The organism is Caulobacter sp. BK020 (assembly GCF_004342605.1).
Taxonomy (GTDB): domain Bacteria; phylum Pseudomonadota; class Alphaproteobacteria; order Caulobacterales; family Caulobacteraceae; genus Caulobacter.
Map to the genome: position 1 here is coordinate 57353 of NZ_SLZL01000013.1, position 57671 is coordinate 115023.

Here is a 57671-nt window from a genome sequence, read left to right on the forward strand (position 1 = left end):
CAGTCGTCGGGAATCAGCTTGGCCAGCACGGCGATGGCCTTGTTGGGCGAGCCCGGCACGCAGATCGCACGGTTGGCCTCGGCGGCCTCGTAGCCCGCCGCGGCCACCTCGTCGGCGCCCAGCCACAGCCAGGCCGGCAAGCTCTGGCTGACCTGGGCCCGGGTGCCGTTGACGTCGTGGAATTCCGAATAGGTGAAGCCCGGGCACAGGGCCGAGACGTGGACCCCGGCGTCTTGCGTCTCCAGGTGCAGGCTCTGGGAGAACTTCACCAGGAAGCTCTTGGTCGCCGCATAGAGGGTATGGCCGGCCGCGCCCGGCGCCAGGCCGGCCAGCGAGGCGACGTTGACGATCCGGCCGAAGCCGCGCTCGATCATGCCCGGCAGCACCTTGTGCGTCAGGCCGCAGACCGAAACCAGCAGCACCTGCAGGAAGGCGGCCTGGTCGGTCCACTGGGTCTGGGCGTAGGCGCCCGGCAGGCCATAGCCGGCGTTGTTGACCAAGGCGTCGACCACCCGGCCCTCGGCCTCGATGGCGGCCAGCACCTGGTCGACGGCCCCGACCTCCCCCAGGTCGGCGGCGATCGGATAGGCCTCGACCCCGAACCGCAGGCGGATCTCGGCGGCCAGGGACTCCAGCCGGTCCAGCCGGCGCGCGGTCAGGGCCACGTCATAGCCGTGGCTGGCGTAGATGCGGGCGAAGGCGGCCCCGATGCCGGCGGAGGCGCCGGTGATCAGGGCGAGGCGGCGGGCCATGCGGCGTGTGTCCAGAGCAACGCGGTTCAACGTCACCAGACCAAGCACGACCGTCGATTTGGTTCAAGCGCGCCCGGGACCAGCCCCCGTCCTGAGCCTGGAAAGGAGGGAGGGGGCGCTCGGGCTCAAGCGCCCCCTCGGCGGCGCCGGAGCGCCGCGGGGCCCGTCCTTCGGGCTGGGGGACCGGAAGGACGGGCGGACCTCTCGTTAGGCGGCTTCGCTGAGCGCCGGTTGGGCGCCGCGCGTCCAACGGACGGCGGCCTCGGCGATGCGCACGCCGAACAGGCGGGCGGTCTCGCGATCGCCGGCCGGCGGGGTGATCTCCGGCGAGGCATTGTCCGACTGGGCGGCCAGGCCGATGAACGAGCCGACGCGGTTTAGCGTGTCGGGGCCGCGCTCGGCGGCCGTGACTCCGGGAGGGGCCAGGCCCAGGTTCACCCAGTTCATGCCGTGCTGGGCGGCCAGGATGGTCAGGCTTTCCAGCGCATGGCCCTTGTCGCCCGCGAAGCTGTGGGAGTTGGTGAAGCCGGCGGCCAGCTTGTCTTTCCAGGCGCCGGTGAAGAACACCCCGGCGGTAGCGTCGGCGAACACTTTGAACACGCCAGAGACGTCGCCCATGTAGGTCGGCGCGCCGAACACCACGGCGTCGGCCGCGGTGATTTCCTCGATGATCGGCGCGAAGTCCTGCGCCGCGTTGTCGATCTTCAGCACCACCGGGGTCTGGCCGGCGTCGCGGACGCCTTCGGCGATCTTGTCGGCCAGGACGGCGGTGTGGCCGTAGCCCGAGTGGTAAACGATGGCGACCTTGGTCATTGTCGTGAGCCCTGGAATGGTTGCGGCTTCGCAACTGAAACCGTGTCGATTACGTATGTGCGGCCATGGCGTTTTCCAGGGCATCAGCAACCGACGTTGGTGCAGTTATTCTGCAAGCCGATTTAGCGGCGATGACTCCGCCCTACGCCGCCGCCTCGACGGTCGCGCTGTTCAGGAGGTCGGCGACCGAGATCTGCGACAGACGGTCGGCGACGGCCGTGTCGGCGGCGATCATCGCCCCGCGCACGGCGTCGGGGATCTTCTCGCCGACCGGGCAGCCCTTGACGCCCTTGGGGGCGACGCCGAGGTGGGCGCAGCCGTTCACGGCCCGCAGCACGACATCCAGGGTGATGGCCTCAGGCGCCTTCAACAGCCAGGCCCCGCCATTGGCCCCGGCCCGCGCGCCGATCAGCCCCGCCTTGCCCAGCATGGCCGTCACGCGACGCACCACAACCGGGTTGGTCGGGACCGAGGCGGCCAGCTCGGCGCTGGCCACGGCGCGGTCCGCCGAGAACGCCTTCTTGTGCGCCAGATAGGCCAAGGCGTGCGCGGCGACGGGGAATTTCTGACTGTCGGACATTTTTCTATGACAGGACCCTAAGGGCGTCGCTCGCGCGTTCAACCAAAAACTATCGTCGTCGTCGGGCGTCAGGTCGCGATTGAACCCGAGCGGGATTGGGTGTATCGCGCCCCGCTTGATCGATATGGGGCTCCGCGCCGCGTTTTGCGAGGGCGACCCCGGAGGGATTGAATGGCTTCCGAAGCCTCTGGCGCGCCCGCTTCCGACAGCGCCGCCCCCAACGCCGCCCTGTGCGATGTCCCTCCGCAAGCCGGCCATGACCTGAAAGGGCACAGCTTCCTGGCGCTGGCGCTCGGCGCCGTGGGCGTGGTGTTCGGCGACATCGGGACCAGCCCGCTCTACGCCATGCGCGAGGCGCTCGCCCATTCGCGCAGCACCACCGCCACCGAGCACGCCGTGCTGGGCGTCGTGTCGCTGGTGTTGTGGACCCTGACCCTGTTCGTCACGATCAAGTACGTGATCTTCTTCATGCGGGCCGACAACAAGGGCGAGGGCGGCACCCTGGCCCTGATGGCCCTGGCCCAGAAGGCGCTGGGCAAGGTCGGCAACAAGCGCTCGACCGCTGTGTTCTTCCTGGGCGTGATCGGCGCGGCCCTGTTCTACGGCGACGGCATCATCACCCCGGCCATTTCGGTGCTGTCGGCGGTGGAGGGCATGAAGGACGCGCCGCACGTCGGCCACGCCCTGTCGTCCTACGTGCTGCCGATCTCGGCGGGGATTCTGGTGGCCCTGTTCCTGGTCCAGGCCAAGGGCACCCACCGGATGGCCGCCCTGTTCGGACCGGTGATGGCCGCCTGGTTCCTGATCCTGGGCGCCCTGGGCCTGTTCCACCTGGTCGACGACCTGTCGATCCTGCGCGCCTTCAATCCCTGGTACGGCCTGCGCTTCCTGCTTGAGAACGGCTTTCTGGGCTTCGTGATCCTGGGCAGCGTGTTCCTGGCGGTGACCGGGGCCGAGGCCCTGTACGCCGACATGGGCCACTTCGGCAAAAGCCCGATCCGCGCGGCCTGGCTGTACCTGGCCTTCCCCTGCCTGGCCCTGAACTATCTGGGCCAGGGCTCGCTGGTGCTGGACCACCCCGCCTCGCGGCACAATCCGTTCTGGGACATGGTCCCGACCTTCGCCTACTGGCCGGTGCTGCTGATGGCCACGGTGGCCACGGTGATCGCCAGCCAGGCGGTGATCACCGGCGCCTTCTCGATGACCCAGCAGGCGGTGCAGTTGGGCCTGTTGCCGCGCCTGGACATCAAGCGCACCTCCGAGACCCAGGCCGGCCAGATCTACGTACCGTCGGTCAACACCTTCCTGCTGGTCGGCGTGCTGATCCTGCTGGTGATGTTCCAGAGCTCGCACAAGCTGGCCTCGGCCTATGGCATCGCCGTGACCGGCGCGATGTTCGTCGACACCCTGCTGGCCTATGTGGTGCTGCGCCTGGTGTGGAAGTGGAGCCTCTGGCAGACCGCCGCCCTGCTGATCCCGCTGGCGATGATCGACATGGTGTTCATCGCCTCGAACATGCTGAAGATCCCGGACGGCGCCTGGCTGCCGCTGGCCTTCGGGGCGGTGCTGGTGCTGATCATGTGGACCTGGACGCGCGGCGCCCAGATCCTGACCGACAAGACCCGCCGCGACAGCGTGCCCCTGGTTGACCTGATGGAGATCCTGCGGGCCCGCGCGCCCCACCGCGCGCCCGGCACGGCGATCTTCCTGACTTCCGATCCGGACATGACCCCGGTCGCCCTGATGCACAACCTCAAGCACAACAAGGTGCTGCACGAGCGCAACGTGATCCTGACCGTCCGCACGGCCGAGACGCCCCGCGTCGCCGACGAGGACCGCGTCCGCACCCAGGCGATCAACGCCGACTTCAAGAAGGTCGAGATCTATTACGGCTTCATGGAAAGCCCGAACGTGCCCAAGGCCCTGGCCATCCTGCGCAAGCAGCAGGGGCTGAAGTTCGACATCATGGCCACCAGCTTCTTCCTGGGCCGCCGGTCGATTGTGCCGTCGGCCAACAGCGGCATGCCGCTGTGGCAGGACCGGATCTTCATCTTCCTGATGAAGAACGCCACCAACCCGACCGACTTCTTCAAGATCCCGCCCGGCCGGGTCGTCGAGCTGGGCGCGCAGGTGACGGTCTAGGATGAACATCCTCGGCGTCATCGGCGACGTGCTGTGGCTGCTGGCCCTGTCGATCATGGGCGGGGCCTCGCGCATGGCCTGGGGCAAGGTCAAGGACGTGCTGGTGCCGATGCTGTGGTCGCCGTCGGGCAAGACCCTGTGGCGGGCGCCCCGCGCCGTGGCCCTGGCCTCGGTTCCCACCCTCGCCTTCCTGCTCAGCCTTTGGCTGCTGGTCGAAAGCCGCCGTCCGGCCGAGCTGAACGTCGCGATCATCCTGCTGTGCGTGCGCGCCATCGTGGCGGCGATCTTCGCGGTGGTCCACCTGACCCAGGTGCGCCGGGCCCTCAACCAGCTGGCCGCCGAAGGCCAGATCAGGCTCTGACATCAGAACTTCGCAGGGCGCCGTTTCAATAGCGACGAAACCGCGCTAAACGCGCCCCCGACTTTGTGTTTCCTTCGGAAGGACCCCGCTCATGGCCGCCAAGCCCGTGAAGAAGGTCGTGCTCGCCTATTCGGGCGGCCTCGACACCTCGATCATCCTCAAGTGGCTGCAGACCGAATACGGGGCGGAGGTCGTCACCTTCACCGCCGACCTGGGCCAGGGCGAGGAGATCGAGCCGGCGCGCGCCAAGGCCCTGGCCGCCGGCGTCAAGCCGGAGAACATCTTCATCGAGGACGTGCGCGAGGAGTTCGTGCGCGACTTCGTGTTCCCGATGTTCCGGGCCAACACGGTCTATGAGGGCCAGTACCTGCTGGGCACCTCGATCGCCCGCCCGCTGATCGCCAAGAAGCAGATCGAGATCGCCCGCAAGACCGGCGCCGACGCCGTCAGCCACGGCGCGACCGGCAAGGGCAACGACCAGGTCCGCTTCGAGCTGGGCTATTACGGCCTGGAGCCCGACATCCACGTGATCGCCCCGTGGCGCGAGTGGGACTTCAAGTCCCGCGAGGCCCTGCTGGACTTCGCCGAGAAGCACCAGATCCAGATCGCCAAGGACAAGCGCGGCGAGGCCCCGTTCAGCGTCGACGCCAACCTGCTGCACTCGAGCTCGGAAGGTAAGGTCCTGGAGGACCCGGCCGTCGAGGCCCCCGAGTTCGTCCACATGCGCACGATCGCGCCGGAAGACGCGCCGGACAAGCCGACCGCCATCACCATCGACTTCGAAAAGGGCGATCCCGTCGCCATCGACGGCGTGGCCATGAGCCCGGCCACCCTGCTGACCAAGCTCAACGAGCTGGGCCGCGACAACGGGATCGGTCGCCTGGACCTGGTCGAGAACCGCTTCGTCGGCATGAAGTCGCGCGGCGTCTACGAGACCCCCGGCGGCACGATCCTGCTGGCCGCCCACCGCGGCGTCGAGTCGATCACGCTCGACCGCGGCGCGATGCACCTGAAGGACGAGCTGATGCCGAAATATGCGTCGCTGGTCTACAACGGCTTCTGGTTCTCGCCCGAGCGCGAGATGCTGCAGGCCGCCATCGACTACAGCCAGCAGAAGGTCAGCGGCCAGGTGCGCGTCAAGCTCTACAAGGGCAACGTCACCGTCATCGGCCGCACCAGCCCCTACAGCCTCTACGACCAGGACCTGGTCACCTTCGAGGAGGGTAAGGTCGCCTACGACCACCGCGACGCCGGCGGCTTCATCAAGCTCAACGCCCTGCGCCTGCGCGTCCTGGCCAAGCGCGACAAGCGCGAAGGCTAGGGCTGACGGCCCATCGAGACGACAAAGCCCCGCCGGCGACGGCGGGGCTTTTTATTGGCCCGTGACGCTGGCGGAGGCAGCCGCCGCCGAGAGCAGGGGTGGCTTGAACGCGCTCGCCGGGCTAACACCCCGGCATGGCGCGAACCAAGCAAAGTCCTGAACTCGAGATCGAAGTCGATGGCGAGCCCTTCCTCTGGCGGCTCCATCGCCAGCCCGGCTGGTCCAGCGACGCCCCGGTGCTGCACGGGATGGCCATCGCCGTGCGTCACGCGGAGGGGCAGCGCGAGGCGGTGATCGAGTTCCCGCCCGGCCCGCACCCCCGGTACGGCGCGCCGCTCCTGAAGGCCTCGCAGATCGCCCCCGCGTTGGTGGCCAGGGCCATCGCATCGGCCATCGCGGCCGGATGGGACCCTCTGTCCCGCGGCAAGACCGTCGCCATCGTCGTGGATGCGACCGGAGCCTGACCTGGCCCCAAAAGAGGGCCTTAGCCCTCGTCCGTCACTTGACGTCGCCAGGCCGGTAGCTTCGCTCGACATGGCCGGCCAGTTGGTCCGGGTAGAAATAGACCATCCGCAGGTCGCCCTTGGCGTAGCGCTGGGCCTGGTCGGCGAAGTGCGGGGACTCGGGATCGCCGCTTTCGCCGCCGGCCGATACGGCTAGCGCCTTCACCCGCGATCCGAACTCGACCCCCGCCACGAAGCTGTTGCCGCTGGTGCCGTAGTACTTCTTCGTGCCCGGATAACGCTTGGCCCCGAACGAGGCCAGCGAGCCCCACTGGCCCGAGGTGAAGGGCACGGCGATCGAGGGCTTGGCGTCATCGAAGGTCTGGACGATGGCCCCGTCGTTGCGCTGGAAGCGGTTGATCCGGCCCCAGGGCGTGCGCCAGTCGCCGAAGTCGGCCGCCAGCCGGTCCGAGGCCTGGGCCAGGGCCGCCAGCTTCTGGGCCGGCGTCGTCCGCTCGGCCATGTACGTGTAGACCGACACGCCCTGCGCCTTGGCCGGCGCCGCCGACTTGGCCCACAGGGCCTCGCCCCAGAACACCGCCAGCGAGGTCTCGGTGGAGCCCTCCGACCATTTCAGGTCCCAGGCCTTCAACGCCGCCATCTGGTCGCCCAGCCGCGCCTTGACCGGATCGCCGTCCGGCGTCTGGTCATAGGCCTTGGACAGGGCCGGGATGAGATCGGCGAAGGCGGTCAGGTAGGGATCGTAGGCCGCCTCGATCAGGGTCGGCAGGGTGAAGTCCTTGCGGGCGCTCAGCACGCGGGCGGCATGGATCCCGCGCGGCGTCTCGCCGACGCTGTCCATGTAGCGCGGGAAGTCGGCCTGCCTGGGGCTGTAGGGCCCGGCCGCCGAATAGGGCCAGTTGTTGGTGTTCATCAGCCAGCCGTTCGGCGGGTTCTTCAGGTGCGGCGCCTCGGACAGGGCGTGCAGACCCTTCCAATCGGTCGCGGGATCGGAGCCGTCGACCGGCTTGGTGTAGTCGAAGCGGTCGTCGCGGCGGGGGATGAACTGCGGGTGCAGATAGGCCACCTCGCCCTTGTCGTCGGCGAACAGGGTGTTGTTCGAGGAATTGGCCTTCAGCTCGGCCACCTTCAGGAAGCCGGCGTAGTCGGTCGCCTTGGTGCGCAGGAACGACTGCTCCAGGGCCTCGACCGGCCGGTACATCATGGCGAAGGCCACCCACTTGCCGTCGGCCGCGCGGACGATCGGGCCGTGATGGGTGCGGTAGACGGTGAAGGTCCGACGGGCCAGGGCGCCGTCGGCGGCCTTGTAGGCGACCTCGACGGTCGAGGTGGTCACTGGCCGGTCCTCGGCGCCGTACCGGTAGAACAGCTTGCCGTCCTTGCGGACCAGGGTCTCGGCGAATTCGTCGACCACGTCGACCGTGCTGGAGGTGTGCATCCAGCCGGCATGGGCGTTGAAGCCCTGGTAGATGAAGAACTGGCCCCAGGTCGCCGCGCCATAGGCGTTCAGCCCCGCGTCGCTGGTCATCTGCAGCTCGGAGCGGAAGAAGAACGAGGTGTGCGGGTTGATCAGCAGCAGGGCGTGGCCGTCCCGGGTGTTGGAGGGCGCGATGGCGAAGCCGTTGGAGCCGGTGGGCTCGCGGAATTCCACCGCCTGGGCCAGTTCGCGAGCCCGGACCTCGGCCGAGGCCTGGAGCTGGGGCTTGCCGTAGAAGGCCTCCAGTTCGCCCAGCGAGATCCGCTCGACGTCGCCGCCGATGCTGCCCTCGGTGAAGCTCAGCGCCATCCAGGGCTCAAACCGGGTGATGACCTTCGGCTTCACCTGCGGATGCGTCGCCAGGTAGAAGTTCAGCCCGTCGGCCCAGGCGTCCATCAGGGCCTTCAGCCAGGCGGGGCTCGCGGCGTAGCGGGCCTTCAGGTCGGCGGGATCGACGAACAGCCGCATCCGCAGGTCCTGCCAGATCGCCGCCTCGCCCTCGGCTTCGGCCGTACGGCCCAGATTGGTCAGGTAGTTGGCCTCGATGCGCGGGAAATCGTCCTCGGCCTGGGCGTAGACCATGCCGAACACCGCGTCGGCGTCGCTCTTGCCGTGCACATGGGCGATCCCCCAGTCGTCCCGCGTGATCTGGACCCGGGCGGCGACGGTGCGCTGGCGGGCCAGGTCGCCGGCGGGCTGGGCGGCCAGGGCCGGCCCGGCGAGCGCGGCGCAGGCGGCCGACAGCAGCAATAGGTTTCCGATCCGCAAGATGCACCCTCCCGATCACGACCGGACCGTCGGGCGCCGCCGCGACCTTGTCCAGGCCCGCCGGGAGGCCGGGCACGATCCGGCCCGTTTCGCGCGAAAGATCGTCAGCAGATGTCGGGAAGGTCCTTGGTGGAGCCGAGGGGAATCGAACCCCTGACCTCCTCATTGCGAACGAGGCGCTCTACCATCTGAGCTACGGCCCCAAGGAAGCGCGGAGATACGTTGGCGGGGGCGAAGCGTCAAGCGGGGTTTGCGGTCCTTGGAACAATGGCGCGGGCGCGCTACATCCGTCTTGCCATTGTCACGCAAGGAACGCCCATGGGCTCGGCTATCGTCTGGTTGGTCAATACCGTCATCGGCCTGGCCATCCTCTTCATCTTCGTCCGGGCGATCATCGGCTGGCTGGTGCAATTCGACATCATCAACACCCGCAACCAGGTCGTCTATCAGGTGCTGACGATGCTGGAGCGCGTCACCGATCCCGTGCTGCGTCCGATCCAGCGCGTGGTCCCGCCGCTGGGCGGCATCGACTTCAGCCCGATCATCGCCTGGCTGGCGCTGACCGTGATCCGCATCCTGTTCAACGTCTACCTGGCGCCGCCGCTCTACATGCTGGGCTAGCCCCATGCGGCTGGCGGTCCGACTCACCCCGCGCGGCGGGCGCGAGGCGGTCGACGGCTGGGCGGTCGACGCCGACGGCCGGCCCTATCTGAAGGTCCGGGTCGCGGCCCCGCCGGTGGAGGGCGCGGCCAACGCCGCGTTGCTGGCCTTCCTGGCCAAGGTTCTGGGAACGCCCAAGTCGTCCCTGACCCTGGTCTCGGGGGCCGGCGCCCGGGTCAAGCTGATCGACATCGCCGGCTGCGACCCGTCGTCGCTGGAGCGGGCGCTGGGCGCGCCGCCGAAGACCGGCCGCTGACACGGCGGGGCAATTGGCGGCCGCAAATCCTGGGAAAGGCGCTTCTCGTGGCGCTACGCGCCCTTAAGGGCTCGCTTTCGGGGTACAATTTGTCGTTCGACGCTAGTTTGGCCGGCGACGAACCGCGTTCTTTCACCTCCTCTTAGCCGAAGCGTTTCATGCTATGGGCTGTGCGGGATGCGCGGCGGACGCATTCGTTGCGGGGGCGACGTGGACAGCAAGGACCATCACTCAGGGCCGGCGAGGGTGGCGGTCGCCCGTCGCGGCAACCTGTATCTGCGGGTGCTCGCCACGGTGATGATCGCCACGATGCTGCATGTCTTCGTCGGCATGCGCTGGGTGTGGATCTGGGCCGCCGTCTACGCGGCGGCCCAACTTCTGGAACTGGCGCTGGTTCGGGCCCTGCTCGCGCCGTCGTGCTCCGGCCCGGCGGACCGGGACAAGGCCTGGGCCATGGGCTGGGTCGTGGTGTTGATGCCGGCGCTCACCTCGACGATCTTCGGCTTTCTGTCCTTGCCGCTGTTCGCCTCGCACGAGCGGTTCGCGCCCACCCTGGGCGGGCTGCTGCTGGCCGGGGCCCTGCTCAACGTCATCGTCGTCAACAGCAGCCTGAGGTCGGCGACCCTTTCGGCCGCGGCGCCGCACGTGGTCTATCTGATGACTGTGCCGTTCGTGGCCCGCGCCGCCAATCCCAACGCGCCCCTGGCCTACGCCCTGTGGTTCGGGGTGCTGCTGCTGATCGTCTCGGTGTTCGTCGCCGCGCGCACGCTGGAAAGGGCCTTGCAGGCCGAGGCCGCCGCCAAGGACGAGGCCGAGCGCCGTCGCCACGAGGCCGAAGAGGCCGTGGCCGCCAAGTCCGCCTTCGTGGCGATGATCAGCCATGAGCTGCGCACGCCGATCAGCGCCATTCTGGCCGGCGCGGCCCGCCTGCACAGCGACCTGCCCGACGCCGGATCGAAAATCCACGCCCAGCTGATCGGCGACGCCGGCGCGATGATGCGCACCCTGCTCAACGACCTGCTCGACCTGTCGCGCCTGGACGCCGGGCGGATGGCGGTCGAGCAGGCGCCGTTCGACCTGCGCCAGGCCATGGCCGACACCCTGCGGCTGTGGCGGCCCGACGCCCAGAAGAAGGGCCTGCGCCTGCGGGTCGAGGGCGCGGCCAACCTGCCGCGCTGGGTGGCGGGGGATTCCCTGCGGCTGCGCCAGGTGCTCAACAACCTGCTGTCCAACGCCATCAAGTTCACCGAGCGCGGCGCGGTCACCGTGCGGCTGGCGGCGCGCGAGGCCGACGGCGGCCTGGTGTTCGAGGCCGTGGTCGCCGACACGGGCCGGGGCCTGACCGAGGAACAGATGGCGCGGCTGTTCACGCCGTTTGACCAGCTGGCCGCCAACGTGGCCCGCGAACACGGCGGCTCCGGCCTGGGCCTGGTGATCAGCCGCGAGCTGGCCCGGCTGATGGGCGGCGACCTGACCGTGACCAGCAAGCCGGGCAAGGGTTCGCGCTTCCGGCTTGAGGTCCGGCTCAAGGCCGCCCAGGCGCCGGGCGCCCGGATCGGCGGCGCCGTCGTCGAGGGGGCGCGGGTGCTGGTGGTCGACGACCACGTGGTCAACCGCCGGGCTCTTGAGCTGGTGCTGCAGTCCTTCGGCATCCAGCCCACCCTGGCCGAATCCGGCGAACGGGCCCTGGAGCTGCTGCAGTCCGAGGTGTTCGAGGTCATGCTGATGGACGTCTACATGCCGGGCATGGATGGTCGCGACGCCACCCGCCAGCTGCGGGCGATGGAGGGCCCCAATCGCGACATCCCGGTGATCGCCGTCACCGCCTCGGCCACCGCCAAGGACTGGGAGGCCTGCCGCGCGGCCGGCATGAACGCCCACGTCGCCAAGCCGATCGATCCCAGCCAGCTGCATGCGGCCTTGAGCGAGGTGCTGCGGACGGGGGCGTCGAGGGCGGCGGCTTAAGGCGCGGACTTGCCCCTACGGATCGCTGCACGATCGTCTTCCCCCACGGGGGGAAGAGCCTGGAGCGCGAGGCGCCGCCCCCTATGGGGGCGGACAGACCGCGAAGCGGTCAGGTGGGGGCAAGGGGGACGTTTCGCCGAGCAGCTTGGCCAGCCGTTCCCGTAACGCCGCCTGGTCCTTCATCTGGCACTCCCACACCGTCTCCACCCGCCAGCCGGCGGCGGTCAGGTCGGCGAGGTTCCGGCTGTCGCGAGCCACATTGCGCGCCACCTTGGCCAGCCAGTAGTCGCGGTTGGCCTTGGGCACCCGCGACCCCCGGGCGCAGTCGTGGCCGTGCCAGAAGCAGCCATGGACGAAGATCGCCAGCCGCCGGCCCGGCATCGCCACGTCGGGCGAGCCGGGCAGGTCCTTGCGGTGCAGGCGGTAACGCGCGCCCAGTCCGGTCAGCAGCCGGCGCAGCAGCAGCTCGGGCCTGGTGTCCCGGCTTCTGACCCGGGCCATCACGGCCGAGCGCTTGGCGGGGTCGAAGACGTCGGTCATGACGCCCTAACGCCCTCGCCCGCGTGGTGGATCAAAGACCCTCGAACAGCGCCGTCGATAGGTAGCGCTCGGCGAAGCTGGGAATGATCGCCACCACCAGCTTGCCGGCATAGTCGTCGCGCATGGCCAGGTCGAAGGCGGCGGTCAGGGCCGCGCCCGAGCTGATGCCCACCGGCAGGCCCTCGGTCGAGGCCGCCTTGCGGGCCATGGCGAAGCTGTCGTCGTTGCTCACCTGGATGATCTCGTCGATCACCCCGCGGTCGAGGATGCCCGGCACGAAGCCAGCGCCGATGCCCTGGATCTTGTGCGGGCCGGGCGCGCCGCCCGACAGCACGGCCGAGGCCTCTGGCTCGACGGCGATCATCTTCACCGACGGCTTGCGGGCCTTCAGCACCTGGCCGACGCCCGAGATGGTGCCGCCGGTGCCGACGCCCGAGACCACCGCGTCCACGGCGCCGGCCGTGTCGTTCCAGATCTCCTCGGCCGTCGAAACCCGGTGGATCAGCGGGTTGGCGGTGTTCTCGAACTGCTGGGGCATCACCGCGCCGGGCGTGGCCTCGATGATCTCCTGGGCCCGGGCGACGGCGCCGCGCATGCCCTTTTCGGCCGGGGTCAGCTCCAGCTTGGCGCCCAGCAGCAGCAGCATCTTGCGGCGCTCGATCGACATGCTCTCGGGCATGACCAGGGTCAGCTTGTAGCCCTTGGCGGCGGCCACGAAGGCCAGGGCGATGCCGGTGTTGCCGCTAGTCGGCTCGACGATCGTGCCGCCCGGCTTCAGCAGGCCCTTGGCCTCCAGATACTCGATCATGGCCACGCCGATGCGGTCCTTGACCGAGGCCAGCGGGTTGAAGAACTCCAGCTTGGCCACGACCGTGCCCTTGGGCTTCAGCTCGGCGGTCAGGTTGGGCAGGCGGACCAGCGGGGTGTCGCCGACCGTGTCGAGGATCGAGTCGAAGATCTTGCCGCGTCCGGCGCGCTTGAACCGCGCGGCGTCGTAGATCGAGGAGGCGTCGTCCATGGGAAGTCTCGCTTGGTGTGGCTTTGGCGGCCTGGGTTCAAGCCACCTTAGGCCGGGGGTTTTGACGTGTCAGCGGCTCATTCGGCGGCGAGCGGCGCAGTTTTCCTGAAGGCCAGCGGAGTCAGCAGGCCTTCGGCCAGCCAGCGCACCACCGGGGCGGCCACGCCGTCGCCGATCACGTGCAGGCCGGCCGTGGCGCTGCGGGGCAGTCGATAGGCCTCGGGCAGGCCCATCAGCCGGGCGCCCTCGCGCGGGCTGAGCAGGCGCGAGCGCGCTTGGCCCCGGTCGATCACCAGCAAGGTCTGGCGCGACGAGCCGCCGCGCGGGGTGCGCAGGCAGCCGGCCAGGCCGTCGAACCGCACCTCGGCCCGCTGCTCGCCGCCGCGCATCCGCCGAAAGACCGCCCCGACCGACCGCTCGCCGCTCTGGACCCGGGCCTCGACGGCGGCGCGGTGGGCTGGGGCCATCAGGTCCAGCAGGGCGGCGGTCGCGGCGTCGGGCCGCCAGGTGACCTGGTCGTCGGGTTCGAGCAGGGCCGAAAGATCGGTGTTGCGGGCCGGCGGCGCGGCAAGGCCCCACCAGGTCCAGGCGGCCGCCAGGTCGGCCGGCAGGCGGGCGTGGGCCTCGCGCACGGCGCGGGTCTGGAACGGGCTGGGTCCGGTCAGGCCCTCGACCGGCAGGCGGGTGGCGATCACGAACACCCGCGGCCGCGATTGCGGGACGAAGCGGGCGGCGTCGATCTCCAGGGCGCCGAACCGGTAGCCCTGGTCGGCCAGGGCCCGGCACAGGGCGGTGAAGTCGGCGCCGCCGTGCGAGGTGAGCAGGCCCACCACGTTCTCGACCACCACGGTGTCCGGGCCGCGCCCTTCGGCGGAGAGCGCCTCCATCAGCTTCCAGAAGCCGAAGAAGGCCGAGGATCGCCCGCCCTGCAGACCGGCCCGGGCCCCGGCCAGGCTGAAGTCCTGGCAGGGGCTGGAGGCCCAGGCCAGGTCGGCCTGTCCCGGCAGGTCGGCCGGCGCGATCTTCCAGACGTCGCCCTGGCGGAAATGACCCTCGCCGTCCGTCGAGCCCGCGTCGGCGAAGTTGGCGCGATAGGTCGCGGCCTTGACCGGGTCGAAGTCGTTGGCGAAGGCGCAGGTCCAGGCCTCGCCCAGGCCCAGGCGCGCCATCCCGCCGCCGGCGAAGAATTCGTAGAAGACAGGGCCAGGAGCGGCGTTCCGATTCATCGCCCGGGAGTCTAGCGTGAGCCGCCCCTGCGAGGATAGCGCCGCCATGCTTCGTTTCACGTTCCCGAGGAGCGTCGCCCTTCCCCTGGTCCTGGGTGTCGCCGCGGGCCTGGCGGCGTGCGGGGAGTCGCCGATGGGCGCGTCGGACGGCGCCGCGACCGCGCCGGCCGACGCCCCGGCCTCGGCGCCGCCGGGACCGGACTTCTCCGGCGATTTCGACCTGGTGGGGACCGAGCCGTTCTGGGGCGGCGCGATCCGCCCGGACGGCCTGAGCCTGACGCGAGCGGGCGAGGCTGAGGTCCGCGCCGACAATCCGGGCGTCAGGGTCAAGGGCGGCGCCGGCGTGTGGGACGCCGGCGCCCTGGTGCTGAAACTTCGGGCCGAACCGTGCTCGGACGGCATGTCGGATCGACGATACGGCTATCGCGCGGAGGTCACGCTCGAAGGGCGGACGCTAAGGGGCTGCGCCGCCGCGCCGGGGACGGCGCCGCCTCAGTAGGCCGTGCGCTGCAGCGGCACCACGACGGCGGTCGAGACCAGGATCCAGACGTCCTGCAGGATCGACCAGTTCTCGATGTAGTGATTGTCGAACCGGATGCGCTGTTCCATGTCGGCGACCGTCTCGGTCTCGCCGCGGAAGCCCTTGACCTGCGACAGGCCGGTGATGCCCGGGCGGGTGCGGAAACGCTTGTGATAGTCGGCGATGTTGGAGCCGTAATATTCGTCGTGGGCCAGGGCGTGCGGGCGCGGCCCGACCAGCGACATGTCCCCTTTCAGCACGTTCAGAAGTTGCGGCAGCTCGTCCAGGCTGGAACGGCGCAGGAAACGTCCCACCCGGGTGACCCGGCTGTCGTTGCGGGTGGCCTGCTTCACGACGGCGCCGTCGTCGGCGACCGTCATCGAGCGGAACTTGTAGACGCGGAACGGCACGCCGTTCAGGCCGGTCCGCCTTTGCACAAACAGGACCGGCCCGCGGCTGTCGAGCTTGACGGCCAGGGCGATCAACAGAAGCGTCGGAGCCAGAAAGATCAGCAGTCCCAGAGAACCCGCGATGTCGAGGAGACGCTTCTGAAAGCTGTAGGCCGGCCCCGTGCGAGACGCGCGCGGCTGTTCCAGACCCGTAATCGCGTACCCCTGTTCCATATCAGACCTCATCCGTCCTTCGTGCCGGGCCGATGGAATAACGCCCTCGGAGTCGTCCCTAGCAAGGGTCACGCCACTCAACTTTCCAAGCTCAGCCGTATCGAACGGCGGCTTGTTCGAGAGCTTTGCTGAGATTGTTTCTTGGTCCACACTGAGATCCCCATTAACAATCCAGAAGCCATAAGGGAACACGCGAAAGCTCTTTTTTGCGATCTGGTTGTTCAGATGACAGGGACGGCGTATTTTTTCGCCACAACGCTAGATCGTTTTGACACTCTTTCGTCGTTTCCCCACATGGACCAGATTCTTGAGACACCAAACTAGTGTCTCGAATTGGGCCATGCAGCCCCGTATTGAAAATTTCATGACGCTCGCCATGGACGGGTACTGTGATGCTTAGCGCCACCATGAGGTCCGCGGAATGGGGCGCCAGCCTCGCCGGCGCGTCGAAGGTGTTCAGGCCCTCGGGACCCGGCCCCTTCCCGGTGGCGCTGATCCTGCACGGCTGCGGCGGCAAGACGCCGTTCCTGGAGGCCTATGCCCAGGTCGCGGTCGAGGCCGGGTGGGCGGCTGTGGTGGTCGACAGCTTCGCGCCGCGCGGGATCTCGCCGCTGCGCGCCAAGCTGACGGTCTGCACCGGGACCGCGTTGCGAGGCCTCCAGCGCTCAGGCGACATCTTCGCCATGCTGGCCTGGCTGGAAGGCCAGGCTTGGGCCGACGCCGAGCGCGTGTTCCTGGCCGGCTGGAGCCATGGCGGCTGGGCGATCATGGACGGCTATGCGATCGGCCAGGACGCCGCCCGCGCCACGGGCGTCGTCGACGCCGATCCGCTGAAGCTGCGCGCCCGCGTCAAGGGCGCCTTGCTGGTCTATCCGTACGCGGCCTATCCCTCCCTGACCTCCAGCCAGGGATGGAGCAACGTCCAGGGAGCCATTGGCCCCAAGGTGTTCTCCGTCGTCGCCGGCAAGGATCAGGTGGTCGGCTGGAAATATCCGCAGAAGGCGCTCGAACGCCTCAAGCGCGACGGCCTGGTAGTCGACACCGCCTTCTATCCGGACGCCACCCACGCCTTCGACGACGATCGCGCCAACGATCCGCGGGCCCGGTACCGACCTGACCTGTTCGCCCGCACTCAGGACTATTTCGCCAGCGCCCTGGCGGTGGCGGCGGCCGGCTAAACTCGCCTTCAACGCGCATTCTTCCCTCCAAGATTGTGCGTCCCAGATTTGTATGCCAGGGTCGCACCTCCTAGCGGGAGGCCTTCCATGAAGCTGGCGCCGTTCGCGCGAGCCGCGCTCGCCCTGACCCTCGCCCTGGCGCCCGTCGCCTGCGCGCCGGTGGCGCCGCCGCCCAATCCCGTCGCCCAGGTCACCGCCGCCAGCCTGAAGGCCCAGACCCTGTCGCTGCTGGACCTGGCCGGAGATCCCTACGCCAACCACGCCGCCGAGGTGGACGCCCTGACGGCGCGGATCGACGCCGCGGCCAGCGCGGCGGGGGCAGATCCGCTCAACACCTTTTCGGCCCGGCAATGGGCGGTGCTGCGCGATCCAAGCCGAGCGCTCTACGGCGGCACGATCGCCCTGTGGCGCAGCCAGGGCGCGTTGAGCCCAGCCTTCCGCGACCAGAAGAAGATCCAGATCGGCCGGGCGTTCGACTACATCCTCTGCCTGGAGGCCAACAAGCGGCAGGCCACGGCCTGCGGCCAGATCGAGGAAGGCGGCGCGTCATGAGCCAGTTCGACGACTTCCTGGCGGCCGCCAAGGCCAACCTCTCGGCGCTGGGCAAGGACAGCTTCGAGGGCTATTCCGACCAGGTGAAGGTCCTGGCCCAGGACGCCCTCGACAAGGCCAAGGCCAATCTGGCGCTCTGGACCGGCCAGCTGGCGGCCGGCCAACTCAGCCAGGCCGAGTTCAGGAACCTGGTCCAGGGCGAGACCGACCTGACCGAGATCGCCGGCTACACCGCCGCCGGGATCAGCCAGGCCGAGGCCCAGCGACTGCGCGACGCGGTGACCCTGACCGTGATCAACACGGCGCTGGACACCTTCCTCACGTCCAGGCCGGCCTCCTGATCAGGCCGCGACGGGCGCCATGCGACGCTCGCGGCGCAGCGGCATGGGACCGCGATAGGCCAGCCGCCACAGCCACTCCAGCGGCCCCATGGTGAAGCGAGCCATCCACCAGCGCGACCACAGGATCTGCAGCAGCCAGATCACGGCCACGGCGCCGGCCAGGAACGGTCGGTCGACCTTGCCGTACAGCCCCGGACCGCGACCGCCGTACAGCAGCACCGTCATCAGGACCGACTGAGTCAGGTAGTTGGTGAAGGCCATCTGGCCCACCGGCGCCAGCACGGCCGGGATCGCCTTCCAGAGACGAGCGCGCGTCGCCATCACCATCAGTCCCACATAGCCCAGGCTGACCACGGGGGCCGTGGCGCTCTGCAGCCAGCGGGCCAGGGCGCGGGAGGGCCAGGGGTGGCTGGGCAGCAGCATGTAGGTCGTCTCGGCCATGCCGACGATCGCCAGGGCGCCCAGGCCGGCGGCGATCAGGCCTTGATAGACGCCGGTCGAGGCCCTGCCGCTCAGGACGCCCAGCTTGTAGAGGCCCATGCCGATCAGCATCAGCGACAGCACCAGCAGCGGCCAGGTCGGAGGCCACTGGGTGAACGAGCCGGACACGTAGTCCCAGTAGTCCTTGGCGTTCTGGACGAAGGACTGGGCGAAGCTTCCGGCGTACTGGGCGCTGTCGGCGTGGACTTGGGCCAGGAACTTGGCCATGGCGGCGGGCGGCGGGTCGCCGCCGCCCTCGGCCGCGTGCTTGAGCAGGTTCCAGGCGCCCCAGGCCGAGAGCCCCAGGTGCAGGCCGATCCCCGCCTGCAACAGGCGCCTGGCCGGCCACGCGCGGACCCAAAGCGCCAGCAGTCCGACGATCGCATAGGTGTTGAGCACGTCGCCCTGCCAGATCACCAGGCCGTGGAAGAGGCCGATGGCCAGCAGGCTGACCAGGCGCAGGATCAGGATCTTCCGGCGCTGGCCGGCGTCGGCCCCCACCCCACCCTCGCCGCCGACCAGCAGGATCGAGGCGCCGAACAGCATGGCGAACATCGAATAGAACTTCTGCTGGAAGAACACCTGGGTGACCCACCAGACCGCCACCGAGTCCGGCGCCATGCCCAGCGGCCACAGGGTCAGGCTGGTGGCCACCGCGTGAGGCTCGGCCGAGATCGGGATGTTGCACAGGAGGATGCCCAGCACCGCCAGGCCCCGCAAGGAGTCCAGCAGAACGATACGATCCTTGACCATCCACGCCCCCGAAACGCCAAACCTACGCCGATCGGTCACGATCCTGGACTGTCCGCGCCCGAACGACAACCCTGGGTTAGGCAAACCTCATCGGGGACATGCCGTGCGTATGCCCCCGTCGTGAAACATCAGCCCGCCGTCGCCAACCCTCGCAGGGCGGCGTTGGCGATCGTCAGCTTGGCGAAGGTCCAGCCGCCGCCGGCCTGCTCGATATCCTCGACCGTGCGCTTGGCGGCCCGGACGCCTTCGGCGCGCAGGGCCCCCCAGGAGGCCACCGCCGCCTTGGCCGAGGCCTCGTCGTCGCCGGCCTGGGCGTTGGCGGCGAACTTCAGCACCGCCTGGGTGATCGCCGTCTGTTCGGCCAGCATGTCCTCGATCAGCCGGCGAACCGCCAGGCGCTCGAAGGCGTCGCCGCCGACGAACGAACCGGCCGCCGAGCGCAGGCGGTCGAAGCCATAGGCCGCGCCGACCTGGTGATAGAGGCGGGCCACGTTCTCCACCGACCAGCTGGACGCGTTGCCCAGGTCGACCAGGTCGGCCGCCGTTGTCACCGGCTGCAGGGCCGCCACGGCCTGGGCCAAGGCCTCCGGCGCGCCGTCGGCCACATAGGCCTTGGCCCGCTTGGCGACGGCCTTCTGCTCGAACGGCGAGAGGATCGTGGTCCCCAGGGCCGACAGCGCCTTGACCGACGGACCATAGGCCTCGACCAGCGCCTTGACCGTCGACTTGTCCTTGAACGCCCGGCGCGCCAGCCAGAAGGTCAGGCTGCGCACGGCGTAGGCCAGCGCCTTGTATAGCGCCAGCTGACCGTTGGCCGAGGCCTTGCCGTCCAGGGCCGAGACCTGGTCCCACAGGGCGTCGATCCCCAGGATCTCCCGCGCCGCGGCGAAGGCGATGACCAGGGCCGTGGTGTCGCAGGCGGCGGCGGCGCGCAGGCGGCTGGGGAAGGTCGGGCCGCACATGTTGATCATCTGGTTGTCCAGCACCGTGGCGATGATCTCGCGCCTCAGGCGGTGCTGCTGCATGGCGTCGCCGTACTGGCCGAGGGCCGACGGGAAGTAGCCCTTCAGCGTCGCCTCGAACCAGGGATCGTCCGGCGCCCGGGAGGCGACGATGTCGTCGAACAGGTCGATCTTGCCATAGGCCAGCAGCACGGCCATTTCCGGCCGGGTCAGGCCCTTGCCGGCCTGCGCGCGGTCTGTCAGAGCCGCCGCTTCGGGCAGGCCCTCGACCTTGCGGTCCAGCCGCCCCTTCGCCTCCAGCTCGGTCATGAACCGGGCGTGGGACTCGACCTCGGAGACCGCGTCGCTTTCCATCAGCGACAAGGCCAGGGTCTGGTCGTAGTTGTCGGCCAGGACGTGGCTGGCCACGTCGTCGGTCATGGTCGGCAGCAGCTGGTTGCGAGCGTCGCGGGTCAGGGCGCCGCCGCGCTCCAGGATCCCGGTCAGGATCTTGATATTGACCTCGTGGTCGGAACTGTCGACGCCGGCCGAATTGTCGATGGCGTCGGTGTTCAGCCGGCCGCCCAGTTGCGCGAACTCGATGCGGCCCGCCTGGGTCAGGCCCAGATTGGCGCCCTCGCCCACCACCTTGACCCGCAGGTCGGCGCCGTTGACGCGGATGGCGTCGTTGGCCTTGTCGCCGGCCTCGGCCTGGCTCTCGCCCCTGGCCTTCACATAGGTGCCGATGCCGCCGAGATAGAGCAGCTCGGCCTTCGACTTGAGGATCGCGGTCAGCAGTTCGGCCGGGGTCACCGTCTCGGCCTTGATCTCGAACAGCGCCCGCACTTCGGGCGACAGCGGGATCTGCTTCAGCGAGCGCGCGAAGACGCCGCCGCCCTTGGAGATCAAGTTCTTGTCGTAGTCGTCCCAGGACGAGCGCGGCAGCTTGAACATCCGGTCGCGCTCGGCCCACGACTTGGCCGGATCCGGGTCGGGGTCCAGGAAGATGTGGCGATGGTCGAAGGCGGCCAGCAGGCGGGTCTGCTTGGACAGCAGCATGCCGTTGCCGAACACGTCGCCGCTCATGTCGCCGACGCCGACGGCGGTGAACGGCTCGGCCTGGATGTCCTTGCCCAGTTCGCGGAAGTGGCGCTTGACCGCTTCCCAGGCGCCGCGGGCGGTGATGCCCATCACCTTGTGGTCGTAGCCGACCGAGCCGCCCGAGGCGAAGGCGTCGCCCAGCCAGAAGCCGTAGTCCTCGGCCACGCCGTTGGCGATGTCGGAGAAGGTGGCCGTGCCCTTGTCGGCGGCGACGACCAGATAGGGATCCTCGCCGTCATGGACGACCACCCCGACCGGCGGCACGATCCTGTTGTCGGCGTCGATATTGTCGGTGATGTCCAGCAGGCCCGACAGGAAGGTCTTGTAGGCGCGGATCGCCTCGGCCTGGATGGCGTCGCGGTCGCCGCCGCGCGGCAGGTTCTTCGGATAGAAGCCGCCCTTGGAGCCGACCGGCACGATGACCGCGTTCTTGACCTGCTGAGCCTTGACCAAGCCCAGCACCTCGGTGCGGAAGTCGTCGCGGCGGTCGCTCCAGCGCAGACCCCCGCGGGCGACCGGCCCAAAGCGCAGGTGCACGCCTTCGACATGCGGGGCCGAGACGTAGATCTCGCGATACGGCTTGGGGGCCGGCAGGTCCTCCAGCGCACGCGAGGCGATCTTGTAGCTGATGTAGGGCTTGGGCTCGCCGTCGGGGCCGAGCTGGAAGAAGTTGGTCCGCTGGATGGCGCCGATCAGGGCGGCGATGCGACGCAGGACCCGGTCGGCGTCCAGGCTCGCGACCGCCTGCAGGGCTTCGTTGATGTCGGCCTCGACGGCCTTGGCCTGCTCCTGGCGAGCGGCCAGGTCGGCGCGGACGGCCGGATCGAACTTGATGCGGAACAGGTCGAGGATCAGGCGGGTGACGCCGGGATTGTCCGACAGGGCTTGCTCCTGCACGCCCTGGCTGGGATCCAGGCCCGTCTGCTGGCGGTAGCGGGCCAGGGCGCGGACCAGGGCGGCCTCGCGCCAGCCGACGCCCAGCTCCAGCACCAGCCGGTTGAAGCCGTCGCTCTCGGCGCGGCCCGTCCAGATGGCGACGAAGGCGGCCTCGAAGGCGGCCTTGATGTCGTCGAACGACAGGTGCTCGCCGCGCTCGTCGCGCAGGGTGAACTCGTGGACCCAGACCTTGGCGTGGGTGTCGCTGGCCGGGGTCAACTTGAAGCCGTCCTCGATCAGAGCCTTCAGGCCCATGTGCTCGAGGATCGGCAACACGTCGGCCAGGGGCGCGGCGGCGCCGGGGCGGTAGAGCTTGAAGCGGAAGGTCAGCTTGTCGTCGCCGGCCAGGCGGAAGGCCCGGACCCGCACCGCCTCGTCGGCGCCCAGGCTGTCGACCACGGCGAGGTCGGCCAGGGCCTCGGCCGCGTCGTACTGGTCGCGATAGCCAGGCGGAAAGGCGTTCTGCCAGCGGGCCAGGGTCTCCACGACGCGGCCCGGCGCCCCACCGTCGCGCACGGCGGCCTCGAAGCGGTCGTCCCAGGTGCGGGCGGTCTCGGCCACGGCGGCTTCCAGCGTCGCCAGGTCCGGATCGCCGTGCTTGCCGGGCGTCACGCCCAGCACATAGTGCACGCGGGCCAGGGGCGCGTCGGAGAAACTGGGATAGTACGCGCTGACCCGGCCGTCGAAGGCCGCGGCCAGGATCTTGCCGGCCCGCTCGCGCACGCCGCTGTCGTAGCGCTCGCGCGGCACAAACATCAGCACCGAGATGAAGCGGTCGAACGGGTCCTTGCGGGCGAACAGCCGCACCCGCGGACGGTCGTAGAGGTGCAGCACCCCCATGGCCATTGACAGCAGCTCATCCTCGGAGATCTGGAACAGCTCGTCGCGCGGCCAGGTCTCCAGGATGTTGCGCAGGCGCTTGCCGCTGTGGCCTTCGGGATCCTTGCCGGCCTCCTTGAGCACGTGCTCGACCTTGCGGCGGATCACCGGCACCTCGTGGGCGGGCGTCTCGTAGGCCTCGGCGGTGAACAGGCCCACGAACCGGACCTCGCCCGACGGTTTGCCATCGGCGCCGTACCGGCGCACGCCCACATAGTCCATGTAGCCGCGGCGATGGACCTTGGAGCGCAGGTTCGACTTGGCCACCACCAGGGGCGCGCCCAGCAGCAGGTGGTCGCGGACCTGGGGCGACAGGATGGCCGGCTCGCTGCCGCGCCGCAGCACGGTCAGGGTCTGGTCGCGCAGCACGCCCAGGCTGCCCTCGGGCTGGTACAGCGGCTCCTCGGCCGCGTAGCCGCCGTCGGCGGTGCGGGGATAGTCGTAGACCCGGGCCCCCAGGAACACGAAGCGGTCGCCCTCCAGCCAGTCGAGGAAGGCCAGGCCCTCGTCGCGCTCGCCTTCGGGGATCGGGGCCGTGGAGGCGCGCAGTTCAGCGATCGTGCGGCGGATCAGGGCCTTCATCGCCTCGAAGTCGTCGACCGCCAGCTGGACGTCGGCCAGGGCGTCGCGGACAGCCGCGACCAGGGCGGCCTCCCGGTCCTCGCCCACCGGGGCCAGATAGACCTGAATCATCGAGCGCCGGCCGGCGGGGGTGTCGATCACGGGGTGGAACATGGCCCGCACCGAGAAGCCGTGCTCGGCGACCGCGCCCATGATGCTGTCGACCAGGAACGGGCGGTCGGGCTGGACGATCTCCAGCAGGTCGCTCCTAAGGTCGGTCCCGTCGGCCCGGCGGGCGGGCCGGACGCGAATGGATAGCGGGTCGGTCGCGGTCTCGCCGAAGGCCCAGAATTCCGCCAGAGCGTGGGCGACGTCGGCCGGGTCGAAACCCGGCAGTTCCTCCGCCGACCAGTCCTCCTGGACCTGGGCGGCGAACCGGGCCTGCGCCTCGGTGAGCGCCCCTTGCCCCAGCGCCGCGCCGAAGGCCCGAATCAAGCCTTCCGGCTCAGCGGTGGCCACCGGGGGGTCAAGTTTTTCACCGACCATGGGATTTCCTCGCGAATTTTTGGCGACAACCTAGCCTTTCCAGGCCCAGTTTCAACCGTAGCCAGGGAAAAGCGCAGAATATCTTACCGAGAAGATCCGCCCGGACGGGATCGGCTGGGCCGCGGACGCGGAAGCGCCGCCGGTTGGGGGGAAACCGGCGGCGCGGGCCCGCCGGGGGGAGGCGGGCGAGTCCGCATTGGACGCTCCAGAAATTCGGTTTGCGTCGCGCGGGGCCGGCAAGGGGGGCTGCCGACAGGAACTAGATAGGAAGGCCATTCGGGATTTTAAGCCCCCTTGATCGACTTCTGTCGGGAAGCGGATGCGGAGCCCGCTTTTTTGTCCGGCGAGGCCTTGGCCGACGCACCCGGCGGCTTGCGGTCGAGGCCCGATCCGCTGGGATCGCCGTCTTCCGACAGCAGGATGGCGATCCAGCGCGTGCCGTCGAACTGGGCCATGATCAGCATCAGGGCCACGGTCAGCGGGGTGGACAGGAACATGCCCGTCACGCCCCACAGCGCGCCCCATACCGCCAATGACAGCAGCACCACCGTCGGGTCGATGTTCAGGCTGTCGCCCTGCATGCGCGGATAGATGACGTTGCCGACGATGAAGAAGATCAGCTCCAAGGCTCCGAACAGGATCAGGGCGGGCCAGAAGCTGTCGGGAAACTGCACCAGGGCGAACAGCGGCGGCAGGATGCAGCCCACCGCGCCGCCGATGATCGGGATATAGGCGGCCACGAAGATCAGGAAGGCCCAGAACAGCGCGTTGTCCAGGCGCAGCAGCATCATCACCACCCAGGCGGCGGCGGCGATCATCAGGCCGGTGACCGTCTGGATCCACAGGTACTGCTCGACCCCGTTGCGGATGCGCTGGAACAGCTGAACCGCGCTGTCGCGCTCGGCATGATGCGGATAGAGCGCGACGATCTTGCGATTGAAGCCTCGCCGCGAGGCGATGATGAAGCCCAGATAGATCAGCACCAGTATGGCGTTGGAGGCGAAGTTCTGCAGGCTCTGGGCGGCCGCGCCGGCGTATTTGCTGGGATTGAGCTGGTTGATCAGGTCGCCGATCGTCGGCGCCACCTTGATCCCGACCAGCGAGGCGACCTTGGCGATCACCTCGTTCAGACGGGGCGCGTAGTCGCGGATCTGGCCGACGAAGCTGGCCCCGTTGGCGGTGACCACCCAGACCGAAGCCGCGAACATGGCGATCGACAGGAAGATCGCGGCCGGCAGGGCCAGGTTCCTGGGGAACTTCGGAAGGCGCTCGACCAGCACCCGGGCGAAGCTGTCGATCATCACCGCCAGGAACACCGCCATGGCCAGGGGCGTGAGGATGCCGCGCATCCAGTACAGCGTCGCGCCGCCGGCGATGACCGCCAGGAACACCAGGGCGTTGCGACCGGTGATCGACGCAGGGATGGACATCGGCGACATCTCTTTCTCGAAGGTCTGTAAAAGACTGGCGCCACATTGCGCGAGGCGATTGGCGCGACGCAAGGCCGGGGCTAGGCTCAAGCTCTCAATCTGAAGGACGTTGTTGTATGACCCTGGTGATCGGCGAAGGCGAGATCCTCATCGGACTGGGCGAGGGACCCGTGACCCAGCGGCTCGACCGATCCAATCGCCACGGCGTGGTGGCCGGCGCGACCGGCACGGGCAAGACCGTCACCCTGCAGGTCATGGCCCAGGCCTTCTCGGACGCCGGCGTGCCGGTGTTCGCCGCCGACGTGAAGGGCGACCTCTCTGGCGTCGGCGCGATCGGGACGCCCAACGACAGGATGCTGGAGCGCGCCGCCTCCATGGGCCTGACCCTGACGCCGTCCGCCCCGCCGGTGGTGTTCTGGGACCTGTTTGGCCAGAAAGGCCACCCGATCCGCACCACCATCTCCGAGATGGGTCCGCTGCTGCTGTCGCGCCTGCTCGAACTGAACGACGTGCAGGAAGGCGTGCTGACGGTGGTCTTCCACGTCGCCGACCAGGACGGCCTGCTGCTGCTGGATCTGAAGGACCTGCAGGCGGCCCTGAAATATGTCGCCGACCACGCCGCCGAGATCGGCACCCAGTACGGCAACGTCTCGCCGGCCACGGTGGGGGCGATCCAGCGCAAGCTGCTGACCCTGCAGAGCCAGGGTGCCGAGAACTTCTTCGGCGAGCCGGCCCTGAAGCTGGCCGACCTGATGCGCACCGACGTGGCCGGCCGCGGCTATGTGAACCTGCTGGCGGCCGACAAGCTGATCCAGTCGCCCAAGCTCTATTCGACCTTCCTGCTGTGGCTGCTGTCGGAGCTGTTCGAGGAACTGCCCGAGGTGGGCGATCCGGAGAAGCCCAAGCTGGTGTTCTTCTTCGACGAAGCCCACCTGCTGTTCAACGATGCGGAAAAGCCGCTGCTGGAGAAGATCGAGCAGGTCGTGCGGCTGATCCGCTCCAAGGGCGTGGGCATCTACTTCGTCACCCAGAACCCGGCCGACATTCCCGACGCCGTGCTGGGCCAGCTGGGCGCGCGGGTGCAGCACGCGCTGCGAGCCTACACCCCCGCCGACCAGAAGGGGCTGAAGGCCGCCGCCCAGTCGTTCCGGGTCAACCCAGCCTTCGACACCGCCGAGACCATCCAGGCCCTGGGTGTCGGCGAGGCGCTGATCTCGACCCTGGACGCCAAGGGCGCGCCCTGCGTCGTGCAGAAGACGCTGATCCGTCCGCCGGCCTCGCGCCTGGGCCCGCTGACGCCGGAGGAGCGCGCCGCCCTGATCGCCAAGAGCCCGGTCGCCGGCCTCTACGACACAAGCCTGGACCGCGCCTCGGCCTACGAAACCCTTCAAGGCCGCGCCGCCCAGGCCCAGCAGCAGGCTGACACGGCCGCCGCCCAGGCCGAGGCCGAGCGCCAGCGGGCGGCGGCCGAGAAGGTGCGGGAACGGGAGGAGGCGCGCGAGGCTCGCGCCGCGTCGCGTCCGCGCGCCTCCAGCCGCCAGTCGATGGGCGAGGCCTTCGCCACCTCGTTGCTGCGGACGATCGCCAACCAGGCCGGGCGCGAAATCATGCGTGGCCTGATGGGGGGAATGAGTCGGAGACGCTAGGTCAAAGGCCAAGCTTGAAGCGAGTCGGCCGAAATTCGGGTGAGGCCCGGCAGATCGGAGTCCGCTTGACCAGTTCAGGATCCGATTTCGAGGGAAATCGCGCGATTTGACGCATTTTTCCGCGCCCTATGCGTGTGTATGCCTTGCAACTGAGCTATTCTGGGACTCATATCCATAGGCGTACACGGCACGACGGGGCGGAGACCCTCGATCAAAGGCCGGGCGTGGGAGGAAACGCAATGAAGTTCGGCCCCTCGAACGTTCAAACGCACAATGCTCCGTTCCTGGGCGCGACCCGGCGCGCCCCGCCCCGGTACAAGATCCGATGGCCCCTGATCCTCTGCGCCGGCTTCAGCCTGGCGATATGGGCCGCGCTGATCTTCGGCGTCGTCGCCCTGAGTCGGTGACCGGGACGGCGCCCGCGGTCGCCAGCCGTCTCACTCCCGCCGCGGCGGCGTGAGACCGAACTCCGCAATCAGGCGCGTTTCCGCTTCCGCGCCTTCTCATCCGCCGTCGTCGCCAGCGGAGCCGCGGCGGCCTTGCTCGCCAGGGTCCAGGCGGACAGCGTGTCGACCGAAGCGGGCCGGCCGATGGCGTAGCCCTGCAGCTCGGCGCAGTCCTCGCCCCGCAGGAAGTCGATCTGCTCCTGGGTCTCGACGCCCTCGGCCACGCACGGGATGTCCAGGCTGCGGCCCAGGCCCAGCACCGCGCGGACGATCACCGTCGCACGGTCGTGACGGTGGATGTTCTCCACGAAGCTCTTGTCGATCTTGATCTTGTCGAATGGGAACGACTGCAGGGTCGACAGCGACGAGAAGCCCGTGCCGAAGTCATCCATGGCGATCCGCACCCCCAGCGCCTTCAGCCGGCGCAGGTTGTCGAGCGCCCGCTGATAGTCCTTGAACAGGGCGCTCTCGGTGACCTCGAGCTCCAGCCGCTTGGGAGACAGGCCGGTCTGCACCAGGATTTCATGCACCAGGATGGGCAGGTTCGGCTGGTTCAGTTGCAGCGGCGACAGGTTCACCGCGATGCGCAGCGGCCGCTCCCAACTGGCGGCGTCCGCGCAGGCTCGGCGCAAGACCCATTCGCCCAGCTGAGTGATCAGGCCGTTTTCCTCGGCGACGGGGATGAATTCCAGCGGCGGGACCATGCCCCGCCCCGGATGGTTCCAGCGCACCAGGGCCTCGAAACCGCAGACCTCGCCATCGGCCGCCTTGGCCAGCGGCTGATAGTGAACGACCAGTTCCTCGTCGGCGATCGCCTGACGCAGCTCGCGAGCCAGGGTTCGGCGCTCGCGGATCGTCTCGTCCATTTCCCGCTTGAAGAAGCGATAGGCGCCGCGGCCGCCTTCCTTGGCGCGGTACAGCGCCATGTCGGCGTTGGCCAGCAGCGCCTCGGCCGTGCGGCCGTCGTGCGGGAACAGCGAGACGCCAAGGCTGGCGCCCATGGCCAGGTCCCGGCCCTCATGCGTGGCGGGCGCCGACAGGGTCTCCAGCAGCCGGCCAGCCAGTTCGGCGGCGGCTGCGGGCTGGTCGCCCGCCGCCACCTGCACGACGATGAACTCGTCGCCGCCGAGACGGGCCGCGAAGGACGGGGCCGTCAGGCTGTCCTGCAGCCGGCGCGCGGCCTCGACCAGCAGGGCGTCGCCCGCCAGGTGGCCGTGCAGGTCGTTGGCTTCCTTGAAATGATCCAGGTCGATGCAGATCAGCGACAGGCTCTCGCCCGAGGCCTCGACCCGGTCCAGGGCCGCGGCCAGGCGGGTCTGCAGCGAATTGCGGTTGGGCAGGCCGGTCAGGCCGTCGTGCTCGGCCAGGTAACGGATCTTCTCCTCGGCCGAGCGGCGCTCGCGCAGGTCTCGCACCGCCAGCACGGTCAGGCCCGAGGTTTCGCGTCGGGCGCCGTCGTCCATCAGCCGCGAGAATACCTCGACCGGGATGGCGCGACCGCCGTCGGCGGGCTGCAGCACGCCCTCGCGGCGCTCGCCTTCCCGGATCGACGCGGTGCTGTCCAGGGTCAGCAGATCCGACAGCGGCGCGCGCAGCAGGGCGTCCAGTTGAAGGCCGACCAACTGGCAGAAGGCGGCGTTGGCGTCGTTGATAAGGCCGTCCTGGACGACGACGATGCCCTCGTAGGCGGCGTCGGCCAGGCGGCGGATACGGTCCAGGGCCGAGCGGCTGGTCGAGGACTCGATGGCCACCGCGCCCAGACCGCCCAGGATGATCATGCCGGTGATCGAGCTCACGGCCAGGGTCAGGACCGCGCCCGACAGCATCTGGTCGGGCACGTCGATCGAGGGGTCGGGAACGATGGTGATCGCGCCCATGCCGATGAAATGCAGGGCGCAGATTCCGAGCGTGAGGAGAAGCCCGCCGCCCAGCTGCCGGACCAGGCTGCGCGCGCGTCCCGCCAGTTGCAGGGCGCCCGCGGCGCCGACGACGCCGGCCAGCACCGAGACGGCGATCGTCGCCTGCTCCCACTGCAAGAAGCCCTGGGTGACGAAGGCGGACATGCCGGTATAGTGCATGGCGGCCACGCCCATGCCCAGGACCAAGCCGCCGGCGAAGTCGTTGGTGCGCGAGCGCTGGGCCGAGGCCACAGCGAAGCCGCCGGCCATGAACAGCACCGCGATCATCAGCGACAGCAAGGTGCCCGCGGGACTGTAACCGGTCTTCAGGCCGGGGCTGTAGGCGACCATGGCGATGAAGTGGGTGGCCCACACGCCCGATCCCGACACCAGGCCGGTCAGCAGCAGCCAGGCGGCCCGCACCACGCCCTTGGCCCCGCGCATCCGGGAGTAGAGGCGGAACGCCGTGAAGCACGCGGCGAAACAGATCAGGCCGGCGACCACCACCAGGCGCAGATCGTGCTCCGTCGTCAGGCAGGTCAAAACCTTGAGCAAGCGCAGGTCCCCCGGGGCGTTACCTGCAATCTGTAGCGGGCAAGATGCAAAAAAAGGGTTTCGACGGGCCTTTGCGGTCGCCTACCCCAACCGCCGCTATCGCGCCGAGCGTTTCGCGCCCTTGGTCGTCGCGACCTCGCTGCGCCAGAGCTCCACTCCCGAGCCGGTCATGGCGGTCTGCAGCGCCGCGCGCTCCTCGCCTTCGAGGCGCACGGCGGTCAGCACGCCCGTGGCGTAGGCCCCCGTGTCGAGGCCGATGCGACGGTGGTCCGACTGGATGTCGTCGGTCGGCGTGTGGCCGTGCACAATGATCTTCTCGAAGGTCCGGCTGTCGTCCAGGAAGGTCTGCCGGATCCACATCATGTCGTGCCTGGACTGCTGGTCCAGCGGGACGCCCGGCCGCGCGCCGGCATGCACGAAGAAATAGTCACCGACGCTGACACTGAACTTCAGGTCCCGCAGGAAAGCCCGGTGGCGGTCACTGAGGGCGGCGTTGAAGTCGGCTGAGGCGGCGGCCCAGGCCTCCTTGTCGGCGCGATCGGCCGGCGCCGTCACGCCGTACGACCGGAGCGCCTCGCGCCCGCCATAGTCGCACCAGGTCGGACCGATGCCGGGATCCTCGAGGAACGCCGCCATCCGGTCTTCGTGGTTGCCGCGCAGGAAAACCGTTTCGATGGGACCGCCGTCCGCGAGGCGGCACAGCAGTTCGATCACGCCCTGGGACTCCGGGCCGCGGTCGACATAGTCGCCAAGAAAGATCAGCACCTTGCGGGTCTGCGCGCTGCGAGCGAAATCTTCGAGAACAGCGCCGAGCAGGGGGCGCAGAAGATCGAGCCGTCCGTGGATGTCGCCAACCGTCCATACCAGCGTGCCTGGCGGCACGCTGGCGACTGGGCCGGCGTTCGACGACTTCCGACGCGCTAACCAGTTACCGATCATCCCCTATCCATTCCGTCATGACCCCGCGGCGGCTCCGGCAAGCGCCCAGGCGCGGAACGGAGCGGAAAGCTGATGCGAGGCAAGGGTAACGATCCAAAGGTCAAGAAACCCGAAAACTCAGAAATAACGTTCGCCAATCCGAATGGTGTCGCCGGGCGCGACCTTCGTCAGAGGCGTCAGCGGGTAGGACTGCTCGGCCGGGTCCTCGGCGCGCTTGATGAAGACGACCTTCTTGTTGGCGCGATAGGTGAAGCCTTCGGCGGTGGCCACGGCGTTCAGGACCGAGAGATTGTTGGTGTAGGGATACTCGCCGGGCTTGTTCACCTCGCCCAGGATATAGAAGGGGCGATAGTTCAGAACTTCGGCGCTGACGCGCGGCTCCTTGATGTAGCCCTTGCGCAGCTCGTTGCTCACCTCGTTCTGGAATTCCGAGATCGTCAGGCCGGCCGCCTGGACCTCGCCGATCAGCGGCAGCGAGACCTTGCCGCCGCCGCCCACCAGGAATTCGCCTGTCAGAGCCTCTTCGCCGAAGACATTGACGCGCACCTTGTCGGCGACGCCCAGCCGATACTCCGGCACGGTTCGAACGGTGTTCTCGGCGCTCGTCGCAGCGGGAGCGGCCGCCGGGGCGGCGGGCGTCTGGGCGCAGGCCACGCCTCCGAAGGCCAGAACCAGGCTCATGGCGCAGAGACGCAAGAAGTGACGCATATCGAAATCCTCTTTCCGAGCCGTCGAAACCATAGCGGTGTGGCGATAGCTTGTTCAAAAGCAGACAGGCCCGAATTTAGCAAGGGGCAGGGCTGCATGGCCGGCCTCGCAATATGAATTGCTCACCGGCGCGGGCGCGCGATCATAATAGAGTAGCAATATTGCGCGACGCAGATGCCCGCGCATCGACCGACTACGAGGCGAAGAATGACGTGGATGACGGCCAGGACATTGAAAACGACCGCGGTCACCACCCTGGCGATTACGGCCGCGGCGGGCGCGGCGATCACCACCGCCGGACTGACGTGGCCGGACGAGTTCCACCCCGACCTGGCGCCGGTCCACGAGATGCGCGCCGATCGGGCGCTTTCCGCGCAGTATCCCCAGACCATCGCGGCTGACCGGGAAAGTCAGGCCGCCCTGGCGCAGGCGCCCACCGCCGCGAACGCCTGGCTGCGGCGCGCCTATGTGCGGCAGCTCGCGACCCGCACCCTGGATGACCAGGCGCTCGGCTATCTCGACAAGTCCTACCAGGCCGCGCCGCTTGGTCCGGACGTCACCCGCTGGCGGCTGCGTTTCATATTCGAACACTGGTCCGAATTGACACCGGCCTTGAGGACGCGGGCCGTGAATGAAATGAGGAATTTCGCCCATTATCACAGTGGCGGCCCCGATATCGTCCGCGCCATCCACAATCCAACCGGACGTTGGGCGGCCGCGCTGGTCGAGCGCTCAGGTCACAACGATGCGCTGAGAGACCACGGCATGCTCGCAAAAGCGGCAGAATAGCCGATTATTCTTCGAGTTTTCTGCGTACTCATGGATATTGCGCCGCATTTCAAGTTATAGTAAACCCGCGAACCGCAAGTTTTACACGTTTTGCGGCAGTGGGATTTAACGCTATCGAGGGAAGATTGGCGCCGCCTTTGCTGGGGGGCCGATGAACCGTGAGCTGAGTTCACGGCGAGGGGGTTTGAATGAACAGAAACACATTCGTGGCCATCGCGATGCGCGCGATGGCCGCCAGCGCGGTGATGAGCCTGGCGGCTTCACCGCTTATCGCGGTCGCCCAAGCGCCGACGCCGGATCCGGGGCCCTTGGCGTCGGCGCTGGCGATCGCGGCGCAGGCCGCAGAGGCCGCCGCCAACGCCAAGTCGCTGACGGCCGATGCGACCCACGTCGCCATCGTGGCGGCTCTGGAGCAGACGATCGCCACCAGCGGCGTCGAGCCGCAGACCGCGGTGAGCGCCCTGCAGCTCACCCAGACCAACATGCAGGCCGCGGGAACCCTGACCCCCGCCATCGCATCAGCCCTCGCTGAAGTGCTGGCCAAGGTATTGGCGGCGATCAAGGTGCAGGAAGGTCCGGGCTCGATCGGCACCACCGGCGGGCCGCCGATCTCGGCCCCTGGAGCCACGGGCGGCGGCGGCGGTTCGGACTATCGCGCCGCCTAAAGCTCGACACGAAATTGATTCAAGGGTGCAAAGTGACTGAACGGAACGAGAGGCTTGGCCGCATGCGGGCGACCGACATCAAGATCAACGCCGCCAAGGCTTGCTTCATTCTCGCCGTCGCCGCGAGCGCCTGTCCGACGACGTCGTTCGGCCAAGCCCTCGATTCCGCTCAGGCTCGCACCCCCGATCTGTTCGCGCGCGATCGCAGCGTCGCGGTGCTGGATCGTCCGCATCCCGAATACGAAGCGCTCGGCGTACCGGTGGGGGCGTTCGCGCTGTTCCCGCGCCTTCAGATCGACGCCGAGCACACCGATAACGTCTTCGCCGTCGAGACCGGCCCGGAGGGCGACTGGGCCTTCCACACCCGCCCGTCGGCCACTCTCAATTCCAACTGGTCGCAGCACCAGCTAAACGCCTATGTCCGCGGCGATTTCATCCGCAACGACAAGTACAGAACCGAAAACGCCAACAACTGGAGCGTTGGCGGCACGGGTCGAATCGACATCCTGCGCGATTTCAACATTGCCCTGGGCGCCGACTACATCAAGGCGATCGAGCCGCGCACCTCGTCAAATACAGCGGTTTCCGCGCGCGATCCGATCAAGTTTGATCAGGCCCAGGCCTATCTCTCGACCAGCCGGACCGTCGGCCGCACCAAGCTGTCGGTGCGCGCCGACCTCCAGTCCTACGACTATAAGGACGGCGTCGACCTGAATGGCGTCGTCATCGATCAGGACGCCCGCGACCGGGTCAACAGCAGCCTGCAGGGACGCGTGGACTACGCCGTCAGCCCGGCGACGGCCCTCTTTGTTGCGGTCACCGGCAACAAGCGCGACTACGACACCGGCACCGTCGCCACGCCGGCGCGCGACTCCGACGGCTATGAACTGCTCACCGGCGTCAACTTTGAACTCGGCGCCGTCGTCCGCGGTGAGGTGGCCGTCGGCTATGTCAGCCAGTCGTTCGACAACGCCGCCTATAACGAAATTCACGGCTTTGGCTCGCGCACCCGGCTGGAGTGGTTCCCGACTGAACTCACCACCGTCACGGCTACTGCGTCGCGAGCGATCGAAGACGCCGGCGTGGTCGGCGCGGGCGGTTACCTGTCGTCGAACCTGGGCCTGCAAGTCGACCACGAACTGCTGCGCAATCTGATCCTGAGCGCCAGCCTCAAATATGCGAACGATGACTACAACGGCATCGACCGGAAGGACGACCGCACCGAGTTCGCGCTTGGCGGCAACTATCTGGTCAACCGCAACCTCGGCCTCAGCCTGCGCTACTACCGCACCAAGCAATCGTCCGATGGGATCAGCAGCGGCCCCAACTATATGGTCAATCGCGTAACCCTTTCGCTGACGACCCAGTTCTAGCCGGCCGCCATGGCCGTTCGGCAAGCGCGGCGTCGTCACCGGCGCCTCCTGGTTTCGCGCGCCCCCGTCTCGGCGGAAACGCGGTGGCGGAGGCTGGCGCCGGCCCTGGCGCCTGGCCTTCTCTATCTGACCCACTTGGCCGCGGGCGCAAATCAGACGGTCTTGGCCCAGGGTTTCTCCCTGGCGCTGGCCGTGGCGCTGTGCGTGGTGCTGACCCGGCCGCGTCTCCGGAATGAACTGGCTGAACTGAAATTCGCGTGGCCGCTGCTGGGCCTGTTCGCAACGGTGCTGGGCGTCGCGTTCCTAACGCTTTATCTGCCGGCATCTTCGGCTTCGACCCCGGCATGGGCGCTGACGGGCGCCCCCGGCGTCCTCTCCATCAATCGGTCGGCGACCTGGCTGGAGATCGTCAAGCTTGGCGGCCTGGCCTGCATCTTCGCCGTGGGTTGCGTTCAGGGGGCGCGGGGCGAGCGGGCTCGCACGACGGTCGAATGGATCGTCCTGCTCGGCGGCGTCTACGCCGCCGCATCGATCGCCCTCTACCTGGCCGGCCTCCAGGTCAAGGGCCGACTCTCCGGGGGCTTCCTGAGCGCCAACAGCGGGGCCACCGTCTTCGGCATGCTGGCGGTCGTCACCACCGCCTTCCTCTTGCGGCAGTTGCGGCGCACCGCCCGCCTGAACCAGGACGACCGGCTGCGCAAGCTGGCCACGCCCGCCGGAAGCCTGTTCTGCATCGCCACCTGCCTGGTCCTGACCGCCTCCCGCATGGGTCTGGCCGCCACGGGCGCGTCGATCCTGGTCCTGCTAGCCTGGGATCTGGCCTCCCAACGCAAGATCCGCATCACCGTCCGCCCGCGCGATCTCGCCCTCACCCTGGCGGCGCTAGTGGTCGTCGCCGGCGCTTCGGCTCCCATGTGGAGTCGCGTGCACGCGCTAGATTCCGACGCCTCGATTCGAGGCCAGATCTTCTCGACCCACTGGAGCGCGTTCCTGGCCTCGCCGATCTTCGGGCGCGGACTCGGATCGTTCAACGACATCAACAGCCAGGCCCTGACGACGGAAAACTATTCCGTCCTGTGGTCGATCCGGGCCGCCCACAACGTCTATATCCAGTGGCTGGAGGAGGCGGGCCTCGCCGGAGCCTTGCCGATGTTCGCCCTTGTCGCCGCGATCATGCTGGTCTCGGCCTTTCATGTCGCCAGGATGCGTTCCGGCCAGACCCTGGCCAGGGGGCTGGTGGTTTCCGGCGTCGTGGTCCTGCTCCATGGCGCCACGGACTATGCGCTGCAGGTGCCTTCCATCGCCGCGTTCTGGGCCTTTCTGCTCGGCCTGCAGTTCGCGTTCACCCAATGGCGAAGCTAGGCCCCGGCGCGGCACTTAACCGCAGGCGACCCCGCCGGTAATTCCTCTGAAACTAGACTATTGGTTGCCATGACGTTTTGAAACCGGAGCTCAAGCGACGCCCAGCACCGTCGAATCTCGGCCAAGATCTTGCGTTCAGAAATGCATCCGGGTCGACTCCGCGCGTTCCGAGCGCGCCGGACGCTTATCAGGTGGCAAAAAATTGATCGGGATCACAAGGACATTTCCAAAACGGCACGATACGCTTGTGTAAGGGATGGCTTGCGGACATGTAGATCCTGCGACGTCGTCTCAGGAGTGTTTGCCTCGCGAGACTTTCGATTTCACCCGCTCTGTCCTCGCGATGCCGCATCAGAGCCCTAATCCGAACAGCAAATGCGGCCTCCGGGCGGACGCAAAGGGATAACGACCGAAGTCATGGCGCTGAGTTTGTTCAGGATTGGCGAACTACATGCCAGATAGGTCAGGGGCGTTGCGCACTCTCCTGGTGGGCGGGGTGCCCACGACGCGCCTGACACGTGCGGAACTCGCGGCCGTGATGCTGGAAGACAGCCGGGCGGCGAAGGCGGGTAGGAAGGGCTATCCGCGGATCGTCGTCTCTTCGAACGGCGCGGTCATCGCCGACTTCCACCGAAGCGCCGAGTTCCGCGACCTGATCCTTGAGGCCGACATCGTCGACGCCGACGGCATGCCGCTGGTGATGGCCACCCAACTGCTCTGCGCCGAGCCCCTGAGGGAGCGCGTGGCCACCACGGACTTCATCAACGACGCCGCCGAGGTGGCCTCGCGCGAAGGGCTGAAGTTCTATTTTCTCGGCGCCAAACCCGGCGTCGCCGAGAAGGCCGCGCAACACTTCCGCGCGCTCTATCCTGGTCTGGAGATCGTCGGCGTCCGCAACGGCTACTTCACCCAGGAAGACGAGGCGGAGATCTGCGCCGAGGTCGTGGCGCTGAAAACGGACGTGATGTGGGTCGGGCTCGGCAGTCCGCTGCAGGAAGCCTTCGCCCACAGGAACCGTGAGCGCCTGTCGGGCATCGGCTGGATCCGGACCTGCGGCGGCATGTTCGACCACTATTCCGGCAAGTTCAAACGCGCGCCCCGCTGGATGCAGGTCATCGGCCTGGAGTGGCTGCACCGCACCATCAACGAACCCCTGCGGCTGAGCGGGCGGTATTTCAGAACCAACCTGCCGGCGCTGTTCTATCTGGCGACCCAGACCACCGATAGCGCGCCGCCCCTGACGGACGCCAAGACACCGTGACCACCGGGCCGATCGAAAATGCTTCTTCCGCGGCTCTTCCGCCCGAAAGCCGACCGATGATCGTCGACGCCTTCTCCGCCGGCCCGCGCAAGGCCGTGTTCCTGGTCTCGCATTCGACATCGGGCGGCGCCCAGGAAATCTGGGCCAATTTGGCGGAAGGCGTGCGAGCGCGCGGCCATCAGGTCATGCTCGCGGCGCTCTATCCGGGTGACACGCCCGCCCAGGAAGTCGCGCCCCTGACCTGGACCTACGTCGTCCCCGAACGGCCGGCGTCGACGGGCGCCAAGCTGGCCATGGTCCGCGCCCTGACCCGCCTGTTCGAGGCGTTCGAGGCGGACGTCGTGTTCACCGCCCTGCCCGCCGCCAACGTTCTGGCCCCGGTCGCCGCCACCCTGGCGCGCCGGCGCGTCCGGGTGGTGATCTCGCACCACAGCCCTTCGGACACCTATAATCGCGCGCTGAACCTGGTCGACAGCCTGACCGGATCCCTGGCCAGCGTCGCCCACGTGGTCGGCGTGTCCGAGGCCGTCCAGCGCACGCACGCTGGCAAGCCTTCGCCCTATCGCGCCAAGCTGAAGACGATCAAGAACGCCCTGCCGCCCGACATCGAGGCGAGGATCGCGCGCCTGGCCGAAGCGCGCCAAGGGCGACCGATTGGACGCCAGGTTGTCGCCATCGGCCGTCTGGCCGAGCAGAAGAACTATCCGGTCCTCATCCGCGCCGCGGTCCACATGCCGGACGTGGTGGTGCGGATCGTCGGCGACGGGTCCGAGGCGCCGGCGCTCAGGGTGCTGGCGGCCGAGCTCGGCGTGGCCGACCGGGTCCACTTCCTCGGCTTCCATCCCCGCGCCGAGGCGCTGGAGATCCTGGCGGCGGGCGATGTGTTCGTTCAGCCCAGCCTGTTCGAGGGACACAGCCTGGCGCTTATCGAGGCCGCCAGGCTCGGCGTGCCGCTGGTGGTCTCGGACGCGCAGGTCCAGGTCGAGGGCGTCTCCGCGCCTGACGGGACGGTTTGCGGCGTCGTGGTGGGCGTCCACGATGATCGATCGCTGGCGCGCGAGATCCTGCGCTTGCTGGACGATCCCGCCCACTACGCCGCCGCGGCGGCGCGAGCGAGCGCGTTGGGAGCGGCGGCGGCCTATGACGCCATGATTACGTCTTACGAACAGCTCATGGCCTGACCGTGGGCCGCACACACCGAAACCTCAGCTGCAACAAGAGGGCGTGACATGACGGAAACCGGCGAGCGCCGACGCAGGACGGGTCCCCGGCCCTTCCTGGTTCCGGCGGCCTATGTCCTGTTCGTGCTGCTGACCTTGATGGTGGTCGCGCCGATCATCACTTCGGACGGCCGGATGACCGGCGGCGGAAACGTCTTCCGGCAGGTCACGTACGCCATCCTCTTCGCCGCCACACTGTGGGTGGTCGGAGTCTTCCAGCAGTGGCGAAAGCTGCTCATCGTACCGGTGACGCTGATGCTGGCGCTCGGCTGGTGCTGGCTGAGCCTGACCTGGGCGATCGATCCAATGATCAGCTTTCGCCGCCTGCTGCTGACCACGATGATCATCTGGACGATCTTTCTGGTGATCGACGATTGCGGCTACGATCGAACGATCAAGGTCCTGATGATCTTCCTGACCGCGGTTCTGGCGGCCAACTACGTCGCGATCGCGGTTTCCCCATCGGCGGTGCACAGCCTCGCCGATTCGATGGACAAGGGCTTGGTCGGCGACTGGCGCGGACTACTCCCGCAGAAGAATTTCACCGGCGCCATCTGCGCCCTGACCATCCTGATCTTCACCTTCGGCGGCCAGCGCATGTGGCTGGCGCTGCGGCTGGCGATCATCGCGGCCACGGCCTACTACCTGTTCCGCACCCAGTCGAAAACGTCGATGGGCATGCTGATCACGGCCCTGATCTCAGGCGCCATCGCCCTGCGGTTCAAGCCGAAATACCGGATCGCGCTGATCCCCGTCCTGCTGGTCGGCAGCATCGCCGCGATGCTGAGTTCGCTCAAGTGGTGGGATGAAATGCTCGGCCCGTTCCAGCGCAAGGACGCCTTGACCGGCCGAGGGGAGATCTGGCCCTACCTTTTCAATTACGCCAAGGACCACCCGTTCACCGGCTCGGGCTACGGCGCGTTCTGGAACATCGGCGAAAACAGCCCTGTCTATCAGTACACCAAGAACTGGGTCAGCGAGCTGGGCAACGGGCACAACGGCTATATCGACCTGCTGGTCCAGGTCGGGCTGCCCGGCCTGATCCTGGCGGTGGTCGCCACGATCATCATGCCCGCCGCCAGATTGCTGAGCACCACCTCCGCCGGACGGTCGCAGGTGGCGCTGCTGATGGCGATCCTGGTGTTCTGCGTCGGCCACAACATGACCGAGTCCAGCCTGCTGGAGCGCGACACGATCGTCGAGGTCTTCCTGATGTTGACCATCGCCCTGACCGGGGTGGTTACGCGCCGGTCCTCCAAACCGGTTCGCTCGCCGACGCCGGAACGCCGCGAAGGATCGTCTTCGCGCCGGAGGTCGGCGGTCCGCGCCTGATCCACGCCGACAGCCATGCTCGCCCCCGATCCCGCTTCGCCCTCGCCGGAACGCGCCCCGCTCTTGCGTATGGTCGCCAAGGCCGTGCGCTACGGATTGGCGTCGGTCGGACCGGTCGGCAGCGCCGGCGCACAGTTCGTTGTGTCCGTGCAGTTGCTGCATGTGCTGGATCCCGGCGCTTTCGGAGCCTTCTCGTTCCTGCTGGTGGCCTCCCAGTTTAGCCTTGGCCTGTGGAGCGCGTTGTTCTGCGCGCCGATGCCGATCCTGCTGTCGGGCGACGAGGCGCGCGACGCTCCGATGCGCCGATGCCTGATGTCGACAAACCTGACGCTGGCGCTCGTCGCCTTCGCGGTCTTCGCGGTGCTGGGGACGGTCTTGCGGACCGATCCAATCGCCAGCCTGCTCTTCGCCGCCTACGCCATGGCGATGCTGCTCCGCTGGTTCGCGCGGGCCTACGCCTACACCACGGGTCGACCATGGCGGACGATGACGTCCGACATCATCTACACCGTCGTGTTGCTGGCCGGCGTCGGCCTGGTGGCCGTCACCCATGCCCGCTCGGCCGCGCCCGCCTACGCCAGCCTGCTGGCCGGGGCCGCGTTGAGCCTGGCGCCGTTCGGGCTCCGATACCTCAGGCAGCAGTTCGGCGAGTTCTCGTTCAAAGCCCTTGCGTCCTACAAGCAAGTCTGGCGCGAGCATTCGGGCTGGTCCCTGACGGGCGTGCTCACCACCGAGGCCACCGCCAACGCCCACGCCTACATCGTCACCCTGATCAGCGGCGCGACCGCCTTCGCCCCCCTGGCCGCCAGCGCCTTGCTGATGCGGCCAATCAGCGTGGTCACCAACGCCCTGACCGAATTCGAGCGTCCCCAGATGGCCCGCCAGCTGGCGCAGGATCGCGGGCGCGAGGCGCTGGCCACCATGCGCTTCTTCCGGATCATGCTGGTCGCCGCCTGGGGCGCCACCGTGGTCGCGGCGCTGGCCCTGATGCGCTATGGACCGGACCTGCTGTTCCCCAAGAGCTATGACCACGGCTACCTGATGATCGGAACCCTCCTGTGGCTGGCCATCGCCGGCGTGCGCACGGCGCGAACGGCCGAGAGCGTGCTGCTTCAGGCCGCCGGCCAGTTCAGGCCCCTGGCCCACGCCAGCATGATCTCGTGCGGCGTGTCCCTGGCCGGGGCCCTGGCGTTGCTGGTCCTGGGCGGCCCGCTCTATTCCCTGGTCGGCGTGCTGCTGGGCGAGGCGATCTTCGCCCTGTGGATCTGGCGGGAGACGTCGCGCTGGCGAAGCGGGACCGACCAAGCCGTCGCTCGCGCGGGGCTTCCGTCATGAAGCTGACCATCGGCGTCAAGGCCTTGAACGAGGAGCAACGCATCGCCGAGGCGCTGACCAGCGCCCTGCGCGCGGCCGAGCCGTTCGGCGGCGAAGTGGTCCTGGCCGATTCGGGCTCCACCGACCGGACCCTGGAGATCGCCTCCGCCCTGCCGGTCCGCATCGTCCAGCTGGCCGATCCGTCCGAGCGCTCGTGCGGGGCCGGCGCGCAGCTGGCCTTTCAGCAGGCGGACGGCGACTATTTCTACCTGCTGGACGGCGACATGGTGCTGGACCCCGGCTTCCTGCCCGCCGCGATCGCCCACCTGGAGGCGCATCCCGAACTGGCGGCGGTCGGCGGCCTGGTGCGCGAAATGAATGTCGAAGGCCACGAATTCCAGATCCGCGCCGCCGCGGTCAGGAACGACCGCAACTGGCGTCCGGGTATCGTCGATCGTCTCGACTGCGGCGGCCTCTATCGGGTCTCGGCCGTCCGCCAGGTCGGTCACTTCGCCGATCGCAACCTGCACGCCTTCGAGGAGTTTGAACTGGCCGCGCGGCTGAGCGCCCAGGGATGGAAGCTGGCGCGGATCGACCATCCCGCCGTCGATCACTACGGCCACCAGACGGAGGGCTATCGCATGCTCTGGCGGCGGTTGAAGTCAGGCTACGCCGGCGCGGCCGGCGAGGTGTTGCGCGGGGCGCTGGGCCGGCCGCACCTGCCGCTCGTGCTCCGCCGCCTGGGCCACGTCCGCAATGGCCTGGCGGTGATGGCCTGGTGGGCGCTGCTGGTCGCGTGCCTCGTCGCGCCCGTACCGCTGATCGCGCGCGCCGCCGCCTTCGCCGTGCTGCTGTTGGCGCCGCTCGCGCTGCTGAGCTGGCGGCGGGGCTCGCCAAGCCTTGGGCTCTATTCCCTCGTCGCCTGGAACGTCGGCGCCTGGAGCCTGATCACCGGCTTCTTCCGTCCCCGGACCCCGCCGACTCGCGCGCTCGAGGCCGTCACCCTGGCCCAGCCCGCCAGCCGGCATGACTAGCCACGCCGCGGCGTCTCCGCCTTCGACCCTTCGCCCCGACGTCCAGCCGTTGCGGGCCCTGGCGATCTTGCTCGTCGTCGTGGACCGCGCCCGCCTGATCTTTCTGCCGGGCGGCTTTCTGGGCGTCGGGGTCGCGGGCCGTCGCGCGGCGCATGGCCCAGATCCGGAAGCCGGCCCGATGACCTCGACCGCGCGCCGCGATCGTCCTATTCGGAGCCCAACGTCGCTCTCCCGTGGGCGCGCCCAGCCGGAGCTCGCGTTCGATGTCCATTAGGCGCAATCTGATATGGAGCGCCGGGGCCCAGATCCTGTTCTTCGGCCTGCAGTTCGGCACCCAGGTCGTCGTCACTCGCCTGCTCTCGCCCTACGAGGTGGGAGTCTATGCGGTGGCCTTGTCGACCAACGGCCTTCTGGCCACCCTGCAGACCTTCAGCCTGCTGAGCCTGCTCGTGCGCGAACCGGAACTGGACGGGGCGCTGGTCGATACGGTCTTCACGATCAACGCCGCGCTAAACACCCTGCTGGCCCTCCTGGTCTACGCCGCCAGCTTCGTCGCCGCGCGGGTCTATGCCGAGCCGGGCGTCGGGTCGGTCATGGCCCTGATCGCGGTCGCGCCGCTGGTCAGCATCTTCGAGCTGCGCCCCTCGGGCCTGCTGCAGCGCGAACTGCGGTTCTCCACGATCGCCATGGCCTCGGCAGGCAAGGCGATCATGGCGTCGGGCGTCACAATCCTGGGCGTTCTGGCCGGCCACAGCTATATGAGCATGGCCTGGGGAAACCTGGCGGGCGCCGTCACCGCGGTGGTGATCGTCAACGCCTTCGGCTTTCGCCACTTCGCGCTGCGCCTGAGCCTGGCGCGCTGGCGAACAGTGATGACCTTCGGCCTGCGGATGGTGGCGATCGGCGGGGTCAACACCCTGTCGACCCGTCTGGGCGAGCTGATCCTGGGCCGCATCCTGGGCCTCAGCGCCCTGGGGCTGTTCTCGCGCGCCGCGTCGCTGCACAGCGTGATCTGGGACAACATCCACACGGTCTTCACCAAGGTGGTGTTCGCTGACCTGGCCGAGCAGCAGCGCCAGGCCGGCTCATTGCGCAAGGCCTATCTGGGCATATTGGCCAATATGACCGCCTTGCTCTGGCCCGCCTTCGCCGGCATCGCCGTGCTGTCGGGACCGCTGGTCCACCTGCTCTACGGTCCCAAATGGACCGGGGCCGCGCCGCTGCTGTCGATGCTGGCCCTGGCCGGCGTGCTGCTGACCTGCGTGACCATGACCTGGGAGGTGTTCGTCATCCGCGACAAGACCAAGCTGCAGGTCAAGATCGAGTACCGCCGCGCGGGTCTCAGCCTGGCCTACTTCACCGGCGGCGCATTCTTTGGCGGTCTTCTGGGCGCGGCGGCCGCGCGCCTGGCCGATGCGGCGACGGCGATCCTGATGTACCGGCCGCCCCTGGCGCGGCTGACCGAGACCACGACCGCCGACGTCGTGCCGATCTATGGCCGTTCGTTCCTGCTGGCCCTGGCGGCGATCGCCCCCGCCGGCGCGCTGATGCTGGCCGTCCATGGCGATCCGGCCGTGCCGCTCTGGCAGGTGGCTGTCGCCGTGGCGTTGGGCGTGGCGCTATGGGCGGCCACCCTGGTGCTGTGCCGCCACCCCCTGGTGGAGGAAGGCCGCCGCCTGACCCGCCGCTTCGCACGCTCCCGCGCCTGATCTCGCTCACCCCGGCGAATAGCGCCCGCCCGCCGCGGCGAGCAGCAGGTTGCGGGCCCGCGCCCGCCGGCCAGCGCGCAGCTCGCGCACCACCGCCCGAGTCAGGTTCGGCAGGGCCAGGACCACCAGTCCCGGATAATGCCGCCGCAGAAAGCGGAACTTGCTCCGGGTCAGGTAGAAGTCCGACAGCATCGAAGACTGGCCTTCGTCGCTGGTCCCGATCGACATGCCGACCCGGTGATAGACCTTGGCGGCGTCGCAATAGCCCAGGCGGAAGCGGCCAGCGGCTCGCACGGCCCAATCGATCTCCTCCCAATACAGGAAGTAGCCTTCGTCCATGTAGCCGACAGTCTCGATCAGCGTCCGCCGCACCAGGGCCGCCGCGCCGTTGACATAGCTGAGCTGGGCCTCGATCGCGGCCGCATCGACAGGCGCGTCCACGGAGGTTCCCTTGCCCAGCAGCTCGCAGCGGGCCCGGCCGCGCAGGAAGCGCCCGCCGCCCAGCGACTGCACGACGTCCGGCTTCTCTAGATAGACGACCTTGGCGCCGCAGATGCCGATCGCCGGATCCTGCGCCATGCGCTCCAGCAGCCGGGTCAGGGCATCGCGCTCCACCAGGGTGTCGTTGTTGAGGATCCAGACGTACTCCACGTCCGGCTCGGCCAGGGCGAGACGGGCGCCGGCATTGTTGCCCGCCGCATAGCCGCCGTTGCGGCCGGTCTGGACCACCCAGAGTCGGCGGGTCGCGTCGTCGCCGCGCAGCGGCGTCGCCAAAGCCGCGTCCTCCAACGCGTCCAGCACGAAGGGCCGCATTCCGCGGTCGGCCCGCGCCTGGTTGAGGGCGGGAAGCTGCTCGGCCAGGCCGGCCCGGATCGCCTCGAACGACCCGTCGCCGGAGGCGTTGTCGCAGACGATGATGTCCAGGTTCTCGTGGTCCAGCCGCGCGGCGCTCAGCACGCATTGGACAGTGTCAGCCGCCGCGCGCCAGTTGAGGACGATCGCAGCGGTTCTTGGGTTGCCCTGGCTCTGCGTCACGCGAATCCCATGGTCATCTGGATCATTTCCCTCGCCGCGGCCCAAACGGCCTGGCGAACCGACATCACGCCCATGCTCAGCCGGGCGTTATGCTGAGGTTCCTGAAGCGGGCGGCGAAGGGTTCCTTGGCGGCCTCCCGGTAGACGCCTTCCTTCCAGTACGGACCGACAATGTCGTCGAAGCCCAGCGGGCCGCGATAGTCGACCAATTGCTGGCCGTCGCGAAACACCTGCAGGTAGCCGTCGCCGCCTGGGCCGAACTTCACGCGAATGAGCATCCGATACCAGCGTCCGCGCTCGATCGGCCGACTGTCGGTGTAGTGGGCGCGGTAGGTGGTGGTCTCGCGGCTGGCCACGCGGTTGGGATCGTCCCGGGTGATGATCCGCATCCGCTCGCCGACCATCTCGATCGCGAACGGGGGGCTATGTCCTGGCTCACCCGGGTCAGGCGTGGACTGGATCTGGCTGAGGGTCATCCAGCCGGCCGTATTGGGCGGTCCAGGCTCGATCATCAGGTTGAACGCGACCTCGTAGGGCCGGCCCGGCTTCATTCGCAGCGAGGTGGCGATCTCGGAACGCTCCTTGATCTTGCCGTCTCCGGGCAGGCTGTCGCCGGGCCGAACCTCGAAACGCGCCGACGCGCCCTTGACGGCGTAGTTCCAGGGCTGGCCGGCGTTCTGCACCTGGAAACGCGGGTTTTCGCCCTGGATCAGTTCGGGATTGCTTTCGGTGCGCAGGTGACGCGGCACGGACTTGAGGGCGTCGGCCGCATCGACCACGACGCCCCGCCCCTCTTGTGTGGACATCGCCGCGGCCGCCACGATCGAGGCCAGAGCCAAGCTCCCGCCCAAAATCAATGCGATCCATCGGCGTGGCCGCTTTTTCTCGGCGGCATGAGTCTTGAAGTCAGCCATGGGGTCAGACATCGGGCCTCGCCTGAAAAGGGGCTTGAACCGCCCTTATCGGAACTTCGTCTAAACCGCCGCCAGACAGCACAACGCACGAGTTTGGCATATACGTTCTTAAAAACGGCCATCGCCGGCCAAACGGGCATTCACCGCCAAGCTTGGATGAAAGACAGAGATCTATAATGGCGCGCTCCGACGGCAACAAATTGATTTCCCTGGAGGCGGGACGCTTCTTCGCCGCAGCGGGCGTCATGCTGTTCCACTATACCGGCGTGATCGCGAACTTTCGCGGCGTGACCGTCTTTGGCGACATCTTTCGGCCCGGCCACGTGGGCGTGCCTTATTTTTTCGTCCTGAGCGGCTTCATCATCTATCACGTCCACCGCGCCGATTTGGGACAGCCCACCGCGTTGGGGCGGTTCGCCGTGAAACGGGCCGTGCGCCTGTTTCCGATGTTCCTGATCGTCTCCCTGGCCATGCTGCTGGCTTTCCTGGTCAGTCCGTCGATGGCCGGCCAGCGCGAGCTGACGCCGCTGGGCGTGGCGGCCGACCTGCTTCTGCTGCCCCACGCCGACGCCATCCTGTCGATCTCCTGGACGCTGCGCCACGAAATGGTGTTCTACGCCCTGTTCGCCCTGGCCCTGTGGTTCGGCCCCCGGGCGTTCTGGGCTATTGGGGTTTGGATCGCGATCAGCGTCGCCGCCGGGCTCCTCGCCGTGGTGGCCGGCGTCGATACGGTTCCCTGGATGGGGTCCTGGTCGGTGACGGCCAGCACGCTGAACCTGGGCTTCGGCCTGGGCATGGTCGTGGCGGCGAACGTCAAGACGTCCGCCGGCCTGCGGGCCTGGCCGCTGATCGGCCTGGGCGGCGGCCTGATGTTGCTGCTGGGCGCGATCGAATGGACTTTCGGCCGAGGCGTATCCCACGACATCGACGTCTTGGGGCCGTTCGGCACGATCGGCCTGCTGTTGAGCGCGGCGGCGCTGATCAGCGGCCTGGTCCGGCTGGAAGCCAGGTGGTCGATGCCGGCGCCGAGCTTCTGGAAGGCGGCCGGCGGATCATCCTATGTGCTCTACCTGATCCATCAGCCCCTGGCCTCCGTGGCTGTGCGATTTCTGAAGCGCCTGCCCCTGTCTCCCGAAGCGATGTTCGTGATCCTGGCGGTCTCGGCCGTGGCGGCGGCCCTGATCATTCACCTGACCGTCGAAACGTGGCTGCTCAAGCGCCTGTCCGCCCTTGGCCGCCGAAGGGAGCCTCAAACCGTGACGAATGACGCGGCGCCGGCCCCCGCTCTGGCTTCGCCCGCCGGCTTCGCCTTGACGACCCCGCAGCCGCCCGGGCAAAGCCAGGGATAGATCGGCTGTTCCGCTCCTCCGCCGAAGACACATCCGCCCAGAGCACGGACGCCCCGGTGAAAATAACGCGAGTCGCGATCGTCATTCCCGAAGGTCTTTCGGGCCGCGGTGGGATCGTGCGGGTGATCGCCTACCTGACACGGTACATCCAGACCCACATCCCCGACATCGAGACGCACGTCTATCGCTCGCGCTACAGCGACAACGCCGTGCTCAAGCATCTCACCGCCCCGTTCGCCCTCGCGGCCTTCGCGATGAAATGCGCGACGGGCCGCATCGACGTCGCGCACCTCAATGTCGCGCCGCGTGGCTCGACCCTGCGCAAGCAGCTCTACCAGGCCGTGGCCCAGGCCCTGGGCTTGCGGACGATCCTGCACCTGCACGGCAGCGGCTACGACGAGTACTACGCCGACCTGCCGGCCAGGCGACAAACCGCGGTGCGGGCCTTTTTCGCGCGGGCCGACGCCGTCGTGGCCCTGGGCGATCACTGGAAGCGGTTCATGCTGACCGAACTGCGGCTGCCGCCGGCCAAGGTGGTCGAGATTCCCAACGGCGTACCGGCCGCCCTTCCCGTCGCACGCGCGCCCGACGCCACCCCGGCCATCGCCTTCCTCGGCGAGGTGGGCCAGCGCAAGGGCGTGGACGTCCTGATCGAGGCCCTCGCCCGGCTCAAGGCCGACGGCCTGGCCTTCACCGCAACCATCGCCGGCAACGGCGACCTGGACGCGGCCCGCGCCCAGGCCGGGCGAATCGGCGTGATCGACCGTATCGCCCTTCCCGGCTGGGTCGACGAAGCGGGCGCCGACGCGGTGCTGCAGGGGGCCGACCTGCTGGTCCTGCCCTCCCGCGCCGAAAACCAGCCGGTGGCGATCCTGGAAGCCATGGCGCGCGGACTCCCGGTCGTGGCCACCCGGATCGGCGGCATTCCCCAGCAGGTCATCGATGGCGAAACCGGCCTGCTGGTCGAACCCGACAACGCCGAACAGCTGGCCCAGGCCTTGAAGACCCTGATCCTTTCCCCCGAGCGACGCGCCGCCTACGGCAGGGCCGGGCTCCAACGGTTCGAGGCGCAGTTCTCGGTGGCGGCCTGCGCTGAACGGTTCGCCGAACTCTATCGGTCGTCATGATCCCGCCGGCCGCCCACGCTTGGCGTCGCGGCGGAACCCTCGCGCCCAAGCCGCGGGCGACCGCGTGTGGTTTCCGCCCCGGCCATGGCGCGTCTGCGACGCATCGGGGGTCAGAGACGGTTCACGCCTTGCTTCGCGCCGGCCAAACAAACACAACGGGCCCTGCATGATCCAGGAAGCCGCGCACGACATGGTCCGCCCCGCCGAGCCCGCGGGTTCGCCGGTCGCCTGGACGGCCGCCTACCGGCCCGACATCGACGGCATGCGAGCGATCGCGGTGCTGGCGGTCGTGGTCTTCCACGCCGGCTTCCCAGGACTGCTTGGCGGGTTCATCGGCGTCGACGTGTTCTTCGTCATCTCCGGATACCTGATCGGCGGCCAGGTCTTCCGCGAAGCTGTCGCGGGGGAGTTCCGGTTTTCGGGGTTCTACGCGCGGCGCGTACGGCGCATCCTGCCGGCCCTGTACGCTCTCCTGGCCGTCACGTTCGGCCTGGGCGCCTTGCTGCTGACGCCGCTTGAGCTGCGGGAACTGGGCAAGGAGTCCTTCGCCGCCATCTTCGGCGCCTCCAACCTGCTGTTCTACACGGCGGGCGGCTATTTCGACCCGGCCTCCGACCATTTGCCGCTGCTGATGAGCTGGTCGCTGGGGGTCGAGGAGCAGTTCTACATCGTCTTCCCGATCCTGGTTCTGCTGTGCCTGAGGATCAGACTGCGGCTGTTCATGCCGATTCTCATCATCGGGACCCTGGTTTCGTTCGCCGGCTCGATCCTGTTGACCCATCTGAACCCCAAGGCGGCGTTCTATCTCCTGCCGACCCGCGCCTGGGAACTGGGCCTGGGGGCGATCCTGGCGTTGTCGGAGCGCCGCTCGCCCCTCTGGACAGCGCCACGCCCGGTCGTCGACATCGCGGCGGTCGGCGCGCTGGCGGCGCTGGCGGCGGCCATGGCGCTCTATCGGCCGGCCGTCGCCTTCCCGGGTTGGTACGCCCTGATCCCCACGCTCGCCGCCGCGATCCTGATCGCCACCCCCGGCAGCCTGTTCAATCGCAAGGTCCTGTCCAGCCCTCCCTTCGTCTTCGTCGGCAAGATCTCCTATTCCTGGTACCTTTGGCACTGGCCGCTGTTTTTCCTGAACCGCGTCCTGGCGCCGGACGGCAAGGGCTTGCCGCCCCTGGCATTGCTGGTCCTGTCTCTGATCCCGGCCGTGGTCTCCTGGCGGTGGGTGGAGCAGCCTTTCCGCCGCCGCGTCCTCGGCGAGAAGGCGATCCTGGTGCGCTACGGCGCGGTCGCAGCGGTAATCGCGCTCCCCGCCCTGCTCTTCTACGTGACCGATGGCTGGCCCGGCCGGTTCTCGCCGGCCGTGCGGCAGATGTCCCGGACCGTCACAGAGGCTCGGGCCGATCCATGCCTGGCGCCGTACGGCGCCGTGTCGCCGCAGGATCCGGCCGCCTGTCTGCCCGCTTCGGCGAGTCCTCGCGTCCTGGTGCTGGGCGACAGCCACGGCAGCGCCATCGCGCCGGGTTTCAAGGCGCTGGCGGCGCGCGACGGCTACGGCTTCGGCCAGATCACCAAGTCCTCGTGCCCGCCCCTGTGGGGCTTCGCCCGCGAGGAGCCCGGCCGCACGGGTCACCTGGCGCAATGCCAGGCCTTCCAGCGGGAAGCCTTCGCCTATGTCGAACGCCACCCGGAGATCCAGGTCGTCGTGCTGGCCAGCTATTGGTCCTCGGACATGGTCCTGACCGACGGCAAGGGCGCCAGCGTTCCGCTAGCCGACGCCCTGCAGGGCACGGTGGCCCGTCTGACGGCTGCAAAGCGCCGCGTGATCCTGGTCGACGACGTCCCGACCTTCCGGTTCGATCCCTACAGCCGCATCGTCGGCGACAGGATTCCCGCAAGAGCGGCGGCGCAACGCTGGTTCGCGCGCACGCCTGGCGGCTTCACCGCCCACGACGGCCAGATGTTCGATGACCCCGCCACACCCGTCCTGCGCTCGGCGGCGAACGGGCGGGCCGGAGTGATCTTCTTCGACACCAAAGCGCGGCTGTGCGGCCAGGAGGGCTGCCGCTATGGCGCGCCCGACACGCTCTACTATTTCGACTTCCAGCACCTGACCACGACTGGCGCCGGCGTGGCGACAGAAGGTTTCACCCTGCCCGCTCCGGCGGCTTTGGCCACCGAAGCGAAGGCTCCCTGATGTTGCCCGATTTGCCGCGCACTGATACCAGTTCGGCGCGACCGCGAGCGATCGTCGCCCCCCTCAACAACCCCAGCAAAGCCGATTTCGTGCCACCGAGCGTCACACCGAAGCCATGGCTGGCCAGGCTGGCGACAACCATCGCGCTGGTGATATTCCTGATCGCGTTCGTGGCCCACCAGGGGCGGATCAGTTTCTATGCCGGCCCCAATGGCCGCACCGTGGCCCTCGGCCTTGAACTGCTGGCCCTGGGCCTGGCCTCCGCCATCTGCATCATCTACCGGCAATACGGCATCGTCGCCTGGAGCGTGCTCGCGACCCTCTATGCCGCATCGCAGGTCTATTGGTTCTCGACCGCCTGGGGTCGCGACGCCAATCTCAACGCCATATCGGTCTATATCGGGCTGTTCTCCTCGGTCGTCTTCGTCGCAGCCCTGGTCAACCTCGAGCGCAAGACCCTGATCAACGTCCTGTTCGGGGTGGCGCTGATCTACGCCCTCTTCTATCTGGCGCTCAGTCTCGGCCTCGGGGGCCTGAAGGCGCCGACCGATCCCGGCGCGGAAAAGCTGTTCATCGCCGCGGATCTGCGGATTGGCCGCCCCTCCCGCTTCGCGATGATGTCGTCGCTGATGGTGTTCGGCCTGTGCCTGTCGTTCACCCGCGCCTTCGTCGGCAAGAAGTGGGCCTACCTGCTGACGTTCGGCCTGTTCGCCGCCGGCATCTGGCTTTCCTATTTCCGGGCGGTCACGGCCGTCACGATCTTCGCGCTGGCCACCTATGTCGTGCTGCGGAACACCAAGCGGGTCGGCGTCCTCTGCTTCCTGGCCTTCTTTGTCGTCTCGCTGGTGCTGATCGTCGGCCTGAACGACCACGCGTTCAGGCCCTACGACCTGTTCGGCAACAACGATTCCTCGGCCACGATCCGCTCGCTATCCTACGACGCCACCAAATACTTCGTGCGAGACTACTGGCTGTTCGGCGTCGGCCTGGCCAGCAGCCGTGACGACACCATCAACCTGATGGCGACGACCACCTTCTTCTTCTCGGATATCGGCGCCGTCGGGGTTTTCTATACGGGCGGCGTCGTGGGCCTGATCATCTTCATGGTCATCAGCGCCATCAGCGCCTTTTCCGGCTTCTTTCTCCAGGCCATCGGCTTCGAGCGCGCGGACGCGGACGGCCTGGCCCTGGCCGGTTGCGCCTGCGCCTTGCTGGGCATTATCGCTCCGGATCTATGGTCGGGATCCTCGACCGTCCTGTCGGCGATCTTCATCGCCGCCTTCTACATCTCCCTGAAGAGCCGGCCAGCGCGCGCTGGGCCGTTCCGACCCTGGCTAGAGGGTGGAGTTCGGTATCCGTCGTTCACCCCTCGCGCGTCCGCCCCAGAGCTGAAGGACACGCCCCTTCAGGCGCAGGAAGGGCTGCTCGACCAGCCCGTAGGACAGGTGCGCGGCCACGAGTGAGGCCACGACGGTCACGACGTCGGTCAGGCGCGACCGTACGCCGGCGAAAGAAAAGATCATCAGGATCGGGTAGTGCCACAGATAGAGGCTGTAGGACCTCTTGCCGACCCAGAGGGCGGCCGGCGACTTCAGCCAAGCGACGAACGGGGCGCGATCGTCCACCGCCAGAGCCACCAACCAGGCCGCGCAAAGCGCCACCAGGGTGAAGCCTCCATAGCCCAGGAAAGGCGCCGACCACGGGGTCGAAACCGCGACCACGGTCAAGACGAGCACGGGAACGGGCCAGCCCTTGAGCAGGATGGCCGGAAGCCGCCGCACGCCCGACAGGGCCAGGGCCGCGCCCAGCAGCAAGCCATCGGCGCGCGTGTCCGTGCCGTTGTACAGACGCTCGGCGCTGGCGCCGTCCCACGCCAGGAAGCCTCGCCAGGCCGCCAGGGTCAGCATCGCCCCGATCAGCACCATGGCGTATCGCCGGTGGTTCAGGCGTCCGGCGGTCGCGTTCAACAGCAGGGGCCAGATCAGGTAGAACTGCTCCTCCACGCTCAGCGACCAGGCATGGCCCAGGAAGCCGCCCCCGGTCCAGCCCGCCGCCCGGGCCCAGTTCATGACGCTGGCCAAGGTGTAGAGCACGTTGCGCAGTTCGCCCCAGAGGTCCAGCCGCCGGGCCACCAGCGACCCCGCCAGCAGCGCCGCCACGACGAAGAGCGATACCGCCAGCAGAGCCGGCACGATCCTCAGGAACCGCCGAACATAGAAATCGCGTAGCGATGCGCGTCCGTTGCGATCGATCTCCTCAACGAGGAGACCGGTGATCAGAAAACCGCTGATGACGAAGAAGATATCGACGCCGATATGACCGCCGACCAGGATTTGCGGGCCGAAACAATGATCGATCAGGACCGCCGACACCGCCACGGCGCGGAGCCCGTCGATCTGCGGCAGGTAACGTCCCATGCGGGCTCCGAAATCACGGGAGAGGCTCCTGACTATCGCGCCCCGGACCGGTTGGAAAGCGACACCGCCGCGGGGACTGGCCATGGTCGCCGGACCGCCGCGGAAATGCCCGCTTGAGGCGCGAGCCGCCCACTGTCGCGCCGGTCGCGGCGACGGGCGTTGGCTGAGCGCCCGTCACGCGATAAGGCTCTGGCGACGGCACGACCGGCCTGGCTGGCGCGTCGTCTCCATTCGAACATGGGACCGTCGCCGTTGAAACGGATCATCGTCTATACGCGCGCCTGGCGTTCCGGGGTCGGCCTCTACGCCCAGGGTCTCGTGGAAGGCCTGGCCGCCGCCGGAAGCGAAGTCACCTTCATCGCGCCTGCCGGCTATCCAGAGGACCGCACCGCGCATCTGGCCAAGGTCCGTCGCATCCGGCCGGTGCGGGAAGTGATCGACGGCGGCTCTCGCCTGCGCCGAGCTTCCTTTTCGCTCGCACGGGTGGCCGGCGGCTTGGGCGCGTTGCTGGCGGCGCGCTTCACCAGCGGCCGTTTCATCGTCAGCATTCCCGACCCGTTCGTGTTCGCCGTCTGGCCGTTGATGCTGCTGCGGTTGACCGGCGCCAAGGTGATCTTTGTCTGCCATGACCCCGAGCCCCATTCCTGGAGCCTGCCCGCGCGTTGGCGTTGGCTGGAACGCGCCGGATATCGAGCGATCTATGGCTGCGCTTCACTGATCGTCGTGCTGTCCGAAGCGGGCCGGGCTCCGCTGGTCCGGCTGTTCGGCGTGCCTCCCGGCAAGATCGTGGTCTCGCCGCACGGCGCCTTCGACGTCCCCGCCGCCGGACCGTCGCCGGGCTCCAACACGCTGCTGGCCTTCGGCACGGTCCGCCGGAACAAGCAGGTGGCGCTGGCGATGGAGGCCGTGATCGCCGCGCGCGAGGCCGGCTGCCCCGTCCGCATGATCGTGGCCGGCGCCAAGGATCCCAACGACCCCGCCTATCTCGACGAATGCCGGGCGATCGCCGCGCGCTGCCCTGAAGGCCTGATCATGGAGACGGGCTTCATCACGGACGAACGCGTCAACGACCTCCTTGCGGCCTGCGACGCGCTGCTCATGCCCTACACCGATTTCAACTCCCAGAGCGGCGTGGCCGTCATGGCGGGCATGGCCGGCCGACCGGTCATCGCCGCCCCGGCGGGCGGCATCGCCGACCTGATCGTCGCCGGTCTGGCCGCTGTCGAGATCCCCCAGCCCGTCGATCTCGACGGCGTCACTCGGTCGATCCTGGCTTTCTACGCCATACCCTCGGCCGAATGGTCGAATCGCGCGGCTCGCGGTCGCGTCCTTCTGAACGAGGCCTTGGCCTGGCCTCGGATCGGGCGACAGCTGGCCGGATTGTTCGAATAGGACGCGCCGTTCAGGGCCTGAGAATAAAGTCGCGCAGTCGGTCCGTGAAGCTGGCCGGCGCATGGGGCGGCAGTTTCTGCGAGCCCGTCAACTCGGTCAGGCGGGTCAGATGTTCGATCAGACCGTGCTCATCGGATGCGACATAGATCCCGGGAACGGCCTTGAAGCGCTCGGCCGTCGCCATCTGGTGACCATTGCGATGCTCGCCCCGCAAGTGATCGCGCGGCATGATGATGATCGGCTTTCCATATTCCAACGCCGTCAGGATCGAGCCCATGCCGGCGTGGCTGATCATGATCGTGGCGTTCAACTGGAGTTCCCGGAACGCCTCGGGCGCGAGGAACGGAAAGGCCTTCAGCGAGCGCGGCGCATAGGTCGACGGGCCGACCTGCGCGACGACGTCGGTCCGCCCGGCCGCGATCGCCCAGTCGTCGACCGCGCGCACCAGTCTGTCGAACGGGAGTTGGGTGCCTACGGACAGCAGTATCAAATGACCGATCCGAAGCATTGAACGTCCGGATAGGCGTCCGTGAGGTGCGGCCACTGGGTCAGGCACAGATCCACATGCTTGCGCACCAGGCGACCGGACAGGGAGAGCTTCTCGGAGTTGGCGATGCTGTCGATCCAGACGGTCCGGGCGCCCAGCAGCTTGCCCAGCCGCACCGCGAAGACGCCGGGCGCGGCGCCAGTCGTCACGATGGTGGACGGCCGAAACTTCAGCACGATGAACAAGAGCTGCGCGAACATGACCAGCAGCCCCACGAGATCGGTCTGGGATCCGTCTCTCACCACGGCGACCGGCCGCTCGCCGCAAGGCGCGCGGGCGCCTTTCAGCGTCGTGACGTACTGCGCGTCGAAACCCTCGAAGGCCGCGGCCAGCCGCGAGAGCTGGACCCAATGCCCCCCGGCTGACGCCACGAGGAGAAGTCGTGGCGTCGTCATGGTCGGCGGAACCTTGTCCAGCTTGACCGCCCCGCCCTCATTCCTGCCTCCGCACAGAGCGGGCGGTCGATCATGGCCTCATCATTCCCCAAAAGAGCTCCAGCGGATCGGACGCCAAGCCTTTCCGCCAGCGAATATTAAGCAAGGCTCGACCTTAAGAAATGGCATTGAAACATTTTGGCTCAAAATTGAGGCGGTGCTCGTCACGACCCCAAAAAATAGCACTCCCGATCATCCCCAAACGTGTAAGGGCCAGGTTTACACACCGAAGGTTGCCCAAATCGCCATCCCGACCCCTTGAAGCCCAGATAGACACGACCGAACACGTCCTTGTCTGCATCCATGGCGACGACTTCATCAAGGGCGCCGACGGGAAACTCGCCGATCCGCACCCAGTTCATGGCATTGTCTACCGATCGCCATACACCGTAGCGCCCGTCAATCCGCCCGGTAACATAAATGGCCGGATAACCTCCTCCCGGCGCCGCCTTGCCGAAGGCGATGTCATGCACCGCCTGCACGCGACGCAGCACGATCCAGGTCCGGCCGCCGTCGACGGACCGCCGAAGCGCCGTATCGCCGGGGTGGGACACGCCCGACGTGAAAAACAGATGACCCGCATGGCCGGGAACGACCCTCAGCTTGGCGCTGTAGCGGCTGGCGGGCGCGATCTCGCCCCTATAGACCCTCGACCAGTCCGCACCGCCGTCATGGGTGACCCACAGGCCGGCCAGCCCTGGATTGGCGCCGTCGCCGCTGTGCGCCAGGTAGAACGTCCTGGCCAGCACCTTGTCCGCGGCCAGGGTCTTGCGGTGAAAGTAGTAGTCCGCGTGCGAGCCGGTATTGGGCAACCGCTCGCCGGGCAGAACCACGCGCCGCCAGGTCCGCCCCATGTCGATGGTGTAGAACGGCGACCGATTGTGCGTGGGCGCCCAGACGATGTTGCGCGCGTCGTCGGCCGCGACCGCGATCGAGCCGAAGGCCATGCGCCACGGATCGGCCGGCACCGTTCCGGGCGGCTGCGGCAAGGTCGCGAACTTCGACCAGGTCTTGCCGCCGTCCTCGCTGTAGCCGGCCAGCACCGCGTCGCCGTCCTCCGAGCAGCAGCCGGTGCGGGTGTCAGAGGCGTTGGTGACGAAAAAGCCAGGCTGGGCCGGCGTCCAGTCCAGCTGCTGCGCGGCGATCAGCACCCGCTCCTTGGGCCCATAGCCCGTCGAGAAACGTTCGAGGTCGTCGCGCCGATGGATGCCGAAATCCCAGGCCGCGAACAGCGGCAGTTGACCCGGGGCGGCGCTCACGTCGTTGGCGACCAGTTCCTCGATGCCGCGCGCCTGACTCTCCCAGACGATATTGCCGAGAGGCCAGGCGACGTCGGCGAAATAGACGCCCGTGCCGGCGGCGTTCCACAGCCGGCCAGGGACGACGGGGTCGAACATCACCTGGCCTGTGGCGAAGTAGCCCTGGTCGGCCACGTGCAGCCAGGGCGGATCGCCTTTTCCGACCCGCGCGCCGGTGAGGACAGGCCCCCACCGCCGGCCGCCGTCAGCGCTGCGGATCGCGTGGCCGCCTTCGTCGAAGACATAGATCGATCCGTCGGCGGGATTGACGGCGACGCCGCCGAACGGCGCGGGTTTCACACCAGGAGCGCCCGTAAGGTCTTCCCAGGTCCCTTCGGAGAACTTCCAGATCTTCTTCTGCTCGTGATCGACGCCGTAGAACGCCCCATCCCGGCCGAAGGCGCCGTGGCGGAGGCTGGTCGGCTGAGCATCCCGCGCCAAGACCAGGGGCCTGAAACTTCGGCCGCCGTCGAGCGAACGTGCGACCCCGTCGCCGGCCGACATCGCCCAGACCTGCTCTCCATCCGGCGAGAACCACACGACCACCCCGGGCCTGGGCTTGACCGCCGCGCTCCCTCGGCCAATCCCGCCCGGCGCCGTCGCGATCCTTGTCCAGTCACGGCCACCGTTTTCCGATCGCCATAGCCCGTCGTTCGGCGTCCCCAAGAGCACAAGGTCCGGATCCCGAGGCGACACGCTCATGAACGGGCCATAGTGTCGGAAAGGGCTATTGGCGTCGAAAGTCACCGGCGGAAGGCTGGTGCGGATAAAACGGCGTCCGCGGTCGCTTGATCGATAGACCCCGCCGTGGAGCGCCATGTAGATCCGGTCCGGATCCGACGGCGCGACAACGGCTTCGTAGACGCCTTCGTTCAGCGTCATCGGCTTGTGATCCTCCGATGGCATGCTCGCCGTCGTGACCAGTTGAAGCCAGCGGTTCTTTTCGGGCAGCCAGAGATAGGCGCCGTAGACGTCGGTTCTGACGATCCGCGTCTGCCCCCTTGCATCGGCGCTGTAGCCCGTGATGAAGCCTCCGCCGCCTATCGCCACGGGACGCCACGCATAGGCCGGGGCCGTCGCCTCGGCCACCGGCGGCGCGACAAGCCTGGCTGGGACATCCTGGGAAACCACCGATTGGTCCCCGGCCAACGCCAGAAGAGCCAGGACGAGCGCCGAAAGCATCATGCAACTCCTGAACACACTCCCCCCTGAATTTCCAAGCGGGTCTTGGCCGGACTGTCATCAGACGACTGCCTACAGGCTTTTCGCAGTCGTCGGTCAACGGAACTCCGCGGCAAGCTTTACCGTTACAGAGCCCGCACGGCGCCCAGGGCGTAGGCGCTTTTCCATTTCGAAGGCTCGGGCGCCAGAATCCTGACGCGCTTGTTGTCCAAACTTAGTTAAGTTCGTTTTTACCCCTTCGCTTGCGTTCGGGGGGTGTGCTAGTGGAGCCCGGTTTGGCGCTCTCCATGCGATGAGATCGAAAAACAGAGCAACGCTTTCGAAAGGTGGGTTGTGAACTATGCATCC

Annotated in this window: 47 protein-coding genes and 1 tRNA gene (1 of these 48 cut by a window edge); 27 read left to right on the top strand and 21 right to left on the bottom strand. The window is 68.2% G+C overall.

Annotated elements, in window-relative coordinates; translation table 11 throughout:
* The 3 genes from EV278_RS16410 to EV278_RS16420 all read right to left on the bottom strand — a co-directional run.
* Positions 1-752 carry the 5' portion of an SDR family oxidoreductase gene (locus tag EV278_RS16410; protein ID WP_132093754.1) on the bottom strand. The gene continues 49 nt to the left of window position 1, outside the view, so 752 of the gene's 801 nt are visible here — the first part of the coding sequence; the start codon lies at positions 750-752; the stop codon falls past the left edge of the window.
* A gap of 207 nt (positions 753-959) precedes the next feature.
* Positions 960-1565 (bottom strand): flavodoxin family protein, encoded by a 606-nt coding sequence (locus tag EV278_RS16415; protein WP_132093757.1) that lies wholly within the window; start codon positions 1563-1565, stop codon positions 960-962.
* A gap of 142 nt (positions 1566-1707) precedes the next feature.
* The gene (locus EV278_RS16420; RefSeq protein ID WP_132093760.1) at positions 1708-2145 is read right to left on the bottom strand and encodes an Rrf2 family transcriptional regulator; all 438 of its coding nucleotides are present in this window, start codon (positions 2143-2145) and stop codon (positions 1708-1710) included.
* Positions 2146-2316: 171 nt separating this feature from the next.
* Here EV278_RS16420 and EV278_RS16425 point away from each other — a divergent pair, with 171 nt between their 5' ends.
* The 4 genes from EV278_RS16425 to EV278_RS16440 all read left to right on the top strand — a co-directional run bounded on the left by EV278_RS16425 (position 2317) and on the right by EV278_RS16440 (position 6433).
* Entirely contained in the window at positions 2317-4287 is a 1971-nt protein-coding gene (locus EV278_RS16425; RefSeq protein WP_132093761.1) for a potassium transporter Kup, read from the top strand.
* Position 4288: 1 nt separating this feature from the next.
* Entirely contained in the window at positions 4289-4648 is a 360-nt protein-coding gene (locus EV278_RS16430; RefSeq protein WP_132093762.1) for a hypothetical protein, read from the top strand.
* Positions 4649-4739: 91 nt separating this feature from the next.
* The gene (locus EV278_RS16435; protein WP_132093763.1) at positions 4740-5969 is read left to right on the top strand and encodes an argininosuccinate synthase; all 1230 of its coding nucleotides are present in this window, start codon (positions 4740-4742) and stop codon (positions 5967-5969) included.
* 134 nt (positions 5970-6103) lie between these two features.
* Positions 6104-6433, top strand: a complete 330-nt coding sequence (locus EV278_RS16440; RefSeq protein ID WP_132093764.1) for a hypothetical protein — start codon at positions 6104-6106, stop codon at positions 6431-6433.
* A 34-nt stretch (positions 6434-6467) separates the two neighbouring features.
* Here the strand turns inward: EV278_RS16440 and EV278_RS16445 are convergent, their stop codons facing one another.
* Positions 6468-8678 (bottom strand): penicillin acylase family protein, encoded by a 2211-nt coding sequence (locus EV278_RS16445; RefSeq protein ID WP_243692223.1) that lies wholly within the window; start codon positions 8676-8678, stop codon positions 6468-6470.
* A 127-nt stretch (positions 8679-8805) separates the two neighbouring features.
* A tRNA-Ala gene (locus EV278_RS16450) sits at positions 8806-8881 on the bottom strand.
* A 115-nt stretch (positions 8882-8996) separates the two neighbouring features.
* On the opposite strand from EV278_RS16450, the gene EV278_RS16455 reads away from it, so the two are divergent.
* From EV278_RS16455 to EV278_RS16465, 3 genes are all read left to right on the top strand, one after another.
* Positions 8997-9299, top strand: coding sequence for a YggT family protein (locus EV278_RS16455; protein ID WP_132093765.1), 303 nt, complete (start codon positions 8997-8999; stop codon positions 9297-9299).
* Between the two features lie 4 nt (positions 9300-9303).
* Positions 9304-9594 (top strand): DUF167 family protein, encoded by a 291-nt coding sequence (locus EV278_RS16460; RefSeq protein WP_132093766.1) that lies wholly within the window; start codon positions 9304-9306, stop codon positions 9592-9594.
* Positions 9595-9891: 297 nt separating this feature from the next.
* A complete protein-coding gene (locus tag EV278_RS16465) occupies positions 9892-11559 on the top strand; it encodes an ATP-binding protein (RefSeq protein WP_243692231.1) in 1668 nt (555 codons plus the stop codon).
* Between the two features lie 81 nt (positions 11560-11640).
* On the opposite strand, the gene vsr is transcribed toward EV278_RS16465, so the two are convergent.
* The 3 genes from vsr to EV278_RS16480 form a co-directional block, all read right to left on the bottom strand.
* Positions 11641-12099, bottom strand: coding sequence for a DNA mismatch endonuclease Vsr (gene vsr, locus EV278_RS16470; protein WP_132093770.1), 459 nt, complete (start codon positions 12097-12099; stop codon positions 11641-11643).
* Between the two features lie 31 nt (positions 12100-12130).
* Positions 12131-13117 (bottom strand): cysteine synthase A, encoded by a 987-nt coding sequence (cysK, locus tag EV278_RS16475; protein ID WP_132093772.1) that lies wholly within the window; start codon positions 13115-13117, stop codon positions 12131-12133.
* A gap of 77 nt (positions 13118-13194) precedes the next feature.
* Positions 13195-14343, bottom strand: a complete 1149-nt coding sequence (locus EV278_RS16480; RefSeq protein ID WP_132093774.1) for a DNA cytosine methyltransferase — start codon at positions 14341-14343, stop codon at positions 13195-13197.
* A gap of 46 nt (positions 14344-14389) precedes the next feature.
* Here EV278_RS16480 and EV278_RS16485 point away from each other — a divergent pair, with 46 nt between their 5' ends.
* Complete coding sequence (locus tag EV278_RS16485; RefSeq protein ID WP_132093777.1) at positions 14390-14842, top strand: hypothetical protein; 453 nt, start codon at positions 14390-14392, stop codon at positions 14840-14842.
* Here the strand turns inward: EV278_RS16485 and EV278_RS16490 are convergent.
* Positions 14836-15486 (bottom strand): exopolysaccharide biosynthesis polyprenyl glycosylphosphotransferase, encoded by a 651-nt coding sequence (locus tag EV278_RS16490; RefSeq protein WP_207905502.1) that lies wholly within the window; start codon positions 15484-15486, stop codon positions 14836-14838. The genes EV278_RS16485 and EV278_RS16490 overlap by 7 nt on opposite strands.
* A 407-nt stretch (positions 15487-15893) precedes the next feature.
* On the opposite strand from EV278_RS16490, the gene EV278_RS16495 reads away from it, so the two are divergent.
* From EV278_RS16495 to EV278_RS16505, 3 genes are all read left to right on the top strand, one after another.
* On the top strand, positions 15894-16664 hold the full coding sequence (locus tag EV278_RS16495) for a dienelactone hydrolase family protein (RefSeq protein ID WP_132093783.1): 771 nt from the start codon (positions 15894-15896) through the stop codon (positions 16662-16664).
* An 87-nt stretch (positions 16665-16751) separates the two neighbouring features.
* Positions 16752-17216, top strand: a complete 465-nt coding sequence (locus tag EV278_RS16500) for a hypothetical protein (RefSeq protein WP_132093786.1) — start codon at positions 16752-16754, stop codon at positions 17214-17216.
* Positions 17213-17557: a hypothetical protein gene (locus tag EV278_RS16505; protein WP_132093789.1), complete on the top strand. Its 345-nt coding sequence runs from the start codon at positions 17213-17215 to the stop codon at positions 17555-17557. Before EV278_RS16500 ends, EV278_RS16505 begins: the two co-directional genes overlap by 4 nt.
* Here the strand turns inward: EV278_RS16505 and EV278_RS16510 are convergent, their stop codons facing one another.
* The 3 genes from EV278_RS16510 to EV278_RS16520 form a co-directional block, all read right to left on the bottom strand.
* Positions 17558-18790: a DUF418 domain-containing protein gene (locus EV278_RS16510; protein WP_132093792.1), complete on the bottom strand. Its 1233-nt coding sequence runs from the start codon at positions 18788-18790 to the stop codon at positions 17558-17560. It abuts the gene before it with no gap.
* Positions 18791-18918: 128 nt separating this feature from the next.
* Entirely contained in the window at positions 18919-23754 is a 4836-nt protein-coding gene (locus EV278_RS16515; protein ID WP_132093795.1) for an NAD-glutamate dehydrogenase, read from the bottom strand.
* Positions 23755-24038: 284 nt separating this feature from the next.
* Complete coding sequence (locus EV278_RS16520) at positions 24039-25184, bottom strand: AI-2E family transporter (RefSeq protein ID WP_132093797.1); 1146 nt, start codon at positions 25182-25184, stop codon at positions 24039-24041.
* Positions 25185-25300: 116 nt separating this feature from the next.
* Between EV278_RS16520 and EV278_RS16525 the strand changes: the two genes are divergently transcribed.
* Together EV278_RS16525 and EV278_RS24070 are read left to right on the top strand one after the other, a co-directional pair.
* Positions 25301-26830, top strand: coding sequence for a helicase HerA-like domain-containing protein (locus EV278_RS16525; RefSeq protein ID WP_132093800.1), 1530 nt, complete (start codon positions 25301-25303; stop codon positions 26828-26830).
* 239 nt (positions 26831-27069) lie between these two features.
* Positions 27070-27237 (top strand): hypothetical protein, encoded by a 168-nt coding sequence (locus tag EV278_RS24070; RefSeq protein WP_165916673.1) that lies wholly within the window; start codon positions 27070-27072, stop codon positions 27235-27237.
* Between the two features lie 68 nt (positions 27238-27305).
* On the opposite strand, the gene EV278_RS16530 is transcribed toward EV278_RS24070, so the two are convergent.
* The 3 genes from EV278_RS16530 to EV278_RS16540 all read right to left on the bottom strand — a co-directional run bounded on the left by EV278_RS16530 (position 27306) and on the right by EV278_RS16540 (position 31376).
* On the bottom strand, positions 27306-29735 hold the full coding sequence (locus tag EV278_RS16530) for an EAL domain-containing protein (protein ID WP_132093803.1): 2430 nt from the start codon (positions 29733-29735) through the stop codon (positions 27306-27308).
* Positions 29736-29825: 90 nt separating this feature from the next.
* On the bottom strand, positions 29826-30668 hold the full coding sequence (locus tag EV278_RS16535; RefSeq protein ID WP_165916675.1) for a metallophosphoesterase family protein: 843 nt from the start codon (positions 30666-30668) through the stop codon (positions 29826-29828).
* Positions 30669-30785: 117 nt separating this feature from the next.
* Entirely contained in the window at positions 30786-31376 is a 591-nt protein-coding gene (locus tag EV278_RS16540; RefSeq protein ID WP_243692224.1) for a polysaccharide biosynthesis/export family protein, read from the bottom strand.
* A 207-nt stretch (positions 31377-31583) separates the two neighbouring features.
* Here EV278_RS16540 and EV278_RS16545 point away from each other — a divergent pair, with 207 nt between their 5' ends.
* The 10 genes from EV278_RS16545 (at position 31584) to EV278_RS16590 (ending at position 43435) form a co-directional block, all read left to right on the top strand.
* On the top strand, positions 31584-32165 hold the full coding sequence (locus EV278_RS16545; protein WP_132093806.1) for a hypothetical protein: 582 nt from the start codon (positions 31584-31586) through the stop codon (positions 32163-32165).
* A 188-nt stretch (positions 32166-32353) separates the two neighbouring features.
* On the top strand, positions 32354-32830 hold the full coding sequence (locus EV278_RS16550) for a hypothetical protein (protein ID WP_132093809.1): 477 nt from the start codon (positions 32354-32356) through the stop codon (positions 32828-32830).
* A gap of 62 nt (positions 32831-32892) precedes the next feature.
* On the top strand, positions 32893-34203 hold the full coding sequence (locus EV278_RS16555; protein WP_132093812.1) for an outer membrane beta-barrel protein: 1311 nt from the start codon (positions 32893-32895) through the stop codon (positions 34201-34203).
* Between the two features lie 162 nt (positions 34204-34365).
* Positions 34366-35565 (top strand): O-antigen ligase family protein, encoded by a 1200-nt coding sequence (locus EV278_RS16560; RefSeq protein ID WP_165916676.1) that lies wholly within the window; start codon positions 34366-34368, stop codon positions 35563-35565.
* Between the two features lie 472 nt (positions 35566-36037).
* Positions 36038-36826 (top strand): WecB/TagA/CpsF family glycosyltransferase, encoded by a 789-nt coding sequence (locus EV278_RS16565; protein WP_207905504.1) that lies wholly within the window; start codon positions 36038-36040, stop codon positions 36824-36826.
* Positions 36827-36882: 56 nt separating this feature from the next.
* A complete protein-coding gene (locus EV278_RS16570) occupies positions 36883-38007 on the top strand; it encodes a glycosyltransferase (RefSeq protein ID WP_132093818.1) in 1125 nt (374 codons plus the stop codon).
* Positions 38008-38055: 48 nt separating this feature from the next.
* Positions 38056-39378 carry an O-antigen ligase family protein gene (locus EV278_RS16575; RefSeq protein ID WP_132093821.1) on the top strand — a complete coding sequence of 441 codons (1323 nt, stop codon included), beginning with the start codon at positions 38056-38058 and terminating at the stop codon, positions 39376-39378.
* Positions 39379-39441: 63 nt separating this feature from the next.
* Entirely contained in the window at positions 39442-40713 is a 1272-nt protein-coding gene (locus EV278_RS16580; RefSeq protein WP_132093824.1) for a polysaccharide biosynthesis protein, read from the top strand.
* Positions 40710-41726, top strand: coding sequence for a glycosyltransferase family 2 protein (locus EV278_RS16585; RefSeq protein WP_132093827.1), 1017 nt, complete (start codon positions 40710-40712; stop codon positions 41724-41726). Before EV278_RS16580 ends, EV278_RS16585 begins: the two co-directional genes overlap by 4 nt.
* A gap of 263 nt (positions 41727-41989) precedes the next feature.
* The gene (locus EV278_RS16590; protein WP_132093830.1) at positions 41990-43435 is read left to right on the top strand and encodes an oligosaccharide flippase family protein; all 1446 of its coding nucleotides are present in this window, start codon (positions 41990-41992) and stop codon (positions 43433-43435) included.
* Between the two features lie 6 nt (positions 43436-43441).
* Here EV278_RS16590 and EV278_RS16595 read toward each other — a convergent pair whose 3' ends face one another.
* Together EV278_RS16595 and EV278_RS16600 are read right to left on the bottom strand one after the other, a co-directional pair.
* Complete coding sequence (locus EV278_RS16595; RefSeq protein WP_132093833.1) at positions 43442-44470, bottom strand: glycosyltransferase family 2 protein; 1029 nt, start codon at positions 44468-44470, stop codon at positions 43442-43444.
* Positions 44471-44546: 76 nt separating this feature from the next.
* Positions 44547-45308, bottom strand: a complete 762-nt coding sequence (locus EV278_RS16600) for a polysaccharide lyase (RefSeq protein WP_165916677.1) — start codon at positions 45306-45308, stop codon at positions 44547-44549.
* Between the two features lie 251 nt (positions 45309-45559).
* Between EV278_RS16600 and EV278_RS16605 the strand changes: the two genes are divergently transcribed.
* From EV278_RS16605 to EV278_RS16615, 3 genes are all read left to right on the top strand, one after another.
* Positions 45560-46732 (top strand): acyltransferase, encoded by a 1173-nt coding sequence (locus EV278_RS16605; RefSeq protein WP_132093839.1) that lies wholly within the window; start codon positions 45560-45562, stop codon positions 46730-46732.
* Positions 46733-46788: 56 nt separating this feature from the next.
* Positions 46789-47859, top strand: coding sequence for a glycosyltransferase family 4 protein (locus tag EV278_RS16610; protein ID WP_132093842.1), 1071 nt, complete (start codon positions 46789-46791; stop codon positions 47857-47859).
* A gap of 166 nt (positions 47860-48025) precedes the next feature.
* On the top strand, positions 48026-50053 hold the full coding sequence (locus EV278_RS16615) for an acyltransferase family protein (RefSeq protein ID WP_132093845.1): 2028 nt from the start codon (positions 48026-48028) through the stop codon (positions 50051-50053).
* Positions 50054-51387: 1334 nt separating this feature from the next.
* On the opposite strand, the gene EV278_RS16620 is transcribed toward EV278_RS16615, so the two are convergent.
* Positions 51388-52470: an acyltransferase gene (locus EV278_RS16620; RefSeq protein ID WP_165916678.1), complete on the bottom strand. Its 1083-nt coding sequence runs from the start codon at positions 52468-52470 to the stop codon at positions 51388-51390.
* A 252-nt stretch (positions 52471-52722) separates the two neighbouring features.
* Here EV278_RS16620 and EV278_RS16625 point away from each other — a divergent pair, with 252 nt between their 5' ends.
* Positions 52723-53862: a glycosyltransferase family 4 protein gene (locus tag EV278_RS16625; protein WP_165916679.1), complete on the top strand. Its 1140-nt coding sequence runs from the start codon at positions 52723-52725 to the stop codon at positions 53860-53862.
* Positions 53863-53872: 10 nt separating this feature from the next.
* Here the strand turns inward: EV278_RS16625 and EV278_RS16630 are convergent, their stop codons facing one another.
* From EV278_RS16630 to EV278_RS16640, 3 genes are all read right to left on the bottom strand, one after another.
* A complete protein-coding gene (locus tag EV278_RS16630) occupies positions 53873-54370 on the bottom strand; it encodes a glycosyltransferase (protein WP_243692225.1) in 498 nt (165 codons plus the stop codon).
* Positions 54349-54780 carry a UDP-N-acetylglucosamine--LPS N-acetylglucosamine transferase gene (locus tag EV278_RS16635; RefSeq protein ID WP_132093857.1) on the bottom strand — a complete coding sequence of 144 codons (432 nt, stop codon included), beginning with the start codon at positions 54778-54780 and terminating at the stop codon, positions 54349-54351. The genes EV278_RS16630 and EV278_RS16635 overlap by 22 nt, the downstream gene beginning before the upstream one ends.
* 227 nt (positions 54781-55007) lie before the next feature.
* A complete protein-coding gene (locus EV278_RS16640; protein ID WP_243692226.1) occupies positions 55008-57323 on the bottom strand; it encodes a sialidase family protein in 2316 nt (771 codons plus the stop codon).
* Positions 57324-57671: the final 348 nt, after the last annotated feature.

Coding starts and splice junctions, on each gene's coding strand:
- EV278_RS16540 (WP_243692224.1), bottom strand. CDS start 31,376: ATGCGTCACTTCTTGCGTCTCTGCGCCATGAGCCTGGTTCTGGCCTTC.
- EV278_RS16550 (WP_132093809.1), top strand. CDS start 32,354: ATGAACAGAAACACATTCGTGGCCATCGCGATGCGCGCGATGGCCGCC.
- EV278_RS16520 (WP_132093797.1), bottom strand. CDS start 25,184: ATGTCCATCCCTGCGTCGATCACCGGTCGCAACGCCCTGGTGTTCCTG.
- EV278_RS16460 (WP_132093766.1), top strand. CDS start 9,304: ATGCGGCTGGCGGTCCGACTCACCCCGCGCGGCGGGCGCGAGGCGGTC.
- EV278_RS16590 (WP_132093830.1), top strand. CDS start 41,990: ATGTCCATTAGGCGCAATCTGATATGGAGCGCCGGGGCCCAGATCCTG.
- EV278_RS16415 (WP_132093757.1), bottom strand. CDS start 1,565: ATGACCAAGGTCGCCATCGTTTACCACTCGGGCTACGGCCACACCGCC.
- EV278_RS16515 (WP_132093795.1), bottom strand. CDS start 23,754: ATGGTCGGTGAAAAACTTGACCCCCCGGTGGCCACCGCTGAGCCGGAA.
- EV278_RS16465 (WP_243692231.1), top strand. CDS start 9,892: ATGATCGCCACGATGCTGCATGTCTTCGTCGGCATGCGCTGGGTGTGG.
- EV278_RS16605 (WP_132093839.1), top strand. CDS start 45,560: ATGGCGCGCTCCGACGGCAACAAATTGATTTCCCTGGAGGCGGGACGC.
- EV278_RS16640 (WP_243692226.1), bottom strand. CDS start 57,323: ATGCTTTCGGCGCTCGTCCTGGCTCTTCTGGCGTTGGCCGGGGACCAA.
- EV278_RS16505 (WP_132093789.1), top strand. CDS start 17,213: ATGAGCCAGTTCGACGACTTCCTGGCGGCCGCCAAGGCCAACCTCTCG.
- EV278_RS16615 (WP_132093845.1), top strand. CDS start 48,026: ATGATCCAGGAAGCCGCGCACGACATGGTCCGCCCCGCCGAGCCCGCG.
- EV278_RS16510 (WP_132093792.1), bottom strand. CDS start 18,790: ATGGTCAAGGATCGTATCGTTCTGCTGGACTCCTTGCGGGGCCTGGCG.
- EV278_RS16455 (WP_132093765.1), top strand. CDS start 8,997: ATGGGCTCGGCTATCGTCTGGTTGGTCAATACCGTCATCGGCCTGGCC.
- EV278_RS16630 (WP_243692225.1), bottom strand. CDS start 54,370: ATGCTTCGGATCGGTCATTTGATACTGCTGTCCGTAGGCACCCAACTC.
- EV278_RS16525 (WP_132093800.1), top strand. CDS start 25,301: ATGACCCTGGTGATCGGCGAAGGCGAGATCCTCATCGGACTGGGCGAG.
- EV278_RS16555 (WP_132093812.1), top strand. CDS start 32,893: ATGCGGGCGACCGACATCAAGATCAACGCCGCCAAGGCTTGCTTCATT.
- EV278_RS16575 (WP_132093821.1), top strand. CDS start 38,056: ATGACGGAAACCGGCGAGCGCCGACGCAGGACGGGTCCCCGGCCCTTC.
- EV278_RS16485 (WP_132093777.1), top strand. CDS start 14,390: ATGCTTCGTTTCACGTTCCCGAGGAGCGTCGCCCTTCCCCTGGTCCTG.
- EV278_RS16620 (WP_165916678.1), bottom strand. CDS start 52,470: ATGGGACGTTACCTGCCGCAGATCGACGGGCTCCGCGCCGTGGCGGTG.
- EV278_RS16490 (WP_207905502.1), bottom strand. CDS start 15,486: ATGGAACAGGGGTACGCGATTACGGGTCTGGAACAGCCGCGCGCGTCT.
- EV278_RS16570 (WP_132093818.1), top strand. CDS start 36,883: ATGATCGTCGACGCCTTCTCCGCCGGCCCGCGCAAGGCCGTGTTCCTG.
- EV278_RS16430 (WP_132093762.1), top strand. CDS start 4,289: ATGAACATCCTCGGCGTCATCGGCGACGTGCTGTGGCTGCTGGCCCTG.
- EV278_RS16500 (WP_132093786.1), top strand. CDS start 16,752: ATGAAGCTGGCGCCGTTCGCGCGAGCCGCGCTCGCCCTGACCCTCGCC.
- EV278_RS16545 (WP_132093806.1), top strand. CDS start 31,584: ATGACGTGGATGACGGCCAGGACATTGAAAACGACCGCGGTCACCACC.
- EV278_RS16425 (WP_132093761.1), top strand. CDS start 2,317: ATGGCTTCCGAAGCCTCTGGCGCGCCCGCTTCCGACAGCGCCGCCCCC.
- EV278_RS16535 (WP_165916675.1), bottom strand. CDS start 30,668: ATGATCGGTAACTGGTTAGCGCGTCGGAAGTCGTCGAACGCCGGCCCA.
- EV278_RS24070 (WP_165916673.1), top strand. CDS start 27,070: ATGAAGTTCGGCCCCTCGAACGTTCAAACGCACAATGCTCCGTTCCTG.
- EV278_RS16440 (WP_132093764.1), top strand. CDS start 6,104: ATGGCGCGAACCAAGCAAAGTCCTGAACTCGAGATCGAAGTCGATGGC.
- EV278_RS16435 (WP_132093763.1), top strand. CDS start 4,740: ATGGCCGCCAAGCCCGTGAAGAAGGTCGTGCTCGCCTATTCGGGCGGC.
- EV278_RS16480 (WP_132093774.1), bottom strand. CDS start 14,343: ATGAATCGGAACGCCGCTCCTGGCCCTGTCTTCTACGAATTCTTCGCC.
- cysK (WP_132093772.1), bottom strand. CDS start 13,117: ATGGACGACGCCTCCTCGATCTACGACGCCGCGCGGTTCAAGCGCGCC.
- EV278_RS16495 (WP_132093783.1), top strand. CDS start 15,894: ATGAGGTCCGCGGAATGGGGCGCCAGCCTCGCCGGCGCGTCGAAGGTG.
- EV278_RS16585 (WP_132093827.1), top strand. CDS start 40,710: ATGAAGCTGACCATCGGCGTCAAGGCCTTGAACGAGGAGCAACGCATC.
- EV278_RS16420 (WP_132093760.1), bottom strand. CDS start 2,145: ATGTCCGACAGTCAGAAATTCCCCGTCGCCGCGCACGCCTTGGCCTAT.
- vsr (WP_132093770.1), bottom strand. CDS start 12,099: ATGACCGACGTCTTCGACCCCGCCAAGCGCTCGGCCGTGATGGCCCGG.